General features: G+C 39.5%; 46 protein-coding genes and 1 tRNA gene. 18 read left to right on the top strand and 29 right to left on the bottom strand.

Annotated elements, in window-relative coordinates; all coding sequences use genetic code 11:
- Positions 1 to 268, bottom strand: a 268-nt coding sequence (gene rpsO / locus AAGC65_RS07440; protein ID WP_343111799.1) for a 30S ribosomal protein S15, incomplete at its 3' end; no start/stop codon positions are given.
- A gap of 248 nt (positions 269 to 516) precedes the next feature.
- Here rpsO and AAGC65_RS07445 point away from each other — a divergent pair.
- Positions 517 to 924 (top strand): acyl-CoA thioesterase, encoded by a 408-nt coding sequence (locus AAGC65_RS07445; protein ID WP_343111800.1) that lies wholly within the window; start codon positions 517 to 519, stop codon positions 922 to 924.
- A gap of 22 nt (positions 925 to 946) precedes the next feature.
- Here AAGC65_RS07445 and AAGC65_RS07450 read toward each other — a convergent pair whose 3' ends face one another.
- The 3 genes from AAGC65_RS07450 to AAGC65_RS07460 form a co-directional block, all read right to left on the bottom strand.
- Positions 947 to 2,056, bottom strand: a complete 1,110-nt coding sequence (locus AAGC65_RS07450) for a hypothetical protein (protein ID WP_343111801.1) — start codon at positions 2,054 to 2,056, stop codon at positions 947 to 949.
- Complete coding sequence (locus AAGC65_RS07455) at positions 2,056 to 2,691, bottom strand: ABC transporter ATP-binding protein (RefSeq protein ID WP_343111802.1); 636 nt, start codon at positions 2,689 to 2,691, stop codon at positions 2,056 to 2,058. The genes AAGC65_RS07450 and AAGC65_RS07455 overlap by 1 nt, the downstream gene beginning before the upstream one ends.
- 114 nt (positions 2,692 to 2,805) lie before the next feature.
- A complete protein-coding gene (locus tag AAGC65_RS07460; RefSeq protein WP_343111803.1) occupies positions 2,806 to 3,789 on the bottom strand; it encodes a D-alanine--D-alanine ligase in 984 nt (327 codons plus the stop codon).
- A 300-nt stretch (positions 3,790 to 4,089) separates the two neighbouring features.
- Here AAGC65_RS07460 and AAGC65_RS07465 point away from each other — a divergent pair, with 300 nt between their 5' ends.
- The 6 genes from AAGC65_RS07465 (at position 4,090) to AAGC65_RS07490 (ending at position 7,790) form a co-directional block, all read left to right on the top strand.
- Positions 4,090 to 4,827, top strand: a complete 738-nt coding sequence (locus AAGC65_RS07465) for a PASTA domain-containing protein (protein ID WP_343111804.1) — start codon at positions 4,090 to 4,092, stop codon at positions 4,825 to 4,827.
- Positions 4,811 to 5,113: a rhodanese-like domain-containing protein gene (locus AAGC65_RS07470; protein ID WP_343111805.1), complete on the top strand. Its 303-nt coding sequence runs from the start codon at positions 4,811 to 4,813 to the stop codon at positions 5,111 to 5,113. The genes AAGC65_RS07465 and AAGC65_RS07470 overlap by 17 nt, the downstream gene beginning before the upstream one ends.
- A 21-nt stretch (positions 5,114 to 5,134) precedes the next feature.
- Positions 5,135 to 6,190, top strand: a complete 1,056-nt coding sequence (gene mltG / locus AAGC65_RS07475; RefSeq protein WP_343111806.1) for an endolytic transglycosylase MltG — start codon at positions 5,135 to 5,137, stop codon at positions 6,188 to 6,190.
- Positions 6,190 to 6,597 (top strand): thioesterase family protein, encoded by a 408-nt coding sequence (locus AAGC65_RS07480; RefSeq protein WP_343111807.1) that lies wholly within the window; start codon positions 6,190 to 6,192, stop codon positions 6,595 to 6,597. The genes mltG and AAGC65_RS07480 overlap by 1 nt, the downstream gene beginning before the upstream one ends.
- Positions 6,598 to 6,608: 11 nt before the next feature.
- Positions 6,609 to 7,610: a YihY/virulence factor BrkB family protein gene (locus AAGC65_RS07485; RefSeq protein ID WP_343111808.1), complete on the top strand. Its 1,002-nt coding sequence runs from the start codon at positions 6,609 to 6,611 to the stop codon at positions 7,608 to 7,610.
- A 90-nt stretch (positions 7,611 to 7,700) separates the two neighbouring features.
- Positions 7,701 to 7,790, top strand: a tRNA-Ser gene (locus tag AAGC65_RS07490).
- A 313-nt stretch (positions 7,791 to 8,103) separates the two neighbouring features.
- On the opposite strand, the gene AAGC65_RS07495 is transcribed toward AAGC65_RS07490, so the two are convergent.
- The 7 genes from AAGC65_RS07495 to AAGC65_RS07525 all read right to left on the bottom strand — a co-directional run bounded on the left by AAGC65_RS07495 (position 8,104) and on the right by AAGC65_RS07525 (position 14,262).
- Entirely contained in the window at positions 8,104 to 9,375 is a 1,272-nt protein-coding gene (locus tag AAGC65_RS07495; protein ID WP_343111809.1) for a quinol:cytochrome C oxidoreductase, read from the bottom strand.
- A 53-nt stretch (positions 9,376 to 9,428) separates the two neighbouring features.
- The gene (locus AAGC65_RS07500) at positions 9,429 to 9,989 is read right to left on the bottom strand and encodes a quinol:electron acceptor oxidoreductase subunit ActD (RefSeq protein ID WP_343111810.1); all 561 of its coding nucleotides are present in this window, start codon (positions 9,987 to 9,989) and stop codon (positions 9,429 to 9,431) included.
- 34 nt (positions 9,990 to 10,023) lie between these two features.
- On the bottom strand, positions 10,024 to 10,233 hold the full coding sequence (locus AAGC65_RS07505) for a hypothetical protein (RefSeq protein ID WP_343111811.1): 210 nt from the start codon (positions 10,231 to 10,233) through the stop codon (positions 10,024 to 10,026).
- Between the two features lie 84 nt (positions 10,234 to 10,317).
- Positions 10,318 to 10,926, bottom strand: a complete 609-nt coding sequence (locus tag AAGC65_RS07510; RefSeq protein WP_343111812.1) for a TetR/AcrR family transcriptional regulator — start codon at positions 10,924 to 10,926, stop codon at positions 10,318 to 10,320.
- A gap of 101 nt (positions 10,927 to 11,027) precedes the next feature.
- On the bottom strand, positions 11,028 to 11,927 hold the full coding sequence (locus AAGC65_RS07515; protein WP_343111813.1) for a hypothetical protein: 900 nt from the start codon (positions 11,925 to 11,927) through the stop codon (positions 11,028 to 11,030).
- Between the two features lie 142 nt (positions 11,928 to 12,069).
- Positions 12,070 to 12,888, bottom strand: a complete 819-nt coding sequence (locus tag AAGC65_RS07520) for an XAC2610-related protein (protein ID WP_343111814.1) — start codon at positions 12,886 to 12,888, stop codon at positions 12,070 to 12,072.
- A 231-nt stretch (positions 12,889 to 13,119) separates the two neighbouring features.
- On the bottom strand, positions 13,120 to 14,262 hold the full coding sequence (locus AAGC65_RS07525; RefSeq protein WP_343111815.1) for an alkene reductase: 1,143 nt from the start codon (positions 14,260 to 14,262) through the stop codon (positions 13,120 to 13,122).
- Between the two features lie 262 nt (positions 14,263 to 14,524).
- On the opposite strand from AAGC65_RS07525, the gene AAGC65_RS07530 reads away from it, so the two are divergent.
- A complete protein-coding gene (locus tag AAGC65_RS07530; protein WP_343111816.1) occupies positions 14,525 to 14,890 on the top strand; it encodes a helix-turn-helix domain-containing protein in 366 nt (121 codons plus the stop codon).
- A gap of 72 nt (positions 14,891 to 14,962) precedes the next feature.
- Here the strand turns inward: AAGC65_RS07530 and AAGC65_RS07535 are convergent, their stop codons facing one another.
- On the bottom strand, positions 14,963 to 16,912 hold the full coding sequence (locus tag AAGC65_RS07535) for a hypothetical protein (RefSeq protein ID WP_343111817.1): 1,950 nt from the start codon (positions 16,910 to 16,912) through the stop codon (positions 14,963 to 14,965).
- A 347-nt stretch (positions 16,913 to 17,259) separates the two neighbouring features.
- Here AAGC65_RS07535 and AAGC65_RS07540 point away from each other — a divergent pair, with 347 nt between their 5' ends.
- Complete coding sequence (locus AAGC65_RS07540; protein WP_343111818.1) at positions 17,260 to 19,632, top strand: ABC transporter permease; 2,373 nt, start codon at positions 17,260 to 17,262, stop codon at positions 19,630 to 19,632.
- A 25-nt stretch (positions 19,633 to 19,657) separates the two neighbouring features.
- On the opposite strand, the gene AAGC65_RS07545 is transcribed toward AAGC65_RS07540, so the two are convergent.
- From AAGC65_RS07545 to AAGC65_RS07570, 6 genes are all read right to left on the bottom strand, one after another.
- Positions 19,658 to 20,377 (bottom strand): LytTR family DNA-binding domain-containing protein, encoded by a 720-nt coding sequence (locus AAGC65_RS07545; protein WP_343111819.1) that lies wholly within the window; start codon positions 20,375 to 20,377, stop codon positions 19,658 to 19,660.
- Positions 20,374 to 21,390, bottom strand: a complete 1,017-nt coding sequence (locus AAGC65_RS07550; RefSeq protein ID WP_343111820.1) for a histidine kinase — start codon at positions 21,388 to 21,390, stop codon at positions 20,374 to 20,376. The genes AAGC65_RS07545 and AAGC65_RS07550 overlap by 4 nt, the downstream gene beginning before the upstream one ends.
- 31 nt (positions 21,391 to 21,421) lie before the next feature.
- Positions 21,422 to 21,838, bottom strand: coding sequence for a c-type cytochrome (locus AAGC65_RS07555; RefSeq protein ID WP_343111821.1), 417 nt, complete (start codon positions 21,836 to 21,838; stop codon positions 21,422 to 21,424).
- A gap of 42 nt (positions 21,839 to 21,880) precedes the next feature.
- Complete coding sequence (locus tag AAGC65_RS07560; protein WP_343111822.1) at positions 21,881 to 22,417, bottom strand: YceI family protein; 537 nt, start codon at positions 22,415 to 22,417, stop codon at positions 21,881 to 21,883.
- Positions 22,418 to 22,515: 98 nt separating this feature from the next.
- On the bottom strand, positions 22,516 to 23,520 hold the full coding sequence (locus AAGC65_RS07565) for a metallophosphoesterase (protein WP_343111823.1): 1,005 nt from the start codon (positions 23,518 to 23,520) through the stop codon (positions 22,516 to 22,518).
- Positions 23,521 to 23,846: 326 nt separating this feature from the next.
- Positions 23,847 to 24,632, bottom strand: coding sequence for an alpha/beta hydrolase (locus AAGC65_RS07570; RefSeq protein ID WP_343111824.1), 786 nt, complete (start codon positions 24,630 to 24,632; stop codon positions 23,847 to 23,849).
- A gap of 320 nt (positions 24,633 to 24,952) precedes the next feature.
- Between AAGC65_RS07570 and AAGC65_RS07575 the strand changes: the two genes are divergently transcribed.
- From AAGC65_RS07575 to AAGC65_RS07600, 6 genes are all read left to right on the top strand, one after another.
- Entirely contained in the window at positions 24,953 to 28,177 is a 3,225-nt protein-coding gene (locus tag AAGC65_RS07575) for a TonB-dependent receptor (RefSeq protein ID WP_343111825.1), read from the top strand.
- A 25-nt stretch (positions 28,178 to 28,202) separates the two neighbouring features.
- Entirely contained in the window at positions 28,203 to 30,152 is a 1,950-nt protein-coding gene (locus tag AAGC65_RS07580; RefSeq protein WP_343111826.1) for a RagB/SusD family nutrient uptake outer membrane protein, read from the top strand.
- Between the two features lie 23 nt (positions 30,153 to 30,175).
- On the top strand, positions 30,176 to 30,874 hold the full coding sequence (locus tag AAGC65_RS07585; RefSeq protein WP_343111827.1) for a DUF3823 domain-containing protein: 699 nt from the start codon (positions 30,176 to 30,178) through the stop codon (positions 30,872 to 30,874).
- Positions 30,875 to 30,934: 60 nt separating this feature from the next.
- Positions 30,935 to 32,773, top strand: coding sequence for a sugar-binding domain-containing protein (locus AAGC65_RS07590; RefSeq protein WP_343111828.1), 1,839 nt, complete (start codon positions 30,935 to 30,937; stop codon positions 32,771 to 32,773).
- 118 nt (positions 32,774 to 32,891) lie between these two features.
- On the top strand, positions 32,892 to 33,116 hold the full coding sequence (locus AAGC65_RS07595) for a hypothetical protein (protein WP_343111829.1): 225 nt from the start codon (positions 32,892 to 32,894) through the stop codon (positions 33,114 to 33,116).
- A gap of 95 nt (positions 33,117 to 33,211) precedes the next feature.
- A complete protein-coding gene (locus AAGC65_RS07600) occupies positions 33,212 to 34,402 on the top strand; it encodes a hypothetical protein (RefSeq protein ID WP_343111830.1) in 1,191 nt (396 codons plus the stop codon).
- 12 nt (positions 34,403 to 34,414) lie between these two features.
- On the opposite strand, the gene fucP is transcribed toward AAGC65_RS07600, so the two are convergent.
- The 10 genes from fucP to AAGC65_RS07650 form a co-directional block, all read right to left on the bottom strand.
- Positions 34,415 to 35,710, bottom strand: a complete 1,296-nt coding sequence (gene fucP / locus AAGC65_RS07605) for an L-fucose:H+ symporter permease (protein ID WP_343111831.1) — start codon at positions 35,708 to 35,710, stop codon at positions 34,415 to 34,417.
- Positions 35,711 to 35,719: 9 nt separating this feature from the next.
- A complete protein-coding gene (locus tag AAGC65_RS07610) occupies positions 35,720 to 36,169 on the bottom strand; it encodes a MaoC/PaaZ C-terminal domain-containing protein (protein WP_343111832.1) in 450 nt (149 codons plus the stop codon).
- A 12-nt stretch (positions 36,170 to 36,181) separates the two neighbouring features.
- Positions 36,182 to 37,261 carry a Gfo/Idh/MocA family oxidoreductase gene (locus AAGC65_RS07615; RefSeq protein WP_343111833.1) on the bottom strand — a complete coding sequence of 360 codons (1,080 nt, stop codon included), beginning with the start codon at positions 37,259 to 37,261 and terminating at the stop codon, positions 36,182 to 36,184.
- A complete protein-coding gene (locus AAGC65_RS07620) occupies positions 37,245 to 38,507 on the bottom strand; it encodes an extracellular solute-binding protein (RefSeq protein WP_343111834.1) in 1,263 nt (420 codons plus the stop codon). The genes AAGC65_RS07615 and AAGC65_RS07620 overlap by 17 nt, the downstream gene beginning before the upstream one ends.
- Complete coding sequence (locus tag AAGC65_RS07625) at positions 38,500 to 39,648, bottom strand: CaiB/BaiF CoA-transferase family protein (RefSeq protein WP_343111835.1); 1,149 nt, start codon at positions 39,646 to 39,648, stop codon at positions 38,500 to 38,502. Before AAGC65_RS07625 ends, AAGC65_RS07620 begins: the two co-directional genes overlap by 8 nt.
- Positions 39,645 to 40,790: a CaiB/BaiF CoA-transferase family protein gene (locus AAGC65_RS07630; RefSeq protein WP_343111836.1), complete on the bottom strand. Its 1,146-nt coding sequence runs from the start codon at positions 40,788 to 40,790 to the stop codon at positions 39,645 to 39,647. Before AAGC65_RS07630 ends, AAGC65_RS07625 begins: the two co-directional genes overlap by 4 nt.
- Positions 40,787 to 41,950: an extracellular solute-binding protein gene (locus AAGC65_RS07635; RefSeq protein WP_343111837.1), complete on the bottom strand. Its 1,164-nt coding sequence runs from the start codon at positions 41,948 to 41,950 to the stop codon at positions 40,787 to 40,789. Before AAGC65_RS07635 ends, AAGC65_RS07630 begins: the two co-directional genes overlap by 4 nt.
- Positions 41,951 to 42,273: 323 nt before the next feature.
- Positions 42,274 to 43,794: a RagB/SusD family nutrient uptake outer membrane protein gene (locus tag AAGC65_RS07640; protein WP_343111838.1), complete on the bottom strand. Its 1,521-nt coding sequence runs from the start codon at positions 43,792 to 43,794 to the stop codon at positions 42,274 to 42,276.
- Positions 43,795 to 43,803: 9 nt separating this feature from the next.
- Entirely contained in the window at positions 43,804 to 47,133 is a 3,330-nt protein-coding gene (locus tag AAGC65_RS07645; RefSeq protein ID WP_343111839.1) for a TonB-dependent receptor, read from the bottom strand.
- A gap of 213 nt (positions 47,134 to 47,346) precedes the next feature.
- Positions 47,347 to 48,519 carry a FecR domain-containing protein gene (locus AAGC65_RS07650; protein WP_343111840.1) on the bottom strand — a complete coding sequence of 391 codons (1,173 nt, stop codon included), beginning with the start codon at positions 48,517 to 48,519 and terminating at the stop codon, positions 47,347 to 47,349.
- Between the two features lie 138 nt (positions 48,520 to 48,657).
- Between AAGC65_RS07650 and AAGC65_RS07655 the strand changes: the two genes are divergently transcribed.
- A complete protein-coding gene (locus AAGC65_RS07655) occupies positions 48,658 to 49,236 on the top strand; it encodes an RNA polymerase sigma-70 factor (protein WP_343111841.1) in 579 nt (192 codons plus the stop codon).
- A gap of 49 nt (positions 49,237 to 49,285) precedes the next feature.
- Here the strand turns inward: AAGC65_RS07655 and AAGC65_RS07660 are convergent, their stop codons facing one another.
- On the bottom strand, positions 49,286 to 49,873 hold the full coding sequence (locus tag AAGC65_RS07660) for a sigma-70 family RNA polymerase sigma factor (RefSeq protein WP_343111842.1): 588 nt from the start codon (positions 49,871 to 49,873) through the stop codon (positions 49,286 to 49,288).
- Between the two features lie 149 nt (positions 49,874 to 50,022).
- Here AAGC65_RS07660 and AAGC65_RS07665 point away from each other — a divergent pair, with 149 nt between their 5' ends.
- Positions 50,023 to 51,177, top strand: coding sequence for a FecR family protein (locus AAGC65_RS07665; RefSeq protein WP_343111843.1), 1,155 nt, complete (start codon positions 50,023 to 50,025; stop codon positions 51,175 to 51,177).
- A gap of 208 nt (positions 51,178 to 51,385) precedes the next feature.
- The coding region (locus AAGC65_RS07670; protein WP_343111844.1) for a carboxypeptidase-like regulatory domain-containing protein at positions 51,386 to 52,069 on the top strand (684 nt) is incomplete at its 3' end.

Raw genomic sequence — 52,069 nt, forward strand, 5'->3', positions numbered from 1 at the left:
TATCCCTTAGCTGTAAAGCTTTGATGATAGCACGGTATCTTTCAATGTCTTTTTTGTATAAGTAAGCCAATAACGCACGGCGTTTACCTACTAATTTTTGCAGTGATAACTGGGTTGAAAAATCATGTTTGTTTTTTTTCAGGTGACCAGTTAAGTGTGCGATACGGGTTGTAAATAAAGCTACTTGTCCTTCTGCAGAACCTGTGTCTGTAGCTGATTTACCGTGTTTTGCAAAGATCTCTGCCTTTGCTTCTTTACCTAAATACATTACTTGAATAATATTAAAGCGTGAATGATTAATTAATTGAGGTGCAAAGATAGGGAATTAAGTCAAAATTCAAAAGTAAAAACTACAAAGTATTCTTGAGCACCTTAACTAACAATAATAAGCGAAAAATTCAAAAACTTTCCAATTTAAAACAACACTAAATTAGCAACTATACTATATGAACTTTATATTTTTCAAATAGCAGGATTTTTGAATTTTGAATTTTTACTTTTGAATTTTCACTTTCTATGTATAGCACTTTTGAAACCGAATTTCGTGTACGCCCTGATGATATTGACATGTTTCAGCACGTGCACAATAGTAAATATTTTGATTACGTATTAGCCGCCCGGTACGATCAGATGGAACGCTGCTACGGCATGGCTATGGAGAAATTCATGGAACGCGGTTTTGGCTGGGTGGTACGTGTAGCACATGTTGATTATAAGCGTGCCTTAGCAATGGGCGATTACTTTATTGTAAAAACAGGCATCGAAAGTGTTAACGAAAAAGGCTGTCGGGTAAAGTTCAGTCTAAGCAATAAAGCAACCGGTAAAGTTTGCTGTGATGGTTATTTTGATTATGTAATGATAGACATAGCCACCGGCCGTGGCGCCAAAGTGCCCGCTGATGTTATTGAACAATACTCCATATAGTAAGTAACATGAGTTTACCACATCACTTTTTACTCACTAAACCCTCATACCTGTAATAGTTATAATAAAAAAACAGGAAGGCTATCATGAAATTCAGCGGTATCAGCAACCATAACAGGTGAAACATAATAATCCAAAACAGCACAATAAAAAGTCCGAGTATCCACTGTAGATATCTGTCCATATTTAAACCAAACCAATAGAGCAAGCTGTGAAACAGCATAGCAATACTTAGTCCGGCCAATAATAATTGCAAAGCCATCAATGGGTTAAACCTGCTGAAAAGCCAGATACTCTCGGGCAACAGCAATAAAAAATAAACGCCCACAAAATTTAAAAATAACCTGAATCTGCTGTAAGGCAAATTTCTCGAAAAACTGAGAAAAGTTTCTTCAAAGCGGCGCTCTTCAAATATCAAAACAATATGGGCAGTAATCACAGCCAGTATAGCTATGCCCGCTACCCGCAAATCAGTTTTAACATCAGCGAATAAATAAAACACACCAGTAATAATCAACCAGGATAATCCCTTGGTAATAAAATAAGGCACTTTTTTACTATCAAAAATATGATAAATGTATAGACTGAAATAAGGTTTACGCCAATTACCACTTAACCTTAATAATATGGATTGATTACTGCCATCAACTAAACGGTTCAGTACTCGTACATATAATAATGAACTGCACCATATAATACCTACTAAAAATATCAGAATAGCAACAGGCAATACATAATAATGATGGCTTACCCCTACCGCCACAGCCAGTAAGGCATAAATTATTATGGGCGCCATAATAACCGCCTGGGCGTAACACCAAGATGTTAATTGCTTTGTCCTGCTTAACGAATTACTACTATAAAATAAAAACTGTTTATCAGGCGTAAAAAACTGCCCCGTAACGTAATGCCAGCTTTTAAAAATATATAGCAGCCAAACACATAAAACAAGACCCAGCATCACTACACTACTGGTCATTCCCAGCATCAATGATTGGTGATACGTTACCTGCATATTACCGGGTACACAGCCTACCATTACAAAAAATACAAAAAATAAAATACCGGCATGTACCTGGTAAAAACCAGCGGCAAATACTTTGATCAATACTTTGGTGAGTGGCTGCTGCATCAGGCAATAAATTTCAAGGTTTGCTCTTCAACCAGCAGTTCATGGGCTATGGGTAATTCCGCATGCTCCAATGCCTGGTGCGATGATAGCAGGAAACTTGTCCCCTCCTGGTTATACCGTTCAGCTATCCAGCCATTCAGTATCTTTAATGATGCCACATCAATGGTGATCAGAGGTTCATCAAGCAAAATTAATTGGGGTTTCCCCATAAATGCCAGCACCAATGATAGCTTTTTAAGCATGCCGCTTGAATAAGTTCCAACTGGCCTGTTCATATAACCCTGCATCTGCATGGTATCAATATAATGCTGCTCCTGCCCTGCTGGTGCATCTTTGGCTTGAGCAAACAAAGCTATCATCTCCTTACCGGTTAAAAACTCAGGAAACAAAGGCTCAGCTTCGGCAAAATTTACCAGTTTGCGATAGGCTACAGGATACTTTTTAATGCTGATGTTACCATCCAGCAAAATATCGCCCTCAAACGATAATATACCGGCTATTGATTTAAGTAAAGTACTTTTTCCAGACCCGTTAACTCCTTTTATCCAATATATGCCCGGATTAATAGATAGATCGTCAACAGTTAATGCCGGGAAACCACCATAAAGTTTTTTAAAGTTTATAAACTGCAGCATGGATAATTTGATAATAAAACGTGTGCTATGTTACAAACAAAAGAGACGCAAATAGCGCCTCTCCAATAAATTAAAAAATCTATAAATCCGAGATCGAACATCTCAAATCCGAAATCAAATAGCTCCTTCTATCAGGTTACCATAAAATTCACCCAGATCCATTCCTGCAGCCCGCACCTGTTGCGGTATCAGACTATTGGCCGATTGCCCTGGTGTGGTATTAATTTCAATAAAATAAAAATCATTTGTACCCTCCAGTAAAATAAAATCAACACGCACCATGCCTTTACAATTAAGGCGGCTGTAAACCTCGGTAACAATGCGGGCAATGCGCTCATTCTGCTCGGCAGTAAGATCGGCCGGGGTTACTTCTTTAGTTACTCCCGAAGTATATTTAGCCTCGTAATCAAAAAAATCTTTTGAGGTAATGATTTCCGTTGCCGGCAAAACGGTTATTTTACCATGCAAACGGGCAATACCAATACTAAATTCCCTGCCTTTAATAAATTCTTCAACCAGGATCTGTTCATCTTCATGAAACGCTTTCTTTAATGCTTCAGGCAATGTTGCTACATTATAAACCTTGCTCATACCTACACTGCTGCCGCCATTATTGGGTTTTATAAAAAGCGGAAATTTCAGGGTGGCTGCTATAATGGCCACATCATGCATATCCTTTTCAAACAAACGCATAGAATGCGCGGTATGCAGCCCGTGTATACCATTTACTATAGTTTTGGTGTAAGCTTTATTCATAGTAATACCCGATGTGGTGGCATCGCAGGTATTATAAGGTATACCCAGCATATCAAAATAGCCTTGTAGTTTACCGTCTTCTCCCGGAGTACCATGAATGGTAATGAAAGCGAAATCAAATTTTATTTTTTCGCCTTGCACCATGATGCTAAAATCGTTCTTATCCACGTCTGTTAAGCCGCTATCTGACTCGTAAAACCACCTGTCGCGGTTAATAAATATGGTATAAACTTTATATTTTTCCTTAGATAAACTGGCTGCGATATTTTGGGCGCTGTTTACAGACACCTCATATTCACCGGTAAAGCCGCCGGCCAAAAGGGCTACATTTTTAGTTGTCATATACTTGTTTCTGTTCCGAAAGTCGGAAAAATGAGTAAAGCCCGAAAGTAAAATCTTTAAATTGAATATTTAAGTAATGGGCAAGATAAATTTTATAAATACTGATTCTTTACTATCATCACCCAACGGCTTATCAGCATTATTGCCCCAACAACTTTTCCAACATTCAGACTTCCTCCTGTCCAAATCCAAAATAATCCTTATGTTTGATACTTATTTTGACTGCTATTATCCTTATATATACCAATGAGCAAATTTGGGGCTTACTTAAAAACAAAATCATTTCGTAATAACATTATAATGGCTATTATCACGGTAATAGCCGTAGTTTTAATAGCCTTTTACAGTCTTGGATATTACACCAATCATGGCACCGGCATACCGGTACCAAAATTGAAGGGACAATCTGTAGATCAGGCAACAAACCTTTTAAAACAGCAGGGTTTCGATTACAAAATAGACTCTGTTTATGTACAGGATATAACCCCCGGAACCATTGTTGAACAAGATCCCGATGCCGGCACCAACGTAAAGGAAGGCCGGGTTATATACCTTACTATGGTTACGCTGCTGGCTCCCAATATTTCGCTTCCAGATCTGGAACAAAGCAGCTATCGCGAAGCCATCGCAACCCTATCAAATTATGGGTTAAAAGTTGGTGATACAACCTACAAATCTGACATTGCCCGTGATCGTATTCTGGAAGTTCATTTTGCGGGTAAAGTGATCAAGGCGGGCACCAAAATACCTAAGGGATCACGCATTGATCTGGTTTTAGGCGACGGCGAAGGTGCAAGTGAGGTGGAGATACCAGAGCTTGTTAATCTTGACCTTGATGCCGCACGATTTGCAATTAAAGGTTCGGGTTTAACTATAGGCAGTATCACTTACCAGGGTTCTATTACAGATTCTACCAATGTAGTTGTGGTATCACAGTACCCTATGCGAACAGATTCATTGAGTAAAACCAGTATAGGTACCCGGATAAACCTTACCGTAACACAAGGTACAAAAACACCAGATGCTCCAGCAAATTAATGCAACGGAATTGCTTGAAAGGATAAATAACGGAGAGTTATTGAACATCATAGATGTACGCGAACCTATGGAGTTTCATACCTATAATATAGGCGGCAATAATATTCCGTTATCCAAACTGATACAGGACATAGATGATCTGGATTACAACAAAACCGACGAGATCATCGTTATCTGCAAGGTTGGCTTGAGGAGTAAAACAGCTCAAACTATATTACAGCAAAATGGTTATCAAAATGTTAAAAATTTAACAGGCGGTTTAATTGCCATTCAAAAAATAAAATAATTACCAAACATTTCATTTATCATGACAGAGCAAAAAGCGCCATCAAAGGGTATGTTAAAAAAATTCATCATAGCCCTGGTGCTCGTTATTATTGTACTGCTTGGATTCACAGCAGTAAACTATTATTTTAAATACTTTGGCCCCAACGTTACCGACAAACAGGAATACCTATATATACATACCGGCGCAACCTATGATGAGGTGCTGAAAACCATTCAACAACAGGATATGGTTAAAGATACCACTTCATTTAACTGGGCAGCGGTTAATATGAATTACGTTAAAAGAGTAAAACCTGGAAGATACCGTTTGCACCCGGGTATGGGCAACCGAAAATTCATTAATATGCTGGCCTCGGGTACACAAGAGCCTGTCCAGCTTGAATTTCATGGATTAAGACAAAAGGAACAATTTGCAGGCTTTGTATCAAAAAAGATTGAGCCGGATTCTGTTTCGATCATTCGCCTGCTTGATTCTGCAAGCTACGTAGCACAATACGGTTTTACTACCGACAATGTGTATACCATGTTTATGCCTAACTCCTACCAGCTTTACTGGAATACATCGGCCGATAAATTTTTCAAACGGATATATGCCAATTATGAAAAATTCTGGACACCGGAGCGTAAGCAACAAGCCGCGGCGCTTAATCTTTCGCTGCCCCAGGTATCTATTTTAGCTTCTATTGTTGATGCCGAGGCATTACATGATGAGGAAATGCCTATAGTGGCCGGTTTATACCTGAACAGGCTTAAAAAAGGTATGACTCTGGATGCAGACCCTACCGTAATCTTTGCGTTGAATGATTTTACTATTAAGCGTGTATTAAACCGTTATCTCTCATACAATTCGCCTTATAATACTTATTTGCATAAAGGTTTACCTCCAGGGCCGATCATGATGCCATCGGTTAACGCGGTTAAAGCGGTACTTAATTATCAAAAAAACGATTACATATACATGTGCGCCAAAGCCGATTTTTCTGGCTACCACGCATTTGCTACCAATGTTGCCGACCATTTAGTGAACGCGCATAAATTTCAGCAGGCACTTAATGACAGAAATATCAAGCGATAATGTTTGAGCATACAACTAAGATACGTGTTCGCTATGGCGAAACTGATCAGATGGGTTACATGTATTATGGTAATTACGCCCAATTTTATGAAGTTGGCCGCGTTGAAATGCTCAGGAGCATGGGACTAACTTATAAAGGGATGGAGGACTCGGGTATTATGTTGCCTGTATTAGAGCTTAAATGCAAATACTTAAAGCCCGCGTTATATGATGAGGAAATAAGCGTTAGGGTAATCATTGACAAAATTCCGGGGATACGTATCCATTTTCGTTATGAACTGAGTAATGAAAAAGGAGAACTCATTAACCAGGGAGAAACCCTTTTGGCCTTTATCAATATGACTACGAACCGTCCGTGCCGTCCACCCCAGGATTTCATAGACAAATTGGTGCCATTTTTTGAGTAAATTTGGTATAGATGAAATGGTTACATCATTTTTTGCTCCGGTTCAGGTTTTACAGATACATCATTGACTGGACAAGGTATATTATACTACCCGGTTTCCGTCCGTTGCCGCTATATACAGTTATCGACTTTTTTATAAAAGAAATCACCAACAGTTCATTAGTTAACCGGGCATCATCACTGGCGTATAACTTTATGCTGGCTGTATTTCCGGCAACTATATTTTTGTGCACGCTGATACCTTATATACCCATTGATAACTTTCAAAAGGAGTTATTGCGCGTACTGGCTAATATAATGCCTACAAACGCTTATTTAGCTTTTAAAGACACCATTATTGATATCATCAAGAACCAAAATGGGAAATTATTGTCCTTCGGCTTTTTAACAACCCTTTATTTTGCAACCAATGGGGTAAGCAATCTTATGAAGGCCTTTAATAAGTCATCCTTAATTACCGACAGACGCAGCTGGTTAAAAAAGCGTGGGGTCGCTCTATCACTTACGGTCACCATCAGTTTTGCTCTCATCATAGCTATTGGTATCCTCGTAGCCGGGCAATCTGTTATCAGCTTTATAAAACTTCATCTGGCCACTAAAAACACATTTTGGTTTTACTCTATACTTTTTTTACGCTGGGTGGTTAGCTGGCTGGTTATCGTTATTATATTTTTTGTTACCGTATCTGTTTTATACCGTTATGGCCCGGCACATAAAAAAAAGTGGAAGTTTATTAACCCGGGATCTATTTTAGCTACTGCGCTGGCGGTACTCACCTCTTTAGGATTTTCATATTATATTAACAATTTCTCATCATACAATAAAGTTTACGGCTCTATCGGAACCCTGATCGTAGTAATGATCTGGATGTACCTAAACTCATTAATTTTACTCATTGGTTTTGAATTAAACGCCAGTATTGAGCTTTCAAAACGTAATATCAGGATTGTAAAACCCCGATATAACACCTTCAAAAGCAAAAAAACACCTCCTCCTCAAAAATTAAGCCACTGATAGTCAAATGCTTATTTCTTAACATTAATTAAATCAAAAAAAAGCAAATTCAAATTTGGTAATTCAGTTCGGATTTGTACTTTTGTCGCCGGAGAGCTGGCAGAGTGGTCGATTGCGGCAGTCTTGAAAACTGTTGAACTGTGAAAGGTTCCTGGGGTTCGAATCCCTAGCTCTCCGCCAAGAAATTAAAGCCTTGTAAATTCAATTTGCAAGGCTTTTTCTTTTTCCTTCAGCTGCTTCAAAAATATATGAAGTATTTTAAATCGCCAGCTTTCAGAAGTACACTTCACAAGCAATAGGAAAATCGGCATTTCTCTTTGTATTCGGAAGATGTGTAAATAACAGAGTCCCGTTGCGTTTTGTACATCGGGACTTCTCTTTACCTGTTAAATCAATTTTTAAAAGTCATATAAGGCATGACTTAGAGATTTGGTTACATATTATCAATTTGTAATATTTCTGAATTGATATATAGTTAAATAAGAATCATCGGTCAGGCTACATGATGATGCAGGCTTTCCTGCAAAAACGGATGGTTTTTAGGCGCCAGTGATGTAAAGCTGCTCAAAGCGGTACAAACAGAATAAATGAATATTCCGGCAAAACCAGCGAATGTGCTAATCTCAACAATACCAATTTGATCATACCAATGGCCTTGCCTGCCCAGCGAACCGGGTATGATCATTTGCCATTTATCAAGCCAGTGACCAAACACAAGAACAAAACAGGTTACTTTCATGAGTTTCCATTTACGTTTTGAATCTCTGGACATGAATACAAAGAGCGGTGCGCAGAAGTTGATAACCATGTTTATCCAAAACCAAAACTTAAATTCAGGCTGCCACCTTCTGTGAAAGTATATCGCCTCCTCAGGAAGATTGGCATAATACTGAAGCAAAAATTGCTCAAACCATAAGTAACACCAGAATATGGAAAAACCGAAAACAATTACGCCTAAAGTATGCAGATGCTCCACAGTGAACCATTCCATATAACCAGCCTCTTTAAGATAGATGGCAATCAATGAAACAACTATAAATCCACTTACTAATAGCCCTAAAACATTGTACCATGCAAACAAGGTAGAGAACCATTCCGGCTCTAAAGACATAATAACATCAAACACAAAGAGTGGAACAGTAAACATGAATATGGCCAAAAAGGCGGCAGAAGTAGAAAAGCTTTTTTTGTAGTTGGTTGTGCCTCCTATTAGGTCTTCATTTATAGATTGTTTTCTCAGTCGTCTACCTATCAAACTGTATACCGTTAGGCAAAGGAAGATCCGGATCAAGAAAAACGGAATATTCAGATAACCTGATTTTTTTGCAATGACACTGTTATAATTTGGATTTCCTGGAATTGTAACCCCTTTGAGTGTCCAGCCTTTGTAGAGATACGAAACTACCGTTTGCTTGCCTTCCTCGTTTTGCCCGGCGTGCGTGAAATAGATTCCAGAACAGATCACTATAAATAATACTACCCCTGCTACTGGTAAACTTTTTGCCAGTGCTTGTGGTATACGCAATATAGACGCCGACCACCCTGCCTTAGCAACATATGAAATAGCCGTAATGCAAATACCACATAGGCAAATACATACAAAATAATAGGCATTTAGTAACAGATTGGAAAATGTACGCTCCTCGTTACCCGTCAGGAAACCGTACGATACCCCCAATATACCGACACCTATCAAAACAATGCTCCATATTTTAGCCTTGCCTTTGAACTCAAATCTTTTGTCGAATGAACTTGACGTTATCATGAATAGTAGTTTATTGTTTATAGAATTGACTTTTATGATTTAATAAATGATCTTTAGCTTAACAGCATCTTCTTTACAGCTTGAGTGATCTCTACAGAGCCGCTGTACTGCAAGAAACTGGCGACACCTTCATCTGCGATAATATTTCTTGTTTTAATGACTATTAAAAACCGAGTATCATTCGATGGAAGTTTTACAATTTCCGGTGGCTTGTTCATAGTAAGCCAGGAAGCAAAGACAATTGCAAAAACTAAAAAGAACACCTGCAGTCCCATTCCTAAATAATCTCTTACTGTTGCAGGGGCACCCCAATTATGACCTGCTGCATAAAATATGATTGAAGTGATAGAAGCTCCCCCAAAACACCCATATTTCAAAGCGATCTGCCCGGTATTAAGCTTTTTGAGCTCTAGCCTGGTTTTTAGTGCATCTATGTAAGTTGGCGAATGCACCTCATAAATCGGGATATTGAACGATTTGAGTGCATCAATTCCAAATAAAAGGTCTTCGGCATGGCTAAAACTACATAATACAAACCCACCGGCTTTCTTAGATAGTACACCGGTTAATCGCTGTTCAACTTTTTCTTCTTGTGTTTTATAATTCACTGCCATTTGAAAATATTTAATCTAAGCTTCAGGAGCCCAATTAATGGTGGGTTTCGGTAATTTTAGGCTGTTCATCCTTCTTCCATAAAGCAATTAGAATGATCATGGAAATGATCGGCAAAAACTGCGAGATCCAATACCAGCGCCAAAAGCTATGCCCTGTTTGTTTTGCAAGTATGCCCGCCGCAAATTGGAAGCAATTAATAATACTCAAGATGGTTGCGATAAAAAGAAATTGTAATACCCACATAGTTGTAATTTTTAATATTGATTAACAGTATATTATAACTATCCAATAGGTTTAACCAATTGGATAAAATTAAGCCAAAAAAAATTAATTAGATAACATTGCTTTTATTAAAGCGGGTAAAAATTCGGCCCGTTCCTTTAACATTTTGATAATATCATTTTCTGAAATACCCATTGATCTCTGAAAAACGCCTCTTGATATATATGGAAAAATGATCATTCCTAAAATGCACATCATTAATTGCATAGGATGAATATCTGGTCTCGCCTCATGCAACTGCCGTGCAATCACAGCCTTGGCCAAGCCTTGATTATCTTCCATATTTTTGGCGATCCTTTCCGGGCGGTTTTGCATTTCACTTGAAATAAAGAATACCATTCCCGGTTCTTCAATTAGTATTTCTGTATAGTAATTGATCAGTCCTTTCACTTTTTCGTCAAGATTCGTATCCTCATTATTAACAATCGGATAAATTTTCCCAAAAAAGGCGGCAACCTGCTCCTGCGTTACAATATCAAATAACTTATCCTTACTACGGAAATAGTAATTGACTAAAGCATGTGTAAGTCCAGCTTCATCTGCAATTTCACGTGTAGTTGTTCCAGCATATCCTTTACGAATAAATACCTTCCTCCCCGCTTCTTTAATCTTTTCCTCTGTTGTAGAATCCGCTGGTATAACTTTTTTCGACATTATAAAGCAAAAGTAAGATGTTTTTTTAATCTAACCAAATATTTTAACCAATTGGTTAATGCTTATAAGTCTGTAGAATTTTTGGTATTCATCAGAGATAATTACGCCGCGAAGGTCATGGCCACAATTCCGCAAATAGCTTTTACAAGTAATGCGCCATCAATCAGGATAAGATAATAAACAAGACTGTGCCTTTTACGCATGGTGTAAACTACATACAACATAAACAAAAACGGAACACAATTGATTAGTATCTGGATCGGCAACAATCCTCTATAGAGTGTAAAACATATGAGTGATAACAACCCCACACTCAAGAGCGGTATTAAAATAAAAAATATAGTTTGCCTAAGTCCAAACCGAACGACAAAGGTTTTTAGTTGTTTATTGGCATCTGTTGGATAATCCTTGATGTCAAATATTATAGCGTTCACGGTACAAAACATCCAGTTTTTAATGAATAGAAACAGCCAAAGAATTGAATCTGGATAAGCGTTACCGGTTTCTATATGCGTCATTACCATAGGAGCAAGATTGGCACAACACGCCCACACAAACCCAATTACAAAGGCTTTAAGCCAACCTACATTTCTTAAACTTAAACCACCAGGTAACAACCCATAATACAAAGTAGCAGTGATTAAAATAATAGCGAAAAATATCCAGTAAATCAGCGGAAGATGCAGAATATGGTCATCATAGGCTACAAATAGTACTACAGAAATAGCTACCGATAAACAGAGCATAACAGCTTGGCTGTACTGTACGAATTTCCGGTTTTTAGCATACCAACGACTTCTCGGATCAGCTTTTGACTGATCAATAGATTGATGTTGGTAAGCATAAGTGTAATAAATTATGGGGAGCATGAACAATAAGGCATAATATAGTAATGAATTATGCGGCATGCGTAACTGAGCACTGGCCTCCAGATTAAAGGCGATTGCTAAAAAACCAACAAAATAATTACCAAAAAAAAGGAGTCTTAGTCCCTTATTCATGTTATAGGCAAGATTTGAATAGAAAGCGCTAAATCTACGTAAATAATTTTGTGGTGTAGAATTTACTATTAAATCTATATAAACAGTGTTGAATAATTTTCATTACCAATAGATTACAGGTAAAAGACTCGGAGGAAGCTTTTTAATTTGTTAGTTTGCTTGATCTTAACCAAACCAATTTATTCCAACCTTTAAAGCGGTATACATCCTGCCACCATGCCGCGCCTCCTCGGCAGGATGTTAAAAGTAATTTATGCTTAGCATCTATAGTAACGTCACAAAGGTCTGAGCAATTGGAATGAGCATAATCCGGATCTTTTAATTCTTCGAACCGCTTTGTCCCGGAATTATAAAGCAGAATGCTAAATGTATGATAAACTCCCATGCCCGCATCAGGGATAGAAAATGCAATATCATCATAGCCATCAAAATTATAATCGGCAATAATGCTCTCTCGCTGATAGTTGGGGTTATCAAAGCCCGGTAATTGTATAATTTTTTCCTGCCCGTCGGCATATTTGATACTCAGCTGATCATTATTAGAATGACTGAAAGAAATTAGCGCTCCATATAATAGATATCTGTCATCACCGCTAAGCGTATCCTGATCATCACTTGTTGACTCAAGCGGGAAACGCTTACCATCCTTATTCCGTAAATACCAAGCTTGAGTAATTGATCCTTTTTCTTCAGTAAGGCCATAGTTGCCTGTTACTTTTCCTCCTATAATTTCATTCCATATATAGATAGTACGCCGCGTGTTTTGGGTGTATTTGCTTATTTTTAATTGAATAATTCCATTTTGACCTTCGTACTGTGTGAACGCTCCTTTACCTTCTGTACCAGCATATATAGCAAGCGCAAATGGCTTGTTCCCACCTATGGATTTTAATTTGAATGGCTGCGACTTGGCAATGGCGGTTATAAAAGTTAAGGAAAGGGCAAGTGTGGCTATTTTCATTGAAAGCATAAGGTTAAGCACAGTTCAACACAAATCTCGCTCATTTGTTGCACTTCATGATCAGTATCTGTTAAATCTTTACTTAGCAAGATACCTAAAGCTGCAAAAAACGATGAAACCCGTTGTTAGTATTGTAACAACGGGCTTCATAAATCGATATTGAATAAATAATGCTGGTTTTATTTATAACCAACTATTCTATATTGCTATTATTTTATTTTGGGGCTCTGTTTAAGAGATTTGATAATTTGGAAAGTCTATATAACCGATCTCTCCATTCCTGGTATAATATGTAGATCGGTCGGCCACGGTAAGTGGCCAGTTATTTTTCATTCGGGCAACCAGATCGGGATTACCAACAAATGGCCGGCCAAAGGCAATCATGTCTACCCAACCAGTTTCTAAAGCTGCTTGGGCTTTCTCTTTAGTAAAGCTGCCACACCAAATGATAGCACCTTTAAAAACTTCCCGTGATTTTTTCACAAAATCATCTGGCAAATGCAGCTCTTTAAATTCAGTAACTTGCTCCATGTTACCGCTTGGTAATAGTTCATAAAGTAAATGGATATAGCCAACACCCCGCTTTTGAAGTTCATGACATAGGTAGAAAAAAGTTTCTTCTCCGTGTGGATCATCAGGCATGCTGTTGTAGTGCCCAAATGGAGAAAGTCTTAATCCGATACTTCCGGCCCCTAACTCTTCTATCGCGACATCAACTACTTCCAGCAAAAAGCGGGTACGGTTTTCCAGTGATTGTCCACCGTATTGATCATCACGGGTATTAAGCACAGTATTCATAAACTGCTCAAACAGATAGCCATTTGCAGCATGAAGTTCAACCCCATCAAATCCCGCTTTACGTGCATTCTTAAAAGCGGTTCTAAAAACATTAACCAGATCAGAAATCTCTTCCGTACTGATTTGTCTGGGTTTACTTGCACGTACAAACGTTAACTTACCTTCGCTGTTATGGGCAAATACATCCGATCCAACCGCCTGCTCATCTGTAACACCCCACGGCACTTCGCCATCTGGCATTAATGATGTGTGTGCCATACGCCCAACATGCCATATCTGGGCGAATACCTTCCCCCCGTGGCGATGTATCTCTTCAGTAACCAGTTGCCATCCTGACACTTGCTCACTGTTATAAATACCAGGTGTCCAGAGGTACCCTTTACTGTGCGGCGCTACGTCAATAGCCTCAGTAATGATCAAGCCGGCGCTGGCACGTTGTCCATAATATTGGGCCATCATAGCATTGGGTACATCACCAGGTGATGTGCGTGTTCTGGTCATAGGAGCCATAACTACACGATTGTTAAGCTGTTTTGATCCCAATTCGCAGGGATCAAATAATGTGATATTTTCCATGTTAATATTTGCGTAAAACGCTTTTCGTCCATACAAATAAAATACGTAATTAATTAAAAAACAACAACTTACACAAATACCAGTCACTGAAATTCAGGTTCGTATTGTTGATAATCAACATTTTACCGAATCAAGAAAATGTTGATTATTTTACATATTACAAAACTTTAACATTTGTGAACACAATAAAACGTGGCTACTTTGACTTACCTTTGCAATGAACAAAATAGTATAAGGCTTCAATTAGAAAACGACTGTAAAAATGGCTTATAACAGGACATTGAGATCGGAATGGGCAAATAATCCAGACAAATGCGCGGTGGAACTGGCGTTGGCTTCCATTAGCGGTAAGTGGAAGCTTAGGATATATGATGTAATAAGCAAAGGACAACCGATACGCTATTGCCTGATCAATAATTTATTGGAAGATATTTCTGAAAAAACGCTAACAGCGCAGTTGCGTGAAATGGAGCAGGATGGTATAATTACCAGGGTAGTTTACCCGGAAGTGCCGCCGAGAGTTGAATACGAACTCACTGATTTAGGCAAATCACTGCAAACCGTTTTTGACGCGCTGAATAATTGGGGAAAGGCTTATATTGATGATAAAAACACTGCTAAAAGTTAATAAACTTCAATATTAATATGAAGCCCCGTAGGTTGAACCTACGGGGCTTCTTTGCTTTTTTAAAACATTCTGCTAATTATTTATAGTCCAATTTGCTTCCCCGTTTGCTGATAATTCGACTATTGCGTTTGAAGCAATAACTTCCTTTTTTGATTTAGTAACGAGTTGAAACTGCTTGTCTTTAAAAACAGATGATAGATCGACAGCAAAACGCCGGGGCTTGTTGGCTAAGTTCTTTAACTTGAACCCTTTTGATGTAATTGTGTAACGTATATTGTATAGTGGATTTGTAAATTCAATTGTTCCGTACTCATTAAGGCTTGGCTTAATGCGGAGATCGGCATCCAAAGCATGCTGTATACCTAAAAAATCATTAATAAGCACCGATGTATAAACACATGGATACTCATAATACATGTCGGCACCATGCCAATCCTTATTATCAACATAATATACATGATTCATGTCATATCTTTCGCCCATGTAATAAGAATCCTTAACGGCTTCAGCTGCAACAGTTTTAAGTTGTTTATAAAGCATATCGTTGTTATTGTTCCATTTCCAGTATGAAGCATCCCACCACCAATAACGTCCGGCGGCGCAAAGATCATAAGGCCCGCCATCACCAATTTCATATTTATTATAAGCGGCAACATCTGCCGATATAAAACTTGGGAACCTTTGAAATTCGTTAAGGTTTGCATTCACCAATTTTGCTACCGCCTGGGTTTGAGTTTCTGTGGTATATCCAAACATTACAGGCAGAATGTTTGCCAGCAAATGTATATGGTTATGCTTAACACCGTTCCTGTCTACCCAATCAACAAACCTTTGCTCTTTCTCATCCCAAAATCCTTTAGGCAATGGCTGAACCAATTGCGTAGCAATCTTTTTTGAAATTTCGGTATAATAAGCTGACTGATCTCCCCTGTTCAATATATTTTCCATTTGGGCTAATAATTGAAAGGTATAGGCAGCCAATGCTCCCGACATGGTTTCCCTCCCATCCTTCATTACCTGGTCTTCATAATATACATCAGACCATACACGCCCATATTGGTCGGTATTGGCGATGGTAAGCGCAGCGGCTTTTTCAAGATTATCGATGTTTTTATTGAGCCAGGAAGAATCCTTGGTAGCTTCAAAATAATGGAAAGCTTCTTCCAATATTTCCATATTGCCTGTCAACAGGAACATATTGGCATTTGACTTATTATTTTGACTATTCCTGCGAATGTGATATTCACGTTCGCCGGAGGGCTGAACAGAACAAGGATCACGAAACAATCCTTCAGGATCATCCTGCATCAATTTAAACTGAAGCTCCATCATCCGTTTCACAACATCAATGTCAAGGTCGGATCCAAAAGCAAGCCTTCCTTTTATTTGAAATTCATGATCAACATCTGGATACGAACCTGCATAAGCCTTGGGGTTTAATGTACTAATAACGTATCCGCTTGAATAAGGATAATTTTTAGCTTTTGTTTTTTCGATTACCGATTGCAACATGGTTCCCCAGTAAAAACCTGCTAAAGTGTTTGCCAGGGCATCGCCACCTGCTATGTTGATGGCATAACGGTTATTGAAACAATCACTATGAGGGCGGGCCTCCGCTGTATGCAGTTCAAATTTGGGTGAATATACATTTACGGTTATCCTGTCATTTTCTATAGTAGCCGTAACAGAGTCGCGGTCTGATAATTTGATCAGATAGGCGTTATCTTTTGAAAGGGCATCCTGAGGCAATATCCACAAATTTGTATTCACGCTGATTTTGCCGGAAGCTCCGTTTAAGGGCAGAACATGCCATTTATTGTCTTCGCGATTTATACCAACACAGGTATGTGTTTGAAAAGTCAGTTGAACGGGATTACTACTATTTTGGGCACTTACTAATGAAACACCTTTTGCAGTTTTGGCATTAGCATTTTTAACATTCACTAAGATGCCAGAAGGCTTAATTTGAGCATGGATTACAAAACTGTTTAACAAAAACAAAGCGACTAAAAATCTTCTCATATAAATATTGAAATTGGGGTATTAAAACTTATTTCAGGTTTATCCGGAAACGAATATAAATTTTTAATCCCACCTTCAAAAATCAGCTGAAAGGTTTTAGTGTTTAGTTTCAAGTAATTCCCCAATAGCACTATATCGTACACCAAAACGTTCGAAAACGAACAGTTTAATTATATTATACAAATACAACTATCAGTAACAGAATAAATTGAATCTATGGCATATTTATTATTCTTATTTTCAATATTATTATCAAACAGAACACAATCAGTATATTATGATATTAAAAAGTAACAGTAAAAATCAGCTTTAAAAGCTATCCTAAATTTAAACACAACATCATCATTATGTTTAAGACTTACGTAAAACTTGCTTACAGGAATTTGATTAAGGACAAAGCCTATTCCGTTCTTAATATATCTGGTTTAACGATAGGCCTCGCATCAAGCATTCTGATTTTGCTTTGGGTGCAAAATGAATTAAGTTATGATAAGTTCCATAAAAATGCATCGAGCCTTTATCGCATAACATCAGAAGAGCAGGATTCAAAAACTGCGCAAAGTACCGCGACAATGGCTGCTGTTTTAAAAGAGGAAATACCAACTGTTAAAAACGCTGTCCGCACAGATAGGTTTTCCAATCCTGTCCTACTGCAGACAGGCGAAAAAAAGATCTTAGAAGGTCGTGTGCATTATGCAGACCCGAGCTTCCTGGAAATGTTTACATTTCCGCTTGCCAAAGGAGACCCGACCACAGCATTAAAGCAGCCCAATGGCATTTTAATAACCCAGGCAATGGCAACAAAATACTTCGGCAATGAAAACCCTATTGGCAGGGTATTTAGAACAGATAATACCGAAAATATGGTAGTAACCGGTGTCTTTGCACCTATCCCGGATAATACACAAATAAAATTTGATTTCATATTACCACTATCCTCTTTAGCACGTTCAGATCAATATTTCAAGCGAAATTTAACCCTTTGGGAGGCCAGCCCTGTATATACCTATGTTCAGTTAGATAAAAACTTTGATCCGACACCAGCTAATATACTAAAGCTGGAGAATCAAATTACCCAGATATATCACCAACACCTGCCCAAAGCAAAAGCTGTATTCCACTTACAGCCCTTAACCGAAATTCACTTGGCCCCTGAATTAGGGAGAGATCTCCCCGGACACGGTAATCCACAATATGTAAAAATCTTCTTTATTGTTGCTATTTTGATACTTGTAGTAGCCTGTATCAACTTCATGAATCTGGCTACCGCGCGTTCTGCACGAAGGGCGAAGGAAATTGGTTTACGCAAAGTATCCGGTGCACAGCGAGGGCAGTTGATCTTTCAATTTTTAAGCGAGTCGGTATTAATTTCGTTTCTGGCCTTGTTTTTTGCGTTTTGGATAGTCTATTTATTCCTTCCGGTATTCAACCAGTTATCCGGTAAGCAACTTATTATTAATTTAGCAGATGGGAAACTTTGGATCAGTCTTTTAACCATCGCCATATTAACGGGATTAATATCGGGTAGTTATCCTGCGTTCTTTCTATCTGGTTTTAATCTTGTCAAGATACTCAAAGGAAATGTAAAATCAACGGGCGGTAATTTAGTATTCCGGAGCACTTTAGTGGTAATCCAATTTTCTATTTCTATCATATTGCTCATAGGTACGGTGGTTATTTACCAACAGCTGAAATTCATTAAGGAGCGTAACCCTGGTTTTGAGAAGGCTAATCTGTTGTACATGGACATGGTTGGGGATATGTATAACAAACCGTGGGAATTAAGGGCCGCGCTAAAGCAAAGCCCGCTCACCAGTGATTTTACCATGACTTCTAAATTGCCGGTAAACATGACTAACGGTTTGGACGCCACATGGGACGGCAAAGCTTCTAATTTACAAAGCGTGTTTTCGGGAACGAATATAAGTGAGAATTTCACCCACGTATTTGGGATTAAATTGCTGGCAGGGCGAGATTTTAAAGAGGGAGTTATAACAGATTCAAGTGATTACATAGTCAATGAGAAAATGATTCAACTTATGGGCTTAAAAGTAACTTCAGCGATAGGCATGCCACTAACTGTAGGTAACAAGAAAGGAAAGATCATTGGAGTGGTAAAAGATTTTAATTTCAAACCAGTTCAAGCGACTATAGAACCGTTGATTTTAAGGTTGATTACTTATAATGGCACGGTAGTTATCCGTACTACACCAGGGAATACCAGTAAAACTATTGATGCTTTAGAGAAAATAAGTAAAGAACTTAACCCGGCTTTTCCGTTCAGCTTTGGTTTCGTAGATCAGGACCTTGCTGATATTTATCACTGCGAACAACAAATGGGCAACATTTTTAAACTATTTGCTATTATTGGAATTTTCATTTCCTGCCTTGGTTTGTACGGCTTATCTGCCTTTACAGCAGAACAGCGAACCAAAGAGATCGGTGTGCGCAAGGTTTTAGGGGCTTCGGTATTTAATATGGTTTACCTTTTATCAGCCAGTATTACAAGACTGATGTTTATTGCTATAAGTATAGCAATACCTATTTCCTGGTTTTTAGTAAATAAATGGCTTCAAGAATTTGCCTATCATATTCACGTTAGTTGGTTCATATTTTTCTTTACATCTGTGTCAGTAATCGTTATTGCATGGCTAACCGTTAGCTATGAATCAGTAAAAGCTGCCGTTGTCAATCCAATAAAAAGTTTGAGAACTGAATAATCCAGACAATTTATTAGTTTGATCGCTATCTTTTAATAAACCTGTTCTTCAAAACGCGATCAGTTACACTATCAGCATAGCTTAAACCCATTGTGATCTTTGTATTACCCAGGTGCAGCATATTTCCTTCAATGGTATTTATTTTATTGGTATTTACTATGAAGCTTTTATGTACCTGCATAAATTGATTAGCCGGAAGTTTTTCCAGTATTCCTTTAATAGTCAGGTAAACCACCATTTTATCATTAATGGTATGAAGGATTACATAATTAGCCATCGCCTCTATATAAATCAATTCATCATAAATCACTTTTTCAATCCGCCCTTCACATTTAACAAAAAAATGATGGGTATCTGATTTTGTATTGCTTGATTTACCTTCCTTTAATGATTTAAGTTCAAAAGCCTTCATGCACGCTTTCAGAAATCGATCTAATGAAAAGGGCTTTACAAGATAATCAACCACCGCCAGCTCAAAGCCGTCAAGCGCATATTGTCCGTATGCGGTGGTCATGATCACCATAGGTAAAGTAGGTGCCGATCTTAAAAATTCAAGTCCGCTCATTTTTGGCATGTTAATATCCAAAAAAATCAGATCTACAGCTATGCTATTGATTAGCCCTGCTGCTTTCAATGGGTTTTCGGCAACTCCCACCAATTCTAAAAAATCGGTTTCCTCTATATATTCCTGCAATAATTTGCGAGCTATAGGCTCATCGTCAATAATCAGGCATTTTAATTTCATACGTCAGCTAATATTAAAGTAACCTCATAAATTTCTTTCTGATCATTAATCTGTAATTGATGTTTATCAGGATACAAAAGTGCCAATAGCCTTTTAGCGTTCGCAATACCCAATCCAGACGATTTTTCTCCATGACTAATACAAGCATCTTTGGTATTTATTATTTTAAAAATAAGATGCTCATTTTGATAGGTTAAGCTGATATCAATGTAGTTATCTTGACTTTCATTAAAGCCTACATATTTGAAGGCATTTTCTATGAATGTAATAAGCAGCAATGGGGCAATTTTTAAATTACCACCGATATGGGCGTCACAAAATGATACCCGAATACGTTCATCTATACGGCTTTTTTGAAGATCGATATAGTTCTTGATATAATTAAGTTCCCTATCCAGTTCAATTTGTTCTACATTACATTCGTAGAGCTGATAACGTAGCAATTCAGAAAAACTAAGTAGCATTTCCCGGGCCGGCTTATTTGACTTGTCTATGTGCCCATAAATGGAATTGATGGAATTAAACAGGAAATGGGGATTAAACTGCGCTCGTAAAAAATTAAGCTCATTGGCCGCCTTTTCTTTTTCAATTTTTTCAATATAAATTTCTGAGCGGATTTTTTCACCAATCATTTTACCTGCCAGGATCAAGGCTACCCAAAACAGGATGTTGACGAATGAATCATAAAAAATTCCTAAATAATTGAAATGGGCACCCGCAACTTTAAAAACGTAAAGGGTTACTAACATAGATACCGGCACCCTTACCAAAGCTGTTATAGCTACCGCCATAACAAACAGCACGCCAAATTTTACATATTTCTTTTTATTGAGCAGATATGGAATATTGTATAGCGTGTTAAAGTAGTAGTTAGCAGCTATAAATAGTAAATAACAAAACTGGATAGTAATGGCATGCGTAAGCACCAGCGTATTGTTTCTGAATACAAACACCCAGAATATATAAGCAAACAGCCAAAACAGCAAATGATATATGATTGAACTCTTTTTCAAATTGATTTGAGTTTTTTATATAAAAATACAATTATTTCTGCCCCGCAGCACCATCCGGAAAAGCTTCACCTTTATGACAGGTTGTGCAGGTGACTGTAAGGGCTTCACTTCCTATCAGCGGGTGTTTTAATTTAAAGTACTTTTTATTGATCCCAATAGTCATACGCATCATGGCACGTGAAATTTCTTTTTCGGGCTTGGCATCGCTGGCAAAATCAAGACCGTGGCCATCTTTAGCGTTGGCATGGCAAAAACTACAGGTAACCCCCAATCCATCCTGAAAGTCATCTACCATGATTTCCTGTAGTTTTTTTGACGAGATATCCTTCGGCAATACTTTTAAATTAGTGTAATGCGTAACAGCAGGCTTTGAGGATGTAGCCGCAACACCAAGAGTTACTGTAGTTAAAATACATACAATAACGCCTAACTTCTTATTGATCTTCAAAACGATTAATATTAATGATGTAAAAACATATATTGCCAATAGTCAGGCCTTAACCGCATAAACGTTAAGCGATATTTCAAGTTCATTTGAAATTGTACTTGTGCCACCAATTCCAAAATCCTTCCGGTTTATTTTGAACGAACCTTTAAAAATAAATTCCTCATTTTGCTGTTCAGCAGTAAAAGGAATTGAAATATCTTTTGATTTACCTTTTATGGTAAGCTTTCCGGTAACCAGGTAACTACCTGTTTTATGCCCATCCGTAATTTTTGAGGACAGAAAGTGAATGTTAGGATAGTTTTTAACATCAAAATACCCTTCGTCTTTCAAATGTTTATCCCTCAGATCATTGGCGGTATTCACGGTATTGGCATCGATAGTTATGTCCATGCTGCTATTCCCAGGTGTTTGCGAATCAAAATTGATAAGACCTTGTATACCGGTAAATGATCCTTTTACATCAAAACCAAAATTACTTATTGTAAAATCTACCGTCGATTTTTTATCAACGGGCTTATATTGCGCTATAGCTGCCGCGCTTGTTAGCACAAAAAGTGCCAATAATGTTATTGTTTTCATATTTGTTAATTAAAATAGGAGCCGCCGGTTAAAGCGACTCCCTCCCCTTTTACTAAGGCTTTGAACTTACCAGGTCCAAGAGCATCTTTACCCCTTTATTATTCGGATTTTATTAATGGTATATCGGTCACAGCGAGCGTATGGTCATGCTCCTGATAATTTACACTTGTGAGGCCAAGCATGGAACGAAGCTTTTCTGCCGGAACTTTCATTGGGCCGGGAGAGGGTGCCGCTCCAGGTGCCGGTTGTGGAAAAGCAGTTGAATTTGCAGTATGGAACGTGATATTCCCCTCTACCTTTTGAATAGTTTGGTGAATATGCCCATTCAATACCGACACCGACCCAAAACGTTTCAGCAACATTAAAGCCTGGGCACTATCTTCAGTACCCCATCCCCACTGTGGGTAAATGGCCCACATGGGTATGTGTGCAAACACAACAATGGGTGTACTTGATGTAAGGGGTTTTAAATCGTTTTCAAGCCATTTGATTTGATCTGGGCCTAAATAGCCTAAGCCGCCGTCAACGTGGTTGGTTACATTTACTAAGCCAATAAAATGCACGCCGTTTGAGTCAAAACTATACCACCCATCGCCTTTTGTTCCCTTACCAAAACGTTCCAGGTAAAGCTTTCCATTGTCGGTTACATCATGCTCACCGGGAACATAAAATATCTTCTCGGTCTTTACGCTTTTTAAGGATTGCTCAAGTGCGTCAAATTCTTCTGCCTGGGCCAGGTGTGAGAGATCCCCGGTGTGCAGCACAAATGATGGCGCCGACGGCATATTATTGATCTTATCTATTGTAGCCTGTAGTGTGCCTAACACATCAGGATTGGCGGCTTTATTAAAACCGATATGACTATCGCTGATCTGCACAAAGCTGAAATCAGACTTTGGTATTACCAGTCCTGATTTTAGGCCTCCGGTACTTCTGTCAATCATATGGCTCAAACCATATGATTTTAAAATACCGCCGGTCATCATCCAAAATACGCCTGTGCCAGCCCAGGCCATACATTCTAAAAAACCTCTGCGGTCAATGCCGTCACTGTTAGCATCGTGTGCATGCTCATGTCCGTGGTGAAAGTGTTTATTTATCATTTTTTTTCTAACTGATTATTGGAATACACCACGAAGAAAAGGAAAGTACGAGGGCCTATATATTCTTTTACATGAAAGAAGATAAATACTTGATGAACATTGGTTTTAGTTACAATACGATCCACTATAATTCCTGAGCAATCAATTTTCTTTAATTAGGGAAACTGATGCTTGTGAATAATAATCGATACGATTTGGTTAATAAGTAGCGGGAAATATTTTTTCTTTATGTGGGATTTTAAATCTGTCAATCCTAAATTTCTAAATCACACTTAACCAATTTAATTAACCATTTATGAGTTTTTTCTCAGTAGGGATAAATGATGCTAAGAAGTCCTGAAAAAATAATCAAGGAATTTTTTCTTCTTTGGAATATCAATTTGTGACCCTTTCGCTTTTGAAGCTACATTAATGAGTATTCGTGTAAGTTCTTCCGGATTAGCTAATTGAATCATATGCCCACAATCTATAGAATAAGTTTCTTCAATATCAGCTGCTGCAACCATTTGTTTTTGAAGAGGCAGAGTAACAACATTATCCTGCAACGCATAGATATATATCTTTGATACTGTTCCAAACTTTTCAGTTGTAAGAAACACCGGATTAGTCAACGGAATAAAAGGTTCAGGGCAATAACTCGACATAAATGACGAATAATGATCTAAACAATCATTAAGAAATATTGCCGGAATATCTTCTTTTCTAAAACCTATAGTTAAATTATCATCAGACACGATAATATTAGGATTTGACTTGGATTCTTCATCCTCAATGCAAAGATCAAATAATGATTGACCACTAACAGGTAACAAAGCAGCAACATAAACCAATACGCTAATTTTTTCTGGAATTAATTCAGCAACAGCCGATATAACCACTCCTCCAAAACCATGACCAACAAGAATTACATTATCTTGAGCTTTAGTTATTATGTCAGCTACATAATCTCTATAAAAGTCCAAGGTCAAATCTGCTGCATTTCCTACAGTATTACCATGTCCGGGTAATTCAATATTAATTACTTCATTATTTTGCTTTTCCAGTTTCTCCTTAACCATCCACCAAGCACAACTTCCCTGACATGATCCATGTATTAAAACAAATTTGTTCATCAAACCCAATTATCAATTTTCACTATAACGCCACAAAATTATAATACGTAATAAAGTTGTCGCACGCTACAAATGTTATCGTATTGTTAAATAATTACCATCCTGCATTTTTTGACTTCGCTTTTGGGAGTCATCAAATAAAATCGATTATAATTCTTGAGCAATCAATTTTCCCTATTAGAAAAAATGATACTTTTTGACTAATAATCGATACGATTTGATTAATAAGCGATAAGTAAAATACTTTTTCTTTACGTGTGATTTTAAATCTGTCAATCCTACATTTTTAAATCACACTTAACCAATTTAATAAATCATTTATGAGAAAAATTTTACTGCTAAGGCAGGGGGATTATTCCCCTCTGCAGTGGCCCCCCTGCATTTGGGGCCAAAAACTCACCATTATCATCCTTTTCATTCTGGCTTACCAGCTTACCCCGCTTTCGGCTTTCGCCCAAAACAAGTTTCAGGTAAGCGGTACAGTATCTGACACCACAGGCGAGGCGCTAACTGGTGTAGCCATCAGGTTAAAAGGTACACAAGCCGGTACAACAACTGATGCAAAAGGTAAATTCAGCTTGAGCGTTCCCGATGCTAATGGCGTTTTATTACTGAGCTACATTGGCTTTGCATCGCAGGAAGTACCTATTAACGGGCGGGCGATTATTGCAGTCAAGCTCAAATCAAACAATTCATCACTCCAGGAAATTGTGGTAACCGGTTATGGAACGCAAAAACGTGAATCAATAACAGGTGCCATATCCAGTGTTACCAGTAAAGATCTGGAGCGGGTACACGCCGGGGCTACCGTAAGCACAGGCCTGGCAGGTAAAATTCCGGGCGTAACGTTCAGGCAGGCCGAGGGCCGCCCCGGAGCAAGCGCCAACATCCAGATCCGAAACATGGGTTCGCCTTTATATGTTATTGATGGTATACAACAAGATGAAGGGCAGTTCAACAACCTGTCTCCCAATGATGTGGAAAGTATTACGGTATTGAAAGATGGTTCTGCCGCTATTTATGGTGTACGCGCCGCCAATGGTGTAGTTGTGGTAACTACCAAAAAAGGCTCGGGCGAGAGCCGTATTAATATTGATGCCTATTCAGGCTATCAAAACTGGACACGCTTCCCTAATGTACTTACCAACTCGTATGACTACATGCGATACCGTGCCGAGGCCGAGGTAAACTCCAACGGATCAACCAGCATCACTCCTGCCGAGCTTGAAAAATATAAAGCAGGCACTGACCCGGGCTACAAAAGCTTTAACTGGCGCGATTATGTTTTAAAAAGCAACAACAATGCACCTCAAAACTCTGTTAACGCTAACTTTACAGGCGGTACAGACAGGGTTAACTATTATGTATCAGCAACTAACCTTTTCCAAAGCTCGCAATTGGGTAAAGAATATAAGTTTAACCGCTCTAATATTCAGTCAAACGTTTCACTGAAGGTTGCAAATGGATTAAAAGTGAGCCTGGACATTAACGGCCGTATTGAAACACGCGAAAACCCTGGTGTACCGGGAGGCGATGATTATTTTCTGGCCAAATTCGCGGTATTAAGAAATACACCGCTTGAGCGCCCTTACGCTAATGACAACCCGGCTTATTTAAATGACATTGGCCATACGGAATCAAACTACGCATTTTTAAATAAAGATCTGTCGGGCTTATATCATAGCGACTGGCGTGTTCTGCAAACAAACTTTAATGCCGAATATCAAATCCCCGGTGTTAAGGGTTTGGCTATAAAAGGTCTATACTCATATTATATAGCCGATTATTTATTAAATAACCAGGAGTATACCTATGAAGCATATACCTACCGCCCTGCAACCAACACTTATGATGTAACCGGAGGTAGTACCAACCCCTGGAGAGAGCGTGAGCAGAAAAAAGAGTTTGCCAAAACCATGCAGGCCCAGATCAATTACAATAACTCATTTGGTAAAAGTACTATCGGCGCAACTTTCGTTGCGGAACGTATAGAGCTAAACCATTTAAGAAACTGGATACATGCTTCGCCAATTTCAAATAACCTGCCACTTATTTATTTCCCGACGACTGATCAATACCAGGATAGCGACGATAAAGAAGCCCGCATTGGTTATATAGGACGTGTAAACTATAACTATGATAACAAATATTACTTAGAAGCATCGGCCAGAAGAGATGCCTCTTACCTGTTTGCCCCTGATAAACGTGTTGGTTATTTCCCTGGTGTATCTGCCGGATGGAGAATTACCCAGGAAAGTTTTATGAAAAGCCTGTTAGGTGAAAACAGTCTGCTTAACGATTTAAAGATCAGGGCATCATACGGTGTTTTAGGTGATGACCGCGACCCTGCCAATACAGCCAACCCAATTGTTCCGGCATATGCATACTTACCTGGTTATAATTACAACAAGGGTACCGCTATATTAGATGGCAATGCGATAACGGTATCCCGCGATAAAGGCATTCCCATCAACCGCATTTCCTGGTTAAAAAGTAAAATTACCGACGTTGGTATGGATTTCAGCTTACTGAACAATAAGCTGACTGGTACCGTTGATTATTTTTACCGCAAACGTACCGGATTACTGGGCACTAAAAATGATGTGATCGTACCAATAGAAATAGGTTATTCCCTACCGCAGGAAAACGCTAACAGCGATGCACAATACGGAGAGGAAATTGCCTTAAACTATAACACCAAAATAGGCAAGGTAAGCTTTAATGTAGGTGGTAACTTTTCTTATACCCGCTCAAAAGACCTGATGCAATACAACCCACTTTTTTACAACTCGTGGGATCAATACCGCAACTCTATGCAAAACAGGTATTCCCATATTGACTGGGGTTATGAGGTAATTGGTCAGTTTACTTCTCAGGAGCAGATCAATAACTATAAAATCAATAACGACGGTAAAGGCAACCGAAGCCTAATCCCTGGCGACCTGATGTATAAGGATCAAAACGGCGATGGTAAAATTGACCAATATGACGAACGTCCTGTCGGATTTGGAGGCGGCAAGCAACCTAACATCAACTTCGGCTTTACATTGGGCGCAGCCTACAAAGGTTTTGATTTCCATGCCGATTTTTCAGGCGGCGCAGGTTATACCTGGGTTCAAAACTTTGAGTCAAGATGGGCTTTCCAAAACAACGGTAACCTCAATAGCATATTTGAAGACAGGTGGCACAGGGCCGATCCATTTGATGTGAATAGTGCATGGATTGCTGGTAAATACCCTGCCAACCGTGTTAACCCCGGATTTGGCCATAGCGACTATGAACTCAATGGTCAGCGTAACTCTACCTTTTGGCTGCATAGTGTAAGATATCTGAGAGCCAGAACCATCGAGTTAGGTTATTCATTACCATCACAATGGCTTACCAGGGTAAAAATAAAAAGAGCAAGATTTTATGTTAATGCCTACAACTTGTTTTCATTTGATAATCTCAGGTCTTATTCAGTTGACCCCGAGGTTTCTGACGATAACGGGCTTCAGTTCCCGCAAAGTAAGGTACTCAACTTTGGCGTTAACCTAACCTTTTAATTGATCCCTTAAGTTTAAAATTCAAATGAAAAAAATATCATTAATAAGCATGTTTGCAATCCTGTTAGTTGCAGGATCATGCAAAAAAGATAGTGCATTTTTAGATGTACCACCCAAGCAGGTACTGCCTACCGAGCTGGCTTTTACAGACCCTGCTCTGGTTTTATCTATCCTGGGCGATTTATATAATAGACAAAGAGACTTTTCAAGTCTGGATGGCCATCCGCTAAAAGAATATCCTTTAGCTCCTACAGATGATATAGTACCCGGATGGATTACTTTTGCTGACTTTAGCGAATCTTTTCCATCAGAAAATGGCAGTTCATATATAGTGCAAAGAACCGGTTGGGGATACGACGAATGGTATATATGGGATTATGGTTACATCCGTGACCTTAACTTGTTCATTCAGCGTGCTACAGCCGCTACTAAGCTTAGCGATGGTGATAAAACACGCTTTATTGCCGAAGCCAGATTTTTGCGCGCTAACTATTATTTTGAAATGGTAAAACGTATGGGTGGCGTACCATTGATCACCGATCCACTTGCCTATGATTATTCAGGTAATGTTACACCGCTACAAAAGCCACGTGCTAAGGAATCTGAATTATATGATTTTGTGATCAGCGAAGCAGAGGCCGTTAAAGACCAATTACCAAATGATGTTAATGAAAAATCAAGGGCAACAAAAGGTGCTGCACTGGCTATGGAAGCAAGAGCAGCGTTATATGCAGGTTCTATCGCTAAATATGGATCCAATACGCCGCAAGTATCTTTGCCTGGTGGTGAAGTAGGTATAGCTTCAAGTTTAGCCAACGGTTATTATACTAAGGCGTTAGCCGCAGCGCAGGCCATCATCAATGGCAGTGCGGGTAGTTACCAGTTATACAAAGTATTACCAGATCTGGCCGATAATTTTGCAGCTGTTTTCCTTGACAAAAGCAGTGTTAACCAGGAAGCTATATTTGTAGAAGACTTTAAGGTTAACTCTGGTAAAGTACATCCTTTTACTACTAACAATCAACCCTTTTCCATTTCAGACGAGGGTTTGGATGCAGGCCGTTTAAACCCATCATTAAACCTGGTTGAAGCATTTGAAAAACTGGATAATACCTATGCGCCATTAGCTACTAAAGATGCATCAGGCAATCCTATTTATTATACAGATCAGCTTGATATTTTTGCAGGCCGTGATGCAAGGCTTGCGGGAACAATACTTTTACCCAATGGCTCATTTAAAGGAAAAAGGACAGATGTTTGGGCTGGTTATCAATTAGCTGATGGCAGCATACTAACCAGTGGCGACGCCGGCCAGTTAAAGCCCCTACCTGGAACTACCACTCCTGTACAGGTTACAGGTAAAGATGGCGTTATTAATGGTCAGGAATTCCGCACGCAAACAGGTTTTTATATCCGCAAATATCTTGACCCGGCCGTAGGTTCTGGTCGCCGTGGTCGTGGCAGTGATGTAGCGTTTATCCGTTACCGTTATGCCGAAGTATTATTAAACGCTGCCGAAGCCGCTTTTGAACTTGGCCAGGTACCTGTTGCCGCAGGTTATCTGAATCAGGTACGATCACGCGCTGGTTTAACTACAGCATTATCACCTATTGATGTTACTTTTGACAGAATTGTTCATGAGCGCCGTGTAGAACTTGCTTTTGAAGGCCATATCTTTTATGATATGAAACGCTGGAGACTGGCGACCGCTGTTTGGGATGGTGTACCTATGAGCGTTATCGATCTGGTTAGCAACATAGGCAAAGCCAACAAACGCAGTACACAGCCTTATGGTTTATGGCCATATAAATATTATAATCCGGGCAACCCTAATAATGGAAAATGGCTGTTCAAAGAAGTACTGCCATCGCCGGTAACGGGTGCCAACAGGTTTCAGCTGGGTAATTATTACTCGCAAATTGGCAATGATGTATTATCGGCCAATCCAAAAATTGTTAAACAACCAAATCAATAGGTTTTACTTATAAAATTACGATCATGAAAATAAAATTTCATCATATACTACTGGCGCTCTTGATTGCAACCACGGGTTGTAAAAAAGATAATTACGATGCGCCTTCCCTAAAACTTACAGGCAAGCTGGTTTATAAAGGCGAAGCTATTGGTGTTGAATACAACCAGGTTCCTTATGAACTTTATCAACCAGGCTTTGGTAAAACAGGCCCTATAAGCCAAACCTTTGATCAGAATGGTGCTTATTCTTCACTTCTGTTCAAGGGTAATTATAAATTCACCATCCCACCTAATCAAGGCCCTTTTTTATGGAAAGAGGTGGCACCGGGTAAACGTGATACCGTAGCTATTGCCCTTACAGGCGACCAAACAATGGACGTTGAAGTAACACCTTTCTATATGATCAGGAATGCCAACCTTACTGCTGCCAGCAGCAAAGTGAATGCAACCTTCAATATAGATAAAATAATAACCGACACTAATGCAAAGGATATTGAAAGGGTGAGCCTATATATTAATAAAACCCAATTTGTATCGGGTGGAGATAATATTGCCGCAACTGATCTTGCAGGTTCGGCCATTACCAGCCTCAGCAATATCACCATGAGTGTAAACATTCCCGGTATATCCCCTTCCCAAAACTATGTTTTTGCACGGGTGGGTATTAAAATAGCCGGTGTGGAGGATATGATATTTTCCCCATTGGTAAAATTAACCTACTAAAAAGCTTACAGGGCCGTATCTTAGTACGGCCCTGTTTACAAAAAACAATTTTACTATTTTATGAAAAAAACAAACTTCTGTTTATCCCTCCTACTATTAGCTGCTGTATCGGTTAATGCGCAACAAACCGGTTGGCATTTAATTAAAGATAAAATTACTACACCCTGGGCAGAGAAGGTTGATCCTAAAGCGCCGCTTCCGGAATATCCGAGGCCGCAATTGGTAAGGCCCGATTGGCAAAACTTAAATGGCTTGTGGAGCTATGCCATCGTACCTAAATCAACAGCAGGCCCGGCCAAATATGAAGGTGAGATATTAGTTCCCTTCGCCGTAGAGTCTGCATTATCCGGCGTAGGTAAAACGGTTGGTAAGGATAGCATGCTGTGGTACAAAACCAGCATCACCTTAAACAAAACATTAAAAGGGAAAGATGTACTGCTGCACTTTGGCGCGGTTGACTGGCGTACCGAGGTTTTTGTTAATGGTAAAAGTGTAGGTGTGCATGAAGGTGGCTTTGATCCTTTTACTTTTAATATAACTCCATACCTGAAAGGTTCGCGCCAGGAAATAAAAGTAAGTGTTTGGGATCCCACAGATGATGGCCCGCAACCACGCGGCAAGCAGGTTAAAAAGCCTGAAGGCATCTGGTATACACCGGTTACCGGTATTTGGCAAACTGTTTGGCTGGAAGGTGTGGCTAAAACCCATATTGATGCTACCAAACAAACTCCAAATATTGACAACCATACGCTTACTGTCTCTGCCGAGATCAGCAATGTTCAACCAGGCGATCAGTTAAAGATCACTGCCTGGGATGGCAAAACACAGGTTGATCAAAAAACTATTGATGCAAACGGCACAGCAGTTTTGGATATTAAAGATCAAAAATTATGGTCAACAACAGATCCTTTTCTTTATGATCTGCAGGTGGCTGTGATCAGGAACAATAAGGTTGTTGATGATGTAAAGAGTTACTTTGCTATGCGCAAAATATCGCTGGGTGCCGATGCCAATGGTGTACAACGCATGTTGCTGAACAATAAATTTGTATTTGAGTATGGCCCGCTTGATCAGGGTTGGTGGCCCGATGGTTTGTACACCCCACCAACTGACGAAGCTATGAACTTTGATATAGACAAATTAAAAGCAATGGGCTTTAACATGATCCGTAAGCATATCAAGGTAGAGCCCGCCAGATACTATACCTATTGCGACAAAAATGGCATGTTACTATGGCAGGATATGCCAAGTGGCGATCTGGGCAACCATTGGGAAAACCGCCCGGGTGTGCTGGATAAAGCTACCGATCAGAAACGTACGCCGGAATCAGAGGGCTATTACCGAAAAGAGTGGAATGCTATCATGAACGCGCTTTATAATTACCCATGCATTGTGGTATGGACACCATTCAATGAGGCCTGGGGCCAGTTTAAAACTGTGGAGATCACAGAATGGACAGTGAAAAAAGATCCGTCGAGATTAGTAAACAGCGCTAGCGGTGGTAATTTTTACGCAACAGGCAATATTGTAGATCTGCATAATTATCCTCACCCAGCTATGCCTCGCCCGGAAATATTTGGTAAAACACAGGCAGTAGTTTTAGGTGAGTTTGGTGGTTTAGGCTGGCCGGTTGATGGCCATACCTGGCAGGCCAATAAAAACTGGGGCTATCAAAATTTTAAAAATGCCGACGATCTGTTTAAAAGATACAGCTCTTTTACCGACAGGCTTCAGGAATTAATTAAATTAGGTTTATCTGCCGCAGTATATACCCAAACCACTGACGTTGAAGGTGAAGTTAATGGCTTTATGACCTATGATCGAAAAGTGATCAAGATGCCGGTTGAACAATTAAACAAGGTGAATACTAAATTATATGATCCGGCATTGGTAAAGTAATAGCTACAGCATTAAATTATCTTTTATAAAGCTTTGCTTTAATTATTAAAATTGTACTACTTTTAAATTACTATACTTTAAAAGTAGTACAATTTATTAACCCAATAACTTTTAGATAATGATAAACCCCGAAGACCAGATCCCCCTTGACGATTCAGAGGGTGCTGACAAAGATGACCAACGAAGCCAGGATGATATACATTCAAATGGTTTAGACGAAGAGCGGATTCCATCTGAAACTGAAGATGAGCCATCTATTGATCTGCTAAAGCAATCATATAATGCTTCAGAATCATCATTTACCCTGTATTTAGGTGATGATGCACCTAAGGACGAGGACTAATTATTTTTGAATTAAGATGATGAAACTTAATCAAAACATACTCTATCATATAAAAGGGTATCGTTTCATCATCAACACCATCCTTATCAAAAGCAATGACTAATTCCCAGGCACCTGCCGGCAGAATAGCTTCCGTAGATGTTTACCGGGGCTTTGTCATGCTTTTGATGATGGCTGAAGTGTTATCTTTACAAAGCGTATCAGCAGCGCTCCCCGACAGTAAGTTCTGGCAGGTTTTAGCATTTAACCAAACACATGTACAGTGGACATGGCTTAGTCTCCACGACATGATCCAGCCTTCCTTTACCTTTTTAGTAGGTGTTGTGCTTCCATTCTCTATTGCTTCCAGAAAAAACAAAGGCGCAACTGCTTCTTCATTACTTGGTCACACTTTATTCCGCTCGTTGATCCTGATCCTGCTTGGTTTTTTTCTAAGATCATTGGGAGCAGATCAAACCAATTATACTTTTGAAGATACCCTTACTCAAATAGGCATGGGGTATACTTTACTGGTGATCCTCGGGCTTTATTCGCCTAAAGTTCAGTTCAGTGCCTTGATTATTATTTTAGTGGGATACTGGCTTGCATTTGCTCTATATCCCCTACCGGCTGCCGGCTTTGACTATACAGCGACAGGTGTGCCACCAAACTGGGAACATAATCTGCATGGCTTTGCCGCCCATTGGAATAAGAACACCAACCTGGCTTGGGCAACAGATCGCTGGTTTCTTAATTTATTCCCACGAGCCCAGCCTTTTCTGTTTAACGATGGGGGGTATTCTACCCTTAGTTTTATTCCTACTTTGGGCACTATGATCCTTGGACTTTTGGCGGGCGGAGTTTTAAAAAGTACTCAACCAGCTAATGTAAAACTGAAATATTTTATCATAGCCGGAATAAGCCTTATACTCGTCGGCATAGTATTACATCTTACCAATATTAACCCTATAGTTAAAAGGATCTGGACGCCTGCGTGGGTAATTTTTAGCGGTGGAACATGCTTTATTTTTTTAGCTATCTTTTATTGGCTGGTTGATATAAAACAATTTAAAAGACCATTTTTCTTCCTTACAGTTATTGGCATGAACTCCATAGCTGCCTATGTAATGGCCGATGGTGGTTTAAGAAAATATATTAAAAGCAATTTATATGTGCACTTGGGTCAACACTATGATCAGCTATTCGGACTGGCTTATGCAACCCTCGTGAGCGGCGCGTTAACCTTATTTTTAATGTGGCTGATACTTTACTGGATGCACAAACAAAAACTATATATCAAAATCTGATAAATAGAACCTTCAGATCAGTTTTCGTCTGATCTTATACCCACTTATACCAAAATATACTACAAATAAAAAGCATATCAGGGGTACTATATACCCAATTTGTATACGGTCTCCGTTTAAATCTATCACTGTAGCCATAACATAGGGTACCACAGCCCCTCCTACTATTGACATAATAAGCCATGACGAACCAGATTTAGTATCATCGCCGATGCCATCTATCCCTAATGCAAAAATGGTAGGAAACATGATAGACATAAAAAAACCAATGGCTCCCAAACAATAAACAACATAAGCGCCCTGGCCCAAAATAGCTACTCCACACAGCAATGCGGCAATCACAGCATAAATAGTCAGTAGTTTATGCGATTTTATATATTGCAATATCGCGGTACCTGCAAACCGACCCGACATAAATAAAAGGCCATAAATACCCAGGTAATAACTGGCCGTTTTCTCATCTATACCGGCACCCTGCTTAGCCATTCTGATAAAGAAACTGGTAACACAAACCTGAGCCCCCACATAAAAAAACTGAGCTATTACCGCTATTAACAAATGCCTGTGTTTTAAAGCACCTAAAAAGCTACCGTCGGACTCGGGCTCTTTAGCTACGTTCTTAATTTCTGGCAAACGGGTAAAGTAAAATGCGATAGCCACTAACACCAAGGCACCAGCTAATACCGCATAAGGCATTTTTACAGCCGATGCCTCATGTAAAAAATAAGAGGAACGTTCCGTTACCGACATATTTTTTAATTGGTCAGGCGTATACTCCTTTCCTGAAAGAATCAGTATGCCACCAATAAATGGCGCTACGGTTGCTGCAAAACCATTAAATGATGCAGCAAGGTTTAACCGGGTAGTAGCACCGGCAGGACCACCCAATACTGCCGAATAGGGATTAGCGGCTGTCTCGAGGATGGCAATACCACAACCAATAATAAACAACGCCCCTAAAAAACCTTTATAAGCCAACATATTGGCTGCCGGAATAAACAGTGATGCGCCAATGGCAGCAAGTAGTAAACCAATAATGATGCTCTTTTTATAACCAAACCGTTTCAACAATATCCCCGCAGGTATTGCCATCAGGAAATAGGCTAAAAAGATAGCAGTATCAACCAGCGCCGATTGCCTGTTATTCAGTTGGCAGGCTTTTTTTAAATGCGGTATCAGTATCCCATCCAGATTATGCACCATTCCCCATAAAAAAAACAGGATGCATATCAGTATAAAAGGTAATAAAAGCGTTTTACCTCTTAACGTACTTTCGGGTATTACCTCGGCTGTTGTAGTGGTCTGCATAGGTTAGGTTTAAGCAGTGGCTTGTTTTTTAACGAGTAAAATATGATCGCATACCTGTACAATTTCACCGTGTTGGTTTATAATTTCCACATGTTCGGTCACGTTGCCATACTCCGGTTTTTTAGAGTCTTCTTTTACGGTTATGGTACCCTCTGAATGTATGGTGTCTCCAATAAAAACAGGCTTAATAAAGCGAAGCCTGTCATAACCTTTGGAAAGCGCTTCAGGGTTGATCTCCGATGCGGTAAGGCCGATACCTATACTGAATATCATGGTGCCATGTGCTATACGTTGTTGAAATGGTTGCGTTTTACACCACTCTGCATCCATGTGATGCGGAAAGAAATCGCCGGTATGGCCGGCATGCACCACAAAATCAGTTTCGGTAATGGTACGTCCTAATGTTACGCGCTTTTCGCCAATGGTATATTCTTCAAAAAATGTCGATTTAAAAAACATATTATAATGTTGTTATGATATATTAAACTGATCTGCAACTACTACACCACCATTATCGCTTGATATATAAGCGCTTTCTACTACCGCCATTGTTTTTACCACATCTTCCACGCTGGTAGGCAATATATCCGTCTCTCCATTTTTATAGCGTATCAAACTGCTCATAGTGCCAATAAATGCGTCCGGAAACCAGGAACCATCCAGCTTGACCTCAACCCATTCCAAATCTTTACCCTCTTCAACTATACAATATTCAAATTTATCCGGTACCCCATGCGGATAATCCATCAACAAGCCCATACGGGCTTTAATGGCACCTTTGGTACCTTCCCATTTAATAAAACTTTCCTGATTATGCGAACCAAAGGAATGATCATGATTGGTATTGATCACGGCGTGCATGGTATCGCCATAATCAAATAAAATGGTGGATCGGGATGACGACAGCGTTTTAGCCGGGTGTTTTAATGTTTTAGCCATCACTGTAAGCGGGTCGCCCAAAAAGGAGCGAATGAGGTCGATGTAGTGAATACTATGATACTGTATCTCCAGCCTTGGATGAATGATCACATGGGGGAATAACTCCCAAGGCGTTTGCAGTGTCACCCGCACCTCCATATCATACAATTCGCCTATAAAACCCTGCTCAATTAAATACCGGGCAGCACTCACAAAGGGTGCAAAACGCAGCTGGCAATTAATAGCGGCAACCAGTTTTTTACGTCGGCAAACGGCCAATATTTCCTGGGTTTGCCAAAAGTAATCGCCCATAGGCTTTTGTATGAGCACGCCCGCCCCATCGGGCAACTTGTTTAATATCTCCACAAACTGATTTGGCATAATCGTGATATCGTAAACCGTGTCAGGTGCAGAATTAGCTACAGCTTCTTCAACACTATCAAACACGTTTGGTATATTCCAATCAGCAGCCAGTTTTTCGGCTTTTGGGCGTGTACGGTTGGTAATACCGGCAACTTCAAAACCTGCCTTTTGATAAGCTGGCAAATGCGCGTCGCCAACAATACCGCCCGCTCCAATAATTACAATAGGCACGGGCTTTAATGGCAATATAGGTTTATAAGGTATCAGCATAATTGGGCGTTACTTTATCAATGGTATTTATTTTTTGTTGAGCAGCAGCCAGTAATTGTTCGGTAGGGATATTGGTATTAATAGCCTGTAAAACAACCTCATCAATAACAGTTGCTATTTTTTCCCAGTTTGTTTTTTGCGGCAGTGAACGTGCGTTTTGATGCAATTGCTCCAATTTATTGTAATATGGAATCAGGGTGTTCACTTCGTTGTCGGTCCAGGTAGATACGCGGCAACCTATGCCACCTTCCATAGTTAACAGTCTATCATTCTTTTTATTGATAGCATAACGAATAAAATCATAAGCTATATCTTTATGCTGACTGCCAGAGCCAATGGTGTACAACCAGTAAACATTTAGTGATGCTGTTTTATTCCCTTCGATGCAAGGGATGTGTGCAATATCAACCATCCCTTTTACTTTTGATTCAGATATCACTTCACACATGGAGGCGAAGCCAAACCAATTGATCATCATGGCTGCTTCTCCCCTGGCAAAAGCCATTCCCGCTTTTACCGATTCGTATTGCATGGTATCAGGATGAATCACTGTTTTATCACGCAACATATCACGATAAAAGTTAAGTCCGTCAACTGCGGCTGTGGTATCTATATTTACTTTCCCGTTCTTATCAGTTAGTTCGCCGCCGCGGGTCCATAGTTGTAAACAAAAGTCAAATACGGTATTATGCCCATCGGGTAAGCCTGCAAAAACTGTCCCATAAAGATTATCATCCGGGCGGTAAAAAAACCGTGCTATGTTTTTAAAATCATCCCAGGTTTGAGGCGCTGCTAAAGGTTTACCAAATTGTTCCTGATATTTTTGTTGCTCCTCCTGATCATCAAAAAGATCCTTGCGGTAAATGAGGCATTCGGGGCCATCATGAAAAGGGAGCCCCACAATTGATGCCCCAAATTGCTGCATCTCCAATAACGATGCGCTCCATCCATCAGGAAAATCTTCCGGAGCTTTTTGGGCGATGTAGGGTCGCACGTCTTCTACCGCACCGCTGCTCCACGCTTCCAAAAGCCAGTCGGTAACCAAATGTGCAATATCCCAGTCGCCGTTTTTCAAGCCTTGTTTCCCTAATATTGCCTCATGCAGATCATCCAGATCCATTGGAACCATTTCTGCTATCAACTCACAACCAAAATCAGCACAATAACTATCCCATAGCTTTTGCAAAGCATTTTCAAACGGGCCGAACTTACGAACAGCTATTTTTATTGTATTAATATTAGCCATGGTGCTCATTTAATAATTGGTTTATGATAGCATCATTGTCTTCGCCCAATTTTGGCGAGCCTTTTGATGATTTCAATAGTTCGCTATCAATAGTGATTGGGCTGCGTGTAGTGATGTATTTATAACCATCGCTCATTTGTACTTCCTGCAGCATATCCAATACTTTAAAGCCGTCTTGCTTCATGAGTTCCTCCCAATTGAGGACTTCAGCACACCAAATGTCGGCCTTTAGCAAAATATCCAGCCAATATTCAGTAGCTTGAGATAACAGATGTTTTGCAAGTATTGCCTTGATCTCATCCCGCTTATGAAAAGCCTCTGCCACATCAGTATAAACAAGCAAAGCGTCACAACCTAATAAAGTACCTAACTGTGGGATAGAACCCATTGCCAAGGCCATATAACTATTAGCAGTTTGATATATTCCGTAAGGAGCACCTAAATAAGCGTGTGCGTTATTTCGCTCTGATCGTTCAGGAAGTTTGCCATCATAATAATAAGTGGTGATGGCCTCAAACTGAAAATCCATTGCCGATTCAAGCATACTTACCTGAACCAAAGCACCTTCACCATTAATACTTTTACGCACCAGACATGCTAAAATACCCTGCGCTAAATGATTACCGGCCAGCATATCAATAATAGATAAGCCCATAGGTACCGGGCCGCCCGCGTTACCGCTTAACCAAGTTAAGCCGGTAAGTGATTGTAACAGCAGATCCTGCCCAGGTTTATCTTTCCAGGGGCCAGTATCGCCATAACCGGATATTTCACCGTAGACTATTGATGGGTTTATTTGTTTTACGCATTGATAATCAAATCCCAGCCGTTCCATTACACCCGGCCTGAAATTGTGCATTACTACGTCTGCCTGCTTTATCAGGTTCCATATTTGCTCTCTATCGGTCTCGTTCTTGATATCAGCAGCAAAACTCTCCTTATTACGGTTAATAGCATGAAATACCGATGATTCGCCGTTCATGATCACATTGGAAGTATACAGATGCCGGCAGATATCACCGGTTCCGGGCTTTTCTATTTTAATCACACGCGCACCCATATCGGCCAGTTTTAAGCTGGCCGAAGGCCCGGACAAAAACTGGCTGAAATCCACAATAAGATAATCATCAAGCGGCTTCATATTAAATGATATTGTTGATTAATAATTTCTGTTTGCGCACCTGGCCTCGGGGCGGCTACAGGCGAATATAGCCGTTCGCCATTAATACGAATGGGGCAACGCGTTGTGCTTAGGCTATTGCCATCGGGTAAAATAACTTCTTGCGTGATGCCTTGTGAGAGATAACCTTCATGCTGTAAAACCTCGGCATACGTTAATACCTCTGCGCACCAGATACCTTCAGCTTCTAATATTGCAAGCCATTGATTGGTTGTTTTACTTTTAATTTGTGCACCCAACAAAAGCATTATTTCATCTCTTTTATCAAACCATGATGTTTTATCAGGGTACGCAGACAAATCACAAATTAAAGCCTCTCCTATTTTTTGCAGATCCCCCATAGCTAAAGACAAGTAACTATCGGCCGTTTCATATATTCCGTAAGGGGCACTTAAGTAAGGGTGGCCGTTGCCCTCTATAGCACTGCGTTGTGGTAGTTTACCGCCATCGTTCAAATAGGTGGTGATTACTTCAAACTGCATATCGAGTACCGATTCCAGCAGGCTCACTTCAACCAATACACTTTTATTGGTTTTGGCGCGCTTAATTAATGCAGCCAATATTCCCTGCACAAAGTGGGCGCCGCATATCATATCAGCAGTGGCTAAACCAAATGGAACCGGCCCATTATCTTTAGAACCAGACAGATACGCTAAACCGGATAGAGATTGGATCAGCAGATCTTGCCCTGGCCTTAATGCCCAGGGACCTTTACTGCCATAGCCTGTTACTATTCCATAAATGATGCGTGGATTAATTACTTTTACAGACTCATAATCCAATCCTATTTTCTCCATTACACCCGGACGAAAGTTATGCGTAAGCACATCCGCTTGTGCAATAAGCTTTTTTACCCGCTCCAAATCTGCGGCATCTTTCAGATCAGCAGCATAAGATTCTTTATTACGGTTGATGGTATGAAAAACCAAACTATCGCCATTAACGAACAAGTTGCGGATAGCAATTTGCCGACCCGCTTCCCCCTTAACCGGGCGTTCTATTTTAATAACGCGCGCGCCAAGATCGGCCAATCTTAAACCGGCAGTTGGCGCTGCCATAAATTGGGCAAATTCCAACACTAATAAGCCTTCTAACGGTTTCATAAGGCTTGTACTTTTTGTTTTGATTGCTGGTATAAATTATTCAACTCATCTAAAACCTGTAATTCATTGCCGCCATTCATCAAATAATTTCTAACTATATCGCCGGCGTGATCCTGGAAAAACATATGCCCAAAGTAACGCGGGCGCAAATACGCTCTTTGCAATGCAGGTAAAGTATTACTGAAATAATTGTGCGTTTTGGTATTATTTTCGGCATTTGTCCAGGCACTTAAATGACCTGGCTGACCACCATTATCAATATATAAACCCTGTTGACATGCTGCTGAGGCTACATATTCAGCATATCGCATGGCCACATTTATATGCTGGCAAGCGGCCGAAACAGCTAAGCCAGTACCTCCAAGTGAACTGCGTAGATTCGTTGATCCACCTAAGGTGATCATATCATGAAAATGAAGCAGCCTGCGTGCATAACCATTGCGCGAATAATTGGAGTAACCATAAGCAAAGGGACAATAAGCTATATCATCACCCTGTGTCATAGCCTCATAGGTTTGAATAGGATTACGATCAAAGCAAGCTTTATCGATATGTAAAGCCAATTTCCGATATAGTTGCAGTGCTTTTGTGCCTGTGGCTTCACTGATTACTTTGTCTTCCTGTTGGCAGGGATCTTCATTAAGAGAACAGCAAAAAGTATAAAAAGTCATCAACGCATCTATAGGAATGGCCGGGAAAGCAATAAGGCCTTTTTGGGCCAATATCAAAAGATCGGCGTAAGTTTTAGGTAATGATAAACCATGCTTTTGAAACAGATCCGGTCGACTGGAAGCTACAGGTGTAGCCGCATCAATAGCAAGTGCCCAAAGGTGCCCGTTATAGGCATAACTTTCATAGGAGTGCCCAACAGTATTGCTTTGCTGATCATCCAGATACGCTTTTGACAGGTATTTATCAAAGGGTAGTATGGAATTTGTTTTTGCTGCAAAACCCGCCCAGGGATGATCAATTACCAACAGATCGTAACGATCAGCCAATTGCTGTATTGAAAGATCTGCAAATTGTTGCAATGAACGTTTTTCCCAGGTTATGGTTACATTCGGATTCAATTCAGCAAACCTTTGCGCGGTAGCTACCATCGGCACAAAGCCGCGGCTGTGGTTCCAGGTTATTCCTTTTAATATAATATTTTGGGTCATAAATTGGTATCATCTAACCCTATTTAAATGGTTTAAACAATTTTGCAGGAAAAATCATTTGTTACAACCAGTGCAAGCACTGAACAATTGGTTAGCGATCAAAAGCAAATTTATTGGTAATGACCTATCATGTGCTGTATAATTTATGCAAGCCATTGTACGATATTAGCATAGGCTTAAATTTGATTAATCAGCTATCTAATGATTTCGGGGAGGAAATATTAAGCTTTTGCAGACAGTGTAAAAAAACAACTATCCCCTACCAAATATGGCAGAGGATAGTCATTTACTGTTATAAATAATTATTCCGGGGAGTAAGAAAATTAATTATAGTTAGGATTTTGAACTAACACTCCACCACTTTTATCAATTTCTATTTGTGGTAACGGCCAGCGGTAAAATTTATCTTCAAAGTGATAATTAATCACACTGGTTTTAACGGCATTAAGAACCGGACCTGCTATATGCCATCTGAGCAGGTCATAATGACGTAAGCCTTCAAAAGCAAGTTCAATGCGGCGCTCATGGCGTATGCGCTCACGCATTTGGTCTTTGGTATAACCTGCAGGATAAGGAGGCATATTTACGCGAGCTCTAAGATCTGTCATTGCTTTATACACTGTAGCATCCGGCCCTGCAATTTCGTTTTGTGCTTCTGCATACATCAGCATAACCTCTCCCAAACGTAAAATTACAGCATCCTGCTGACTCAAGGTCGAGAAGCCATATGGCATATTATTAGGTTCCAGGAATTTGATAGTTCCGTAACCGGTTGGTCTAAGGTTTCCCGGATGGTAAACCTTTCCAGGACCAAAATACACAGAATCTGCATATACGGTTTTAGCCAATCGTGAATCGCGATTTTTAAACTGATTTTTGGTATCGGTAAGGGGCGATGTTCCGTATGGCAACCCATCTGTACATTCAAACGCATCAACCATATTTTGCAGAGGTGCACAGGCATCATACTCACCATAATATAAATCCCATTGAGTAGTATTATTAGGAGCTAAAAAATTGATAGAGAAGATAATTTCCGTATTATTTTTTTGTGTAGCATCCCTGAAAATATCTTCAAAATTAGCGCTCAACTTATACTGGCCCATAATGTCAAGACATAAATCACGAACCTGTGTCAGCATAGCCAGATCGGGTGTTCCGTTGTTACCAAAAGCGGCAAACATTAATACTCTTGCTTTTAAAGCCTTTGCCGATGAAGCCGCCGCATGCCCACCATTTGCATAGTACGCTGCAGTATTCAAATTGGCTATGCTGTAATCCAAATCGGTAGTAATTTGGGTTAGTATCTGAGCGGCTGGCACTTTAGGTTGTTTTTGATTACTCAGATCAAGAGGTTTTAGCACCAGGGGCACATCTCCATAAATACTATATAGCTGAAAATAAAAGAAAGCACGGATAAATCTTACTTCACCTTCATATACTTTACGTTGAGCATCACCTATATCACTGTTCTTATAGTTTGTCAGATTTTGCAAAAATGAATTTATCCGGGCAATACCTTTATAACTATCATTATAAATAGCAGTTACATATCCCCCTGTTGTTGGATTAAAGTTACCTTGTACAAAATCCTTAGAATTACCCGAATTAAATTGATTATAGCCGTTATCGGTAAAGCAATCTCTAAAGCCTATACCTACCGCAAACTCTTCGGGCTGTAACGTAGCATAAATTGCAGCCAGCGCCTCGTCAAAGTCAGCCTTTGATTTATAGAAGGTTGAAGTGGCTATCTGATCCGGAGGGTTAAGATCAAGCGTTTTTTTGCATGCCCCTAAAAACAGCGACATGATCAATATAGTGGTTGTTATAATACGATTTTTCATGTGGTCTAATTAAAAAGAAACATTTACACCAAAAGAGTATATTTTATTTTGCGGATATTGTACTAAATCTCCGCTGCCATAACGTTCAGGGTCAAGTCCTTTGAATTTAGTTATGGTGAATAAATTATCGCCGGCAAAATAAACCCTCAACCTGTTGATACCTATTTTTTTAGTGACTTGCGCCGGTATAGTGTAACCAAGCACTAAGTTTTTAAGCCTTAAATAGGAAGCATCCTGCAGGAAGAAAGTAGATGCACGATTAATTTTATCAGGTGCTCCCTGTCCAAAATAAATACGGGGCATAGTGGTTGATGGATGCTCCGGGGTCCAGGCATTTAGCCAATCTTTAGTTGGCGAAGCACCTTGAACAAATGGCAGTACTCCCCAACCAGATACATATGATTTAACTCCGTAAACACCCTGGAACATAGCCGAAAAATCAAAACCTTTAAAGCTTGCACCAAGGTTAAATGAATAATTCAGTTTAGGGTAAACTCCACTGATAATAGTACGGTCATTTTGATCAACTTTACCATCGCCATTAACATCTTTATATTTTAAGTCGCCTGGCAAAGTTGAATCAGAAAACTGCTTTGGCGAATTAGCTACCTCTTCTGCAGATTGGAAAATGCCAACCACTTGCAGCATATAAAAAGAATTCCAGGGCTGTCCATTTTGATTAATGGTATTATTGCCAATTTCCTGCTGGCCAAATTTTACCAGTTTATTACGATTATGATCAAGATTTACACCAAGGTTGTAAGCAAAGCCATCTAAAGCACCATCGCGTACAACATTGTTGTATGACAAGCCAAGCTCAATACCACGGTTGTTCATTATACCATCATTAATAATGGGAGAACCTAAACCTACAACACCTGTAACCTGGGCATATCTTAAAATATCAGACGTTGTTTTATTATACCAATCAGCTGTTAAATTAAAGTTGTTGAAAATGGTTAAATCTAAACCAATATCAGTCATTGTGGTCGTTTCCCATTTAATGATCGGATTGTTTAGATTTACCTGTGCCACACCTGTAGTAAGGTTTGAATTATCAAAAGAGTAGCTATCTGTAATATTTAGTAAGGCTTGATAAGGGTAATTGCCGATATTTTGATTACCTAATTGTCCCCATGATCCCCTAAGCTTAAAGTTATTCAGCCATTTTAAATTCATGGCTTTTACAAATGGTTCTTCTGTGGCTCTCCAACCCGTTGAAAAAGATGGGAATACCCCCCATTTGTTTTTACCGTCAAATTTTGAGCTACCGTCATCACGAATGTTAGCTTCTAACAGGTAACGGCCTTTATAATCATAGTTTAAACGACCAAAGTATGACATTAAGGCCCATTGGTTAGATGTACCATTAGCATTTTGAATATCTGAACCACCCGCGTTTAGTTCCTGCAAATCAAATACAGGGAAGTTTTTACGATATCCTTGTAAATACTGATACTTACTTTGCTCAATGCTGTAACCAAATTGCGCTTTAAAATTATGTCCATGAAAATCATGAGCGTAGTTTAAGTAGCTAAATAAATTGGTATAAACAGTTTGTTGGTCCTGTTCGTATAAACCCAAGCCAAGGTCCACCGTATTTTGAAACTGATTAGTCTTGAAGTTATATTCATCAAAAGATCCTCTAAAATCCTTATACTTATCCATGTTAAAGTTTACGGCACCTTTGGTATACCATGAAAAATCCTTATTGAATTGAACCTCAAACCATCCTTGCGCGTTTACAGCATAGTCATTTGTAATCCGTTGAAAGTTTGAATTCAAAACAGCTACCGGATTTTTATTGTTGTACTCAAAGTCATAAGCTTTATAAGTATAACGTCCGCTGCCGTCAGCCAAATAAGGGCTGTAAGTAGGTGCCTGTGACATGGCCGAAAGAAAAAGATCCATTGATGAACCATCCCACTGGCTTGGTGAAGAAGGCGGCCCCGCTACAGCATCCCTTGTACCAGATTTTAACAATACGTTAGTACCAAATTTAATATGATCATTAATTTTTGAAGTTAAATTGATACGCGCATTATATCGCTTATAATCAAACCCTCTTTCAATACCATCTTGATTAATATAACCTAATGATACGTTGTAGGTTGTTTTTTCATTTCCACCGCTAATTGTTAAATTATGATTTTGAGTAGGCGCGGTTCTGAATATCAAGCTTAACCAATCGGTATTGGGATAATGAAGCTTATCTGTACTGTTACGATAAAGATCAATCTGATCCTGCGGGTAAAGTGAAGAAGGATCTGTAGTACCATTATTGATACGTGCCTGATTAAACAACTCCATATACTGTGCTGAGTTGGTTACCAGATCAAACATTTTAGTAGCGCTATGGATCCCTACATTGCCATCATAAGTTACAGACATTTGCCCGGCTTTACCTTGTTTGGTAGTAACCAATACAACGCCATTAGCAGCCCTTGAACCATATATTGATGCAGAAGCCGCGTCTTTCAGTATAGATACATTTTCTATATCTGTAGGGTTTAGATCGCTAAAGTTGCCCGGAACTCCGTCAATCAATACTAGTGGGTCTGAACCCGCGCCGCTGAATGTGCTGTTACCACGGATACGGATAGATACACTCTCGTTACCTGGTTCACCTGATCCGGTATTTACCTGAACACCAGATGCTAACCCCTCCAGCATAGATGCAGGATTTACTACCGGGCGTTTGTTTAGTGACTCTCCGGTAACTGATGATACCGCGCCGGTAAGGTTTACCTTTTTCTGAGTACCATAACCCACTACCACAATCTCATTCAGGGCAGAGGTTTGTTCTTTAAGCACTACATCAACCTGGGTTTGGTTGCCAACGGCAATCTCTTGAGAGTTAAAGCCTACAAAACTGAACACCAATACCGAATTGTTATCATTTACAGATATTTTGTATTTGCCGTTTATATCAGTTTGAGCACCGGTATTGGAGCCCTTTATTTTTACGGTAACACCTGGTAATGGTAAGCCCTTTTGATCTTTAACCGAACCTGTGATCACAATATCCTGGCGGATTTGAGCCGTACGCGGTGTAACTACTATAGTGTTGTTATTCAGCACATAAGTAAAAGGTTGGTCCTTAAAGCACTGTTTCAGTACCTCTTCCAGATCAGTGTTTTGCAGATGCACATTTACAGGCACTGCCTTTTTCAGCATTTTGGCATTGTAAAAAACACTGAAACCGCTTTGCAAGTGAATTTCCTGAAGGGTTTCGGTCAGGGATGCGTTGCTTTTGTCAAGACTGATCTTTTGTGCGAAGGACGTTGCAGCACTAACCTGCAATATGGAAGCCAAACACAAAAAGAATGACAGTTTCATAATCAGAACTAATTTAGGTGCAATGCAGGGCAATTCCCTGCATCTTATTGCAGCAGATTTTTTATACATTTGAATGTTAGGTTAAATAATTGGTTGTGAGAAATATGATCATTATTTGAATACCTGACAGCTGTTCAAAGCTTTATACCAGGGGCGGTGCGAACGCTCCTGGTTATAAACAAACAGGTAAACATTATTATCAGTAAGGAAAGTTTACTTCATAATGATTACCCTCCTTCCTTCTATCCTATAGTGAATGGAGCGGGTAAGCACCATTACATCCAGCAACTCATTTATATTTTTGTATTTGGATATAGTACCCCCAAATTCATTGGTTTTAACATCCTCGTCACGATACTCTATGTCAACATCGTACCAACGAGCCACTTGTTTCATAACTTCAGTAATATTCAGATCACGGAATATGAAAAGACCATTTTTCCAGGCCATTGTTTGTTGAATGTCGGCTAAGCTAACTTTTATTCCCGCCCCATTAGACACCGCTACACCTTGCTGGCCCGGCAGCAGTTTTACCATTGTATTGTTACTACTCATCTGTACAGATCCCTCAAGCAGTGTTGTAGTCAGCGCATTATTGTCAGCATAAGCATTTACATTGAAATGAGTACCTAAAACCTGTACTCTGGTATCGTTGGCCTGTACAATAAATGGATGAATCTTATCTTTAGCCACTTCAAAGTAGGCTTCGCCGGTTAATTCTACCAAACGCTCCTTACCTGTAAACACCTGTGGAAATTTAATGGATGAAGCCGCGTTAAGCCAAACTTTTGTACCATCAGCCAATATAACCTGATATTGTCCCCCTCTGGGTGTGGTGATGGTATTAAACTCGGGTTTTACATCAGCTTGGTTGTTACTGCTTAAACCGGCAATTTGGTATACCAGCATGCCACTGCTGGTTTTACTTACTTTAACGCCGGATTGTGTTGCCACTTTTCCGTTTTTTGCATCATTCAATATAATTTGAGAACCATCGGCCAAAGTAAGATAGGCCTTATTACCGCCCGGTACTATTGACTTTTTACCATTATTTGCTGTCAAATTAACATTACCAGTTTCTTGATTTTTTTTACCATGTGTAAAAAACAACCAGGCAAGTGATGTTACCAATAAAATCGCGGCTACCTGCAGCCATCTGTTTCTGATAACTTTGGCCTTTCTGATAGGCACTACCTTGCGGCTATCATTTAAATGCTGCCATATACGGGTACGCACATCATCCTGCATTACCTCGTCATCATCCCACCCCTCATCAGCTAACTTCATTTCATCGCGGTATGCTTCCAGTTGCTCTTTTTCAGCTGGCGTGCATTGTCCGCTCATGTATTTTTCATACAAAGCCAGGAATTCCTCTTTGGTTATCATTAGCTTATAATTGGTGGTTTATATACTGTTAGTGTAAATTTTAAATAGGCACACACATCAAATTTTATTTTTTTTTCAGTTTGCGATTAATTATGGAATTTTTTAGCTGGCTTTTCCTAATTTTATCCAACCAGTTATATGTACAATACCCCAATTAATGACCCAGAGCTATGGCTTGCCATCCGCAGTGATGATGAGCAGGCTTTTGCAGCGCTTTTTGAGCGTTACTGGCTAAGGTTGTATAAAACTGCTTTGAGGTACTTGAAAGATCGTGAAGCCAGCGAAGAAGCCGTGCACGACGTGTTCCTGAACATCTGGAACCGGAGACATGAACTTGATATTCAATCATTTCCTAATTTTTTACTTACAGCAATCCGGTATCAGGTTTATAACCGGCTGCGGGCTGTAAAAGCGCCAATTGTATTGGATATCGCGAGTTCAGATATCAACGAATGGCTTGATCATAACAATGGCGAAAGCCGAATTAAAGACCAGGAATTGCTCCGCGAATTAACACGTTACCTTGAACAACTACCAAAGCGTTGCCAGGAAATATTTTACATGAGCCGGATAGATCATTTATCTAATCAGGAGATAGCCGGCCAATTGGGCATTTCAAAACGAACAGTCGAAAATCAGATTACTATGGCATTGAAGCACTTAAGAGGTTGTTTCAAATACATTCCCTTCATCATTTATTGCGGAATATTTTTTTGAGGGTATTTAATGAGTAGTAGAGCTTCTTCTTATCCTGTTTGATATAGGTCTATCTAAGCAAAAAAAGAATAGATAATAAAATAAAAGAGGCTATACTTTTATAAGCAACGCGTAAATGTTTTAACGCCACTGTTAATTGATTTTCTACCGTTTTCTTAGAGATACCTAAACGCTCAGCGATATCCTGATTAGATAAATGCTCTATCCGGCTTAGATTGAATATTTCGTGACAACGCTTTGGTAATTGATCTAAAAGCTGATCTAATTCTCTTTGTAATTCAAGATCCCGGATACGTATGCCGCCTGAATTTAATTCGGACAAATGATCAGATTCATATAAATCGGCTTTGTAAACCAATGAAAGTTTAGGTGATTTGGAACGGCTGTGAATCTGGTATCTGATCGCTGTAAGTAAAAAATTAGGAAATAACTCAATTTCCAAATGCTTTCTTCGTGTCCATATACTTAAAAAAACATCGTGAACAACTTCTAAACTCGAGTCCTCATCATTGAGCTGGCGAAAAGCGGCTTTATATAGCCTGGCCCAATACCTGTTAAACAGCACATCAAAAGCCAATCCGTCATCATTACGAATGTCTTTCCATAAATCGGAATCGCTCTTGAGGGCCCTGAACATATAATTGGTTTTATAAAAGTAGAAAAAAGTAATTATATGTCAACTCAACATTAAAAAAATTAAAAAAATCACAGATGTATAGGTGTGACTTATGCAAATGCATACTATATAAGTATAAGCCCATTAGTAAATCCTAATAAAACACTGTAATGATTACCAAAGAGGAGTTTCTTTTTCTTTATAAAAAAAACTTAGCAGGTGAATGCACGCCTGAAGAAATACGATTATTGGAATCATATGAGGATGATATTGTAATGCCGGATGATCATTGGGATGCAGATTTGGGTGATAAGAAACGACTTCATGGTTTGCTTAAAGCGAAGCTAAGTAACAGCATTCCGGATAAGTCAGTTTCAAAACCTTCCAGAAAATATCTGTGGTTGAAGGTGGCAGCTTCTGCTTTGCTTGTTTTAACAACAGGTATATTACTTTGGAGATCACAGCAACACGCGCCAAAAAAATCCAATTATATAACCACTTCTAACAAAAAGATAATTCCTGGTGGCAACAAAGCCTACTTAACAATGGCAAATGGTTCTGTTATTACACTTAACGGCTTAAAAAACGGTGTATTGGCCAAACAAACGGGTGTACAGATCAATAAAGTAAAAGACGGGGTGTTGGAATATAATAAGGCACCTGGTCAAAATTCAGGTACATCTGAATTAGCCTATAATATGATGAATACACCACGCGGTGGGCAGTATCAACTGGTACTGGCAGACGGTACAAAGGTTTGGCTAAACTCCGCGTCCTCATTAAAATATCCTACCGCTTTTTATGGTAAGGAGCGAAAAGTTGAACTCTCTGGTGAAGCTTATTTTGAAGTAGCCAAAAATCCATCCAAACCGTTTACCGTGAGTGTAAATGGCATGGTAGTGCAAGTATTAGGCACCCATTTTAATGTTATGGCTTATAATGATGAGAAGGAAATTAAAACCACTTTATTGGAAGGTGCTGTCAAATTATTTAACAAAGATCAGCAAGCACTTTTGAAACCCGGCCAACAAGGTACTTTCAACCAACAGCAAACTGCATTTAATGTTAAAAATGTAGATGTGGATGATGCCGTAGCCTGGAAGAATGGATTTTTTGCCTTTAACAATGAGGATATTCAAACCATTATGAAACGAATTTCCAGGTGGTATGATGTTGATGTGGTATTCTCTGAAAAGTTTAAGAGCAAAAACTTTGGAGGGACAGTATCCAGATTTAATGATGTTTCACAGGTATTGCATTCCCTTGAATTAACCGGCTCTGTTCATTTTAAAACAGAAGGAAGGAGGATAACCGTGATGCCATAATTACCTATTAAAACATCATGTTATCTTAAAAAGAACCGACCAGGGGAAGTCGAGCGCCCCCGGTCAGTATGCCTAATGGCTTTTAAGGTAATATAACCAATCGTTACGAACAACCAATTATTAATTAACCTCAAATCAAATGTATAAAATTATAAATGCATTTCTATGCATGCGGAATTCCCGTGTCTTTTTTAAATCGCTGCTGATCATGAAACTCATTTTCATACTACTGACTGCTTCTATTTTACAGGTTAGCGCTGCAACCTACGGTCAGCAGATTAATCTAAACGTTAAGGAAGTATCATTACAACAAGTTTTTAAGCAACTCAGAAAACAAAGTGGCTACAATTTTTTGTATGACAGCGATATGCTGAACAACGCCAGGTCTGTAAGTTTTTCACTTAAAAACGCTTCTTTAGATGATGCGCTAAAAGCTTGCTTTGAAGGTCAGCCATTGACATACATTATTGATCAAAACACGGTTATAGTCAGGCCCAGGCCAGCGCCGGCTACAGCTCCTGCACAAGATGTTACCGTAACTGGTAGAGTGGTTGACGAAAAAGGGCTCGCGGTACCTGGGGTAAGTGTAAAAATAAAAGGAACCAATACCGGAGCTGTAACCAATTTAAACGGAGCCTATTCCGTTAAACTGCCTACCGGTAAAGAGACCCTGGTATTTAGTTTTATTGGTTACGCTACGCAGGAGATAGCTGTTGGTGGACGCACCCAACTAAACGTAACCTTAACCGAAATGCAATCAGCCCTGAATGAAGTTGTGGTTGTTGGTTACGGCACGCAGAAAAGAGCCGATGTGAACGGCGCTATATCATCTGTTGGAGTAAGTAAGTTAAAAGATCAACCAGTTACCAATTTACAGGGAGCGTTAGAAGGT

Origin of the sequence: Mucilaginibacter sp. (assembly GCF_039207105.1) — a bacterium.
GTDB lineage: Bacteria > Bacteroidota > Bacteroidia > Sphingobacteriales > Sphingobacteriaceae > Mucilaginibacter.

Excerpts from the sequence above, each read along its gene's own strand:
- AAGC65_RS07610 (WP_343111832.1), bottom strand. The coding sequence starts at position 36,169 with ATGTTTTTTAAATCGACATTTTTTGAAGAATATACCATTGGCGAAAAG.
- AAGC65_RS07535 (WP_343111817.1), bottom strand. The coding sequence starts at position 16,912 with ATGAGAAGATTTTTAGTCGCTTTGTTTTTGTTAAACAGTTTTGTAATC.
- AAGC65_RS07520 (WP_343111814.1), bottom strand. The coding sequence starts at position 12,888 with ATGAAAATAGCCACACTTGCCCTTTCCTTAACTTTTATAACCGCCATT.
- AAGC65_RS07525 (WP_343111815.1), bottom strand. The coding sequence starts at position 14,262 with ATGGAAAATATCACATTATTTGATCCCTGCGAATTGGGATCAAAACAG.
- mltG (WP_343111806.1), top strand. The coding sequence starts at position 5,135 with ATGACAGAGCAAAAAGCGCCATCAAAGGGTATGTTAAAAAAATTCATC.
- AAGC65_RS07540 (WP_343111818.1), top strand. The coding sequence starts at position 17,260 with ATGTTTAAGACTTACGTAAAACTTGCTTACAGGAATTTGATTAAGGAC.
- AAGC65_RS07600 (WP_343111830.1), top strand. The coding sequence starts at position 33,212 with ATGACTAATTCCCAGGCACCTGCCGGCAGAATAGCTTCCGTAGATGTT.
- AAGC65_RS07460 (WP_343111803.1), bottom strand. The coding sequence starts at position 3,789 with ATGACAACTAAAAATGTAGCCCTTTTGGCCGGCGGCTTTACCGGTGAA.
- AAGC65_RS07470 (WP_343111805.1), top strand. The coding sequence starts at position 4,811 with ATGCTCCAGCAAATTAATGCAACGGAATTGCTTGAAAGGATAAATAAC.
- AAGC65_RS07650 (WP_343111840.1), bottom strand. The coding sequence starts at position 48,519 with ATGATAACCAAAGAGGAATTCCTGGCTTTGTATGAAAAATACATGAGC.
- AAGC65_RS07640 (WP_343111838.1), bottom strand. The coding sequence starts at position 43,794 with ATGAAAAATCGTATTATAACAACCACTATATTGATCATGTCGCTGTTT.
- AAGC65_RS07585 (WP_343111827.1), top strand. The coding sequence starts at position 30,176 with ATGAAAATAAAATTTCATCATATACTACTGGCGCTCTTGATTGCAACC.
- AAGC65_RS07620 (WP_343111834.1), bottom strand. The coding sequence starts at position 38,507 with ATGGCTAATATTAATACAATAAAAATAGCTGTTCGTAAGTTCGGCCCG.
- AAGC65_RS07480 (WP_343111807.1), top strand. The coding sequence starts at position 6,190 with ATGTTTGAGCATACAACTAAGATACGTGTTCGCTATGGCGAAACTGAT.
- AAGC65_RS07565 (WP_343111823.1), bottom strand. The coding sequence starts at position 23,520 with ATGATAAATAAACACTTTCACCACGGACATGAGCATGCACACGATGCT.
- AAGC65_RS07485 (WP_343111808.1), top strand. The coding sequence starts at position 6,609 with ATGAAATGGTTACATCATTTTTTGCTCCGGTTCAGGTTTTACAGATAC.
- AAGC65_RS07450 (WP_343111801.1), bottom strand. The coding sequence starts at position 2,056 with ATGCAGCAGCCACTCACCAAAGTATTGATCAAAGTATTTGCCGCTGGT.
- AAGC65_RS07445 (WP_343111800.1), top strand. The coding sequence starts at position 517 with ATGTATAGCACTTTTGAAACCGAATTTCGTGTACGCCCTGATGATATT.
- AAGC65_RS07515 (WP_343111813.1), bottom strand. The coding sequence starts at position 11,927 with ATGAATAAGGGACTAAGACTCCTTTTTTTTGGTAATTATTTTGTTGGT.
- AAGC65_RS07655 (WP_343111841.1), top strand. The coding sequence starts at position 48,658 with ATGTACAATACCCCAATTAATGACCCAGAGCTATGGCTTGCCATCCGC.
- AAGC65_RS07580 (WP_343111826.1), top strand. The coding sequence starts at position 28,203 with ATGAAAAAAATATCATTAATAAGCATGTTTGCAATCCTGTTAGTTGCA.
- AAGC65_RS07500 (WP_343111810.1), bottom strand. The coding sequence starts at position 9,989 with ATGGCAGTGAATTATAAAACACAAGAAGAAAAAGTTGAACAGCGATTA.
- AAGC65_RS07530 (WP_343111816.1), top strand. The coding sequence starts at position 14,525 with ATGGCTTATAACAGGACATTGAGATCGGAATGGGCAAATAATCCAGAC.
- AAGC65_RS07510 (WP_343111812.1), bottom strand. The coding sequence starts at position 10,926 with ATGTCGAAAAAAGTTATACCAGCGGATTCTACAACAGAGGAAAAGATT.
- AAGC65_RS07625 (WP_343111835.1), bottom strand. The coding sequence starts at position 39,648 with ATGAAGCCGCTTGATGATTATCTTATTGTGGATTTCAGCCAGTTTTTG.
- AAGC65_RS07635 (WP_343111837.1), bottom strand. The coding sequence starts at position 41,950 with ATGACCCAAAATATTATATTAAAAGGAATAACCTGGAACCACAGCCGC.
- AAGC65_RS07645 (WP_343111839.1), bottom strand. The coding sequence starts at position 47,133 with ATGAAACTGTCATTCTTTTTGTGTTTGGCTTCCATATTGCAGGTTAGT.
- AAGC65_RS07505 (WP_343111811.1), bottom strand. The coding sequence starts at position 10,233 with ATGTGGGTATTACAATTTCTTTTTATCGCAACCATCTTGAGTATTATT.
- AAGC65_RS07590 (WP_343111828.1), top strand. The coding sequence starts at position 30,935 with ATGAAAAAAACAAACTTCTGTTTATCCCTCCTACTATTAGCTGCTGTA.
- AAGC65_RS07465 (WP_343111804.1), top strand. The coding sequence starts at position 4,090 with ATGGCTATTATCACGGTAATAGCCGTAGTTTTAATAGCCTTTTACAGT.
- AAGC65_RS07595 (WP_343111829.1), top strand. The coding sequence starts at position 32,892 with ATGATAAACCCCGAAGACCAGATCCCCCTTGACGATTCAGAGGGTGCT.
- AAGC65_RS07545 (WP_343111819.1), bottom strand. The coding sequence starts at position 20,377 with ATGAAATTAAAATGCCTGATTATTGACGATGAGCCTATAGCTCGCAAA.
- AAGC65_RS07660 (WP_343111842.1), bottom strand. The coding sequence starts at position 49,873 with ATGTTCAGGGCCCTCAAGAGCGATTCCGATTTATGGAAAGACATTCGT.
- AAGC65_RS07630 (WP_343111836.1), bottom strand. The coding sequence starts at position 40,790 with ATGAAACCGTTAGAAGGCTTATTAGTGTTGGAATTTGCCCAATTTATG.
- AAGC65_RS07560 (WP_343111822.1), bottom strand. The coding sequence starts at position 22,417 with ATGAAAACAATAACATTATTGGCACTTTTTGTGCTAACAAGCGCGGCA.
- AAGC65_RS07495 (WP_343111809.1), bottom strand. The coding sequence starts at position 9,375 with ATGATAACGTCAAGTTCATTCGACAAAAGATTTGAGTTCAAAGGCAAG.
- fucP (WP_343111831.1), bottom strand. The coding sequence starts at position 35,710 with ATGCAGACCACTACAACAGCCGAGGTAATACCCGAAAGTACGTTAAGA.
- AAGC65_RS07575 (WP_343111825.1), top strand. The coding sequence starts at position 24,953 with ATGAGAAAAATTTTACTGCTAAGGCAGGGGGATTATTCCCCTCTGCAG.
- AAGC65_RS07455 (WP_343111802.1), bottom strand. The coding sequence starts at position 2,691 with ATGCTGCAGTTTATAAACTTTAAAAAACTTTATGGTGGTTTCCCGGCA.
- AAGC65_RS07570 (WP_343111824.1), bottom strand. The coding sequence starts at position 24,632 with ATGAACAAATTTGTTTTAATACATGGATCATGTCAGGGAAGTTGTGCT.
- AAGC65_RS07665 (WP_343111843.1), top strand. The coding sequence starts at position 50,023 with ATGATTACCAAAGAGGAGTTTCTTTTTCTTTATAAAAAAAACTTAGCA.
- AAGC65_RS07615 (WP_343111833.1), bottom strand. The coding sequence starts at position 37,261 with ATGCTGATACCTTATAAACCTATATTGCCATTAAAGCCCGTGCCTATT.